Below are 57671 nucleotides of genomic sequence, written 5' to 3' on the forward strand. Positions count from 1 at the left end.
AAGCTAGGAGGACGTCGGGACAGGCGGAAGCCCCGGGATCAGGGCTGTGGATGATCCCGGGGGTTGGGGATAACTCAGGAGGCCTTGGCGGCCGTGCTGTCGGACTTGGCGGCGGTGGGCGCCGTCGAGCCGGTCGACGAGGCCGACTTCGACTCGGTCTTCGGCTCCGACTTGGTGGTCGACTCGGACTTCGCGGTCGACGCGGCAGCCGGGGTCGAGCCGCTCGACGAGCCGGAGCGGCTGTCGTTGCGGTAGAAGCCGCTGCCCTTGAAGACGACCCCGACCGACCCGTAGAGCTTGCGCAGGCGCCCGGTGCACTCCGGGCACTCGGACAGCGCGGAGTCGGTGAACGACTGCACCGCCTCGAAGCGGTGCTCGCATGCCGTACAGGCGTACTGGTACGTGGGCACGGACTGGGCTCCTCGTCGCATCTGGCACTCGGTCGGCAAGAGTGCCAACCGATTCTGCGGTAACGCCTACGCGCAGCGCAAATGTTCCCGTTCAAGGTCACACACGGTCTTGACCGGTCAGCGCAACCGCAGCAGGCCACGACCCGGCGTCAACACTCCGGTGACGGTGACGTCGTGCGGTTCTGACGGCAGTTGGTCGAACAATTCCGGGTCGCGCACCACGGCGACCAGCGGTGTCCCCGGCGCGGCCAGCGACAACGAGCGGTCGTAGTAACCCGCGCCACGCCCCAACCGGGTGCCGCTGCGGTCCACGGCCAGGGCGGGCACCAGGACCACGTCCGCGATCCGCAGCGCGCTCTCGCCGAGCCGTTCCCCTATCGGCTGCAACAGCCCGAACGGCCCTGGCCGCAGGTACTCCCGCCCGTCGTACCAGCCCCAGTCCAGCGGCCCCGCCCCGGAGACGATCGGCAGCAGGATCCGCACGCCGTGGTCCGCGACCTCCTCCAGCATCTGCACCGACCCCGGTTCCGACCCGATCGGCACGTACGCGCACAGCGTCTGGCCGCGACCCACCACCCTGCCGCTGGTCAGCAGCGTGGTCAGCTGCATCGCCTCCGCGAACCGGACGCTCGCGGGCACTCGCCGCCGCTCGGCGAGCAGCGCCCTGCGCCACTGGTCCTTGGTCCACGCGCGCGTCGCGTCGAGATCATTACCGGGCCCGGCCACATGTCGAGGTTAGGCTGCATGTCCATGAGCGCGTCGACCGCATTCACCGCCGCCATCGTGCCCGCGGCGGGGTTGGGCACCAGGTTCCTGCCCACGACCAAGGCCGTCCCCAAGGAGCTCCTGCCGGTGGTGGACACCCCCGGCATCGAGTACGTCGCCAGGGAGGCCGCCGAGGCGGGAGCCACCCGGCTGATCATCGTCACCTCGCCGGGCAAGGAGTCAGTGGCCCAGTACTTCCAGCCGCGTCCCGAGCTGGAGAAGACCCTTGAGGATCGAGGTAAGACAGAGCTACTGGAAAAGATCCGCCGTGCGCCCAACCTGCTCGCGGTAGAGACCGCTATCCAAGAGGTGGCACTCGGGCTCGGTCACGCGGTCGGGTGCGCGGAGCCCAACCTCCGACCCGAGGACGAGGCCGTCGCGGTGCTCTTGCCGGACGACCTCGTGCTGCCGACCGGTGTCCTCGCGCGTATGGCCAAGGTTCGTGAGGAGAAGGGCGGCACCGTCCTCTGTGCCTTCGACATCCCGCGGGAAGAGATCTCCGCTTACGGTGTCTTCGACGTTGAGGCCACCGACGACGATGACGTCAAGAAGGTCAACGGGATGGTTGAGAAGCCCCCGGCCGACGAGGCGCCTTCGACCTTCGCCGCGGCGGGCCGCTACTTGCTCGATCGGGCGATCTTCGGCGCGCTCAAGCGGATCACCCCGGGTGCCGGTGGCGAGCTCCAGCTCACCGACGCCATCGCGTTGTTGATCTCCGAGGGGCACCCGGTGCACGTCGTCGTCCACCGCGGTGGACGGCATGACCTGGGCAATCCTGGCGGGTTCCTGCGTGCCGCCGTGGACTTCGCCCTCGAGCACCCGGAGTATGGGCCTGGCTTGCGCGCGTGGCTGCGCGATCGCGTCGGCTCCGAGTAGACGGCAACAGCGGACGGAACCAAGGTAAACCGGATGAGGTCAGTCGACGAGCAACTCGCCAGGGCGCTGGCGGCCGCGGTCCGGCCCGCACCCGTGCGGGTCGCCATCTCCGAGGCGCAGGGTCTGCTCTGCGCCGAGGAGGTCGTGGCCGAGCGCGCCCTGCCCGGGTTCGACCAAGCCGCCGTGGACGGTTACGCGGTGCGCAGCGTCGACACCCAGGCAGCGGGGTCCGACCCGGTAGTGCTGCCGGTCGTCGGTGAGATCGCATCCGGGTCAAGGCAACCGCGCAGGCTTCAGCCAGGGCAGGCGGTGCGCGTGGCGACAGGCGCGCCGCTTCCCACCCTGGCCGACGCCGTGGTGCCCAACAGCTACACCGACGGCCACCACGCCAGGGTGACCATCGAACAGCCCGTGCCCTCCGCCGCCTACGTGAGGCGGACCGGTGAGGACGTGCAGACCGGTGACGTAGCCGTACGCCGTGGCTCGGTGATCGGGTCCGCTCAGGTAGGGCTACTCGCCGCGGTAGGCCGTTCGAAGGTCTTGGTCTACCCGAGGCCGCGGGTGTCGGTGATCTCGCTTGGCGACGAGCTGGTCGACATCGACCGAACCCCTGGTCAGGGGCAGGTCTATGACGTGAACTCTTACGCACTCGCTGCCGCTGGGCGCGATGCGGGCGCGGAGGTCATCCGGGTCGGCATCGTGTCCACGGACACCCGGCGTCTGCGCGAGACCGTCGAGAGCAGGCTGCTGCTGTCGGAGATCGTGGTGATCGCAGGCGGCGCGGGTGGCGACCTCTCGAACGAGGTCCGCTCCGCGCTGAGTGAACTCGGGGAGATCGACCTGACCAGGGTGGCCATGCACCCTGGCTCTGTGCAGGGCTTTGGCAGGCTCGGCCCCGACGCGGTCCCGACCTTCTTGCTGCCAGGCAACCCGATGAGCGCTCTAGTCGTGTTCGAGGTGATGGTGCGACCGCTCATCCGCGCCGCACAGGGCAAACGCAACCCCCACCGCCGGATCGTGAAGGCGAGGCTCTTGTCGCCCATCACCTCTAGCAAGGCGCGCCGCGGGTACGTCCGTGGGCAGTTGCTGCGCGACGAAGGCAACGGCGAGTACCTGGTGCAGCCGTTGGGCCTGTCCGGCTCGCACCTGCTTGCCTCACTCGCCGAGGCGAACTGCTTGATCCTGGTCGACGAGGACACCACCGAGGTCTCCGTCGGCGAGGGGGTCCAGGTTCTGTTCCTCGCACAGCGTGGCTAGCCCGTACGCGGTCGGCCGCCATCCCGGTTGGCCTGCCCGCCTGGGACCCCTGCGCGTCCCCGCGGGAGTGGTCGAGTTACGCGCGCCGAGGCTCACCGATGGGCGCGCGTGGAGCCGGATCAGGTTGCGCGATCACGCCTACCTGGAGCCGTGGGAGCCAACCGTCCCCGGTACGTGGGCCGAGCGCAACGCCCCCGGAGCGTGGTTCGCGCAGTGGTCCACCCTGCGCGCGTTGGGCAGGCGCGGCATGTCGCTGCCGTTCGTCATCACCGTGGACGGGCAGTTCGCGGGGCAGGTCACTGTGGGAAACGTCATCCGCGGGTCCTTGTGCTCGGCGTGGGTCGGTTACTGGGTCGCGGCCGACCTCGTCGGAGGGGGCGTCGCCACAGCCGCCGCGGCTCTTGTCGTCGACCACTGCTTCACCGCCGCGGGCTTGCACCGGGTCGAGGCCACGGTCCGACCGGAGAACGCGGCGAGCCTCCGTGTGCTGGCCAAGCTGGGTTTCCGGTACGAGGGCCTGTTCCGCCGCTACCTCGACGTCGCGGGCGGGTGGCGCGATCACCAGTGCCTCGCGCTGACCACAGAGGACACTCCGTACGGCCTGGTACCGCGCCTGGTCGAGGCTGGGAAAGCCGGCTCTGTGTAGGCGCATTCACGTTTTTCGCCGGTGAAGTTTGATCACGGGCGTTACGGGGAACGGTCCACAAACGAACTACCCGATCGGGTGGGCGTGGATCCCCGGGGTCGGCGCGCCTCCGCCGCGGGTGTGACTGTTGTGACTAACGTGGCGAACGCCGGAGCACAGCGAGGGGGAGGTGACGGGACATGCCGAGCTCGTTGATCGTGGTCGGACTGGTGGTGGCGTGGCTCGTCGTCCTGGTCCCGATGGTCGTGCGCAAGCGCCAGGAGATCGCCAGGACCACCGACACCGCACTCGCGGCGCGCGTGGTGCGCAGCGGCTCGCACAGCGCGGACACCCCGGAGGAGACCGCCGTGGACGACCCCGGTGACGACGACGCCCTGGACACCCTCGACGAGCTCGACGACGAACCCGACGAGGAGCCGGCCGAGCCCCGCCGCTACCGCCCGGGCCGGGGCGGCTACGACCCCGAGGCCGCCGCGCACGCCGCCCGCGCCAAGTACGCTTTCCGCCAGCGCGTCGTGGTCCTCATGCTGCTCGCCGCCATCGGCACCGGCGTCGCCGCGGGCGTCTTCGAACCGCTCCTGTGGTGGCTGCACGGCGTCGTCGACCTGACCCTCGTGGCCTACCTGAGCTACCTGCGCAGGCAGGTCCGCATCGAGCAGGAAATCCGCGAACGCCGCGCCGCGCGCATGACCGGCACCCCCCGCCGCTCCCACGCGCGCCCCGCCGAGGACGACCACATCGTCACCATCCCCACCCGCTCCATCCACCCCGGCGCCATCGTCGTAGAACTCGACGACGAAGACCCCTGGTTCGACGAACTCGGCGAAACCGGCCACCACTACACCTACCGCCGAGCCGTCGGTGAATAGCCCCCCTGCGCGCGGGCGCGCGCTAGAGCCCTGCTAAGCTCTCCGAGCAAGAACAAGGGGCTGTAGCGCAGTTGGTAGCGCGTCTCGTTCGCATCGAGAAGGTCCGGGGTTCGATTCCCCGCAGCTCCACAGGCTCAGGCGACCCGGTCCACGGAAAGCGTGGACCGGGTCGCCTGTTGTGTTATCTGGGGGGCGACCCCCCCAGGCCCCCACGGTGCAGTGGGCGCCCGATCCAGCGTGGGCTCGCTCGGGCCTTCGGCCCTCACGTCGAGTATGTAACCAATGGGCTAGTCGCCCACGGGGCGGTGGGTGGCGGAATCGGCGTGGTTCGCTTGGCCTTCGGCCGTCGCATTGGGGTGTGTAACCAATGGGGCTGTCGCCCACGGTGCGGCGGTCGCCGAAACCAGCGTGGGCTCGCTCGGGCCGTGGGCCCTCACATCGAGTATGTACCAATGGAGCTGTCGCCCACGGTGCGGTTGGTGGCGGAACCAGCGGGGTTTGCTTGGCCTTCGGCCGTCGCATTGGGGTGGACAAGGGGGGTGGGGGGCGGGAGGGTGGTGGGGGATGGCGATCTTGTGAGGTGTGGTGGCGGAGACGTGGATACCGCGGGGGCAGGGGCGTGGGCGGGGGGTTCGGCCTGACGCGTCGGCGGTGATGGGGGTGGTTTTTGGGCTGCCGGGGTTTGTGAGCAGTCTGGTTGTCGTGGGGCTGCTGGCTGGGCTGGTGTGGTCGGCCGGCTGGGTTGTCTGGGTTGTTGCCGTGCTGTGGGTGCTCTCGGGGGCGGTGACGTTCGTGCCGTCGGTTGAGGCGTTGTTGGCGAAGCTCATGTTCGACATGCGGCCGCCCACGACGGTGGAGATGACGAGGCTGCGGCCGCTGTGGGAGTCGGTGTGTGTGGCTGCCTCGGCCAACAGCTCTAAGTACAGCCTGTGGGTAGAGCAGTCCAAGGAGCTGAACGCGTTCGCGGCCGGTGGGCGGACGGTCGCGGTGACCAGGCGGGCCCTAGAGCTGCCGCCGCGAGCTCTAGAGGCGATCCTGGCGCACGAGCTCGGGCACCACCTCTCCGGCCACTCCCGCGTCTCGCTGCTCGCCTGGTGGTACGAACTGCCTGCCCAGGGTGCGATCTGGCTGGTCACGACGGCCATGCGGCTCGTGCTCGCGGTGGGCAGGGTGTTCGCCCGGTTCGGGAGCTCGGCCGGGGCGCTGGCGGCGACGCTGCTGTCGCTCCTGCTGCTCGCCGGACTGATCGCGTTGAACCCCTGGTTGCTGCTGATGCCGCTGCTCAGCCCGCTGCTGGCCTGGTCGCGGCGGCTCGGCGAGTACCGGGCGGACGCCACCGCGGCCGGGTTCGGCTACGGGCCCGACCTGGTGAACGTGCTGTCCGGCTGGCTGGCCGCCGAGCACGCCGTCCGGCGCCCGCTGCGGGTGCGGATGCTGGCCAGCCACCCGGCGACCGCGGACCGGATCCGGCGGTTGCGAGCGAGCCGGTGAGCTGCGCCATTAGTGTGACGTCATGGGGGTCGCGCGGCGAGTGCCGTACGCGGCGACAGCGGTCGCGGCAGGGTTGGTCATTCTCGCTGTCGCCTGCTGGGTGAAGGGGCAGGGACTAGGCGTAGATAGCTCTGTCTACCGAGCGGGCGCGTTGACGCTATTGCACGGCGACTCTCTCTACGCACCGCTCACGACAGGCGAGCCGTGGGCGCCGTCATTGCCATTCACCTACCCGCCGATCGCGGGCCTCTTGTTCCTGCCGTTGACGATGTTGCCCTCGCAGTTGGGCTGGGGCGTCCTAGCGGCTCTGTCCGCGCTAGCGCTTGGGTTCGTCCTGCATGAGTGCCTCCCGCCGCGCCTACGGACCGGGTGGCGCTTCGGTGCCCTTCTAGTGGCGACGTTGGCGCTAGAGCCGGTGTGGCGGTCCATAGGACTAGGACAGGTCAACCTGCTGCTGATGGCGATGGTCGTCGCGGACGTTCTCCTGCTGCGTGGCCGAAAGGGGGCTGGGGTCCTCATCGGGGCAGCCGCGGCGATCAAGCTCACCCCGCTGATCTTCGTCGCGCACCTCGTGCTGACCAGGCGCTGGGCGGACGCGGCACGGGCGATGGCGGCGTTCGTCGTCCTCAACCTCGTCGCCGCGGTTGTCCTACCGCGCGACACGGTGCGGTTCTGGACCGAGGCGTTGGTCGACGGCAACGACGCGACCACGAACTCGTGGATCGGCAACCAGTCGCTCAACGGAATCCTCCAACGGCTCACCGGGGAAGGTAAGACGGCGCTGTTCCTGTTCGCCGCCACAGCGGTGATCGCGCTCGGTCTAGGGGCGGTGGTTGTTCGCCGTCTCCATCGGAACGGCGACGACCTGGGTGCGTTGCTGGTGACCGCCGCCATCGGCCTGCTCGTCAGCCCAGTGTCTTGGACCCACCACTGGGTGTGGGTCGTACCGCTGGCCGGATACCTCATCGCACGCAGCAACGTGTGGGGTCTACTAGCGCTCGCGGTCGTGTTCTCCGGCTGGCAGTTCAAGATGGTGCCGAGTGGGGCCAAGAGCGAGCTGACCTGGACCGCCGCGGATGTCCTGCTGGGCAACTCTTATCTCATAGCGGCGTTGGTGGCCGCGCCGATCGTGATCCTGTTGGCTGGTGCTGACCCGGCTCTGCGCGGTCGGACCGCCCGTGTTGAGCTAGAGCCAGGCGAGAAGTCGAGGAGTTGATGGGCGTGGCCGAGTTGGTCGTTGATGTCGCCGTGGTCGGGCTTGGTCCCGGTGGTGAGGCCGTGGCCAGCCGACTCGCCCAGGCAGGGCAGTCTGTGGCGGGTATCGAAGCCCGGCTCGTAGGCGGCGAGTGCCCCTACTACGCGTGCGTACCGACCAAGGGCATGATCCGTGCCGCCGACGTGCTCGCCGAGGCCCGCAGGGTGCCGGAGTTCGCCGGGACCGCGCAGGTGACCCCCGACTGGGGCAAGGTCGCCGCCAGGGTGCGCGACGAGATCACGACCGACTGGAACGACCAGGCGGCTGTCGACCGGCTGGTGGCCGCGGGCGTCCAGATCGTCCGCGGCCGGGCCAGGATCACCGAACCGGGTGTCCTCGTGGTGGGTGACCAGGTCGTGCGGGCCAGGCGCGGCATCGTGCTCAACCCGGGCACCGACCCGGCCGTGCCCCCGGTGCCCGGCCTGGCCGACACCCCGCTGTGGACGAACCGGGAGGCGGTCCGCGCGACCGCCGTGCCCGAGTCGCTCGTCGTGATCGGTGGCGGCCCGGTCGGGTGCGAGTTCGCGCAGGTGTTCGCCCGGTTCGGGGCCAAGGTGACCCTCTTGCAGTCCAACGACCGGCTGCTCCCGCTCGACGAACCGGAGGCGGGCGCGCTGCTGGCCGAGCGGTTCGCCGCCGAGCACATCCGGGTCAAGACCGGCGCCAAGATCACCGCGGTCCGCCACGACGGCGAGCGGTTCACCGTCGAGCTCGACGGGGACAACCCGATCAACGCCGCCCAGGTCCTCGTCGCCGCCGGGCGCAAGTCCGACCTGGCCGAGCTGGGTGTGGGCGCCTACGGGCTGGACGAGTCCGCGCGCGGGGTCACGGTCGACGACCACATGCGCGTCGCCGACGGGCTGTGGGCGATCGGCGACATCACCGGCAAGGGCGCGTTCACGCACATGTCGATGTACCAGTCGGCTATCGCGGCCGCGGACATCCTCGGTGAGGACGGGCCTGGTGCCGAGTACCACGCGGTTCCCAGGGTTACCTTCACTGATCCGGAGATCGGCTCGGTAGGTCTGACGGAGGCTGCTGCGCGCGCCGCCGGACTCAACGTTCGCGTCGGCATCACGCAGTTGTCGTCCTCGACGCGCGGGTTCCTGCACAAGGCGGAAGGTCTGATCAAGCTGATCGAGGATGCCGACACGGGCGTGCTCGTTGGCGCTACCTCGGCTGGTCCGACCGGCGGCGAGGTTCTGGGCGCGTTGGTTCTTGCAGTGCACGCGCGCGTGCCGGTCGACCAGCTCCGTCGCATGATCTATGCGTACCCGACTTTCCACCGGGCAATCGAGTCGGCGCTGGCCGACCTGCGCGCCTAACCGTGCTAACCGACGTACTGCCGTACTTGGTTTGCCCGCATTGCGGTAACGACCTTGTGCTGTCCGGAACCTCCTTGCACTGCTCGAACCGGCATAGCTTCGACATCGCGAAACAGGGTTACGTCAGCCTCTTACGAGCACAGACCAACTTCACCGGTGACACTGCCGCCATGATCGAGGCGCGCAGCACGTTCCTCGGCGCGGGTCACTACGACCCGATCGTGCGAGAACTCGTTGCTGTCGACCCCGGGCCTGGATGTGTAACCGACATCGGCGCAGGCATCGGGCACTACCTGTCAGCTGTGCTCGACGCGAACCCAGATCGCGTGGGGATCGCTCTTGACGCAGCCAAACCAGCACTCAAGCGGGCCGCGCGAGCGCACGAACGCCTCGGTGCGGTTCTGTGTGACGCCTGGCAGCCGCTACCGATACGGACAGGCTCAACAGGCCTGGTCTTGAACGTGTTCGCCCCGCGTAATCCCGCTGAACTGAACCGGATCCTGCATCCTCTGGGCAAACTCGTCGTGGTCGCACCGACCGAACGGCACCTGGGCGAGCTGGTGTCCGCTGTGGACATGCTGACCGTCGCCGCCGACAAGGGTGACCAAGTCTCGGCGCGGTTGGCGCCGTACTTCACGGAAGAGAGCCGGGTTCTCTGCGAGTTCCCGATGGCGCTACCTCACCGAGATGCTGCTGCCCTGGTAGGCATGGGACCCACTGCTTTCCATGCCGAGGCTGACGAGATCGCGGCCAGGGTGAGAGGTCTGACTGAGCCGGTAGCCGTAACGGGATCGGTGACGGTCACGACCTACCTGCCGGTGTCCACTGTGGAGAGCGGCCGGTAATCGCGAGCAGCTTCTCTTGCGGTGATGCATCCTCGGGTACGGGGAGCTTCTCGCTGAAGAGGCCCTCTTTGCCCCAGATGGTCCCGTCCTCCGGCCACCGCGAGATGCCCTTGAGGGCGGCGTGGACGAGGTCTTCCGGTAGACGGACATCGCGGCCGATAGCGGTACCGATGTCCCAGCCGTGGACAAGTGTGTCGGCGAAGTTCACAAACAGGGCCACCGCGGCGTTGTACTCAACGTCGAGCAACTTGTAAGGGGTGGTGAGCACGGTGTCATCGGCGACGGCAGCGGTGAGCGCCTCGGTGGCAGTGCGGAAGCCAGCCCGCACGTCGTCCTCGGGCTCCGGCGCGCTGCCGGTGAGGTTGGTGAGCAGCTGCGTCCTGTTGTCGACCATGTGCGCGACCACGTCCCGCACGCGCCACTGCGGGCACGGAGTGGTGGCGGCCAACTGCTCGTCGGTGAGGGTGTCGATGATCCGACCGGTCGCCTCGATGGCGCGGCGGTCCAAGTCCCTGACGTCCACGCGGGTCCTCCAGAAAGTTATACGAACGATCGGTCAGATAGTGTCAGATGCCCGCACGACCGTCTAGATTGTTTTCCATGGACGGACGACACGCCCGCGGCGTCCACACCCGCCGCGTCACCCTGGCCCGCGCGGTGGACATCGCCACCGTCGACGGGCTCGAAGGGCTGACCCTGGGCAGGCTCGCCGCCGAGCTGCAGCTGAGCAAGAGCGGGATCTTCGCGCACTTCGGCTCCAAGGAAGAGCTGCAGCTCGCGACCATCTCGTTCGCCGAAGAGGTGTTCACCGAGCACGTGCTGCGGCCCGCCTTCCAAGCCCCTCGCGGCCGACCGCGCCTGCTCGCGCTGTTCGACCGGTGGATGGACTTCTCCCGCGCGCGGGTGTTCGCGGGCGGGTGCTTCTTCACCGCGGTCATGGCCGAGTTCGACGCGCGAGAGGGCCGGGTCTACGACGTGGTCGTCCGGTGGAGCCGGGTGTGGAACGAGCTCTTGGGCAGGCTGATCTCCGAGTGCGTCGAGGAGGGGCACCTACCGGAGGGCGTTGACGTAGATCAGCTGGTCTTCGAGCTAAGCGCGCTCGGTAGGGCCGCCAACCACGACAGCCTCCTTACGCGCGAAGACTCCCACTACGATCGCGCCACAACCGCGGTACGGACCCGTTTGGGGGCATCCGGCTAGCCGGTCATCCCGGGAATGTTTGCCGGGGGCCGCTCGTTGGTAGGGCTGTATCCCGGAAGGCATACCCGGACTGAGGAGGCCACGTGGCAACGGTGGAACTGACCGCCGAGAACTTCGACGAGGTCGTGGGCGGTGGCGGTACCGTGCTGGTCGACTTCTGGGCTGCCTGGTGCGGGCCGTGCCGCCAGTTCGCCCCGGTCTTCGACGCCGCGTCGGAGAAGTGGGACGACATCGTCTTCGCCAAGGTCGACACCGAGGCGCAGCCCCAGCTCGCGCAGGCGTTCAACATCGCCTCCATCCCCACGCTCATGGCGGTCCGCGACGGCGTCGTGCTCTACGCGCAGCCCGGCGCGCTGCCCGCACCGGCCCTGGAAGACCTGATCAGCCAGGTCCAGGCCGTCGACATGGACGAGGTCCGCGCGCAGGTAGCCGCCACGCAGACCAAGTAGTCCTAGATAGCGCAAGAGGCCCCGGTGACAACCGCGTCACCGGGGCCTCTTGCGCTATCTGTCAGTCGACCTCTCGCATGCTGTAGCGGTCCTTGATCTCGTGGTTGAGGAAGGCGCCGAGGCTGGGGGAGGACGCGAACTGCCAGTAGACCTTCTTCGGCACGTCGAGGTACTGGTAGACGCCGCCGTTGTGGAACTCGACCTCGAGGACGCGCCGGTCGGCGTCGTAGCCGATGGCCGCGATGCTGGTGGACGCGACCGGTCTGCGTTCCATCCGTTCCCCTCCGATAGGCCTACCGTGCGACCCCACCCTGTCATCGCGACCACCTTGCCACCCGCCGAACCGCCAGGCCGCCTTTCGGTCACCGATGGTGCCCGCGCGACCCCGATAGACTGGCTGCCGGGATCAGGTGCGCAGGGGCGGCCCGTGTGCGAAGCCACCACAACCTCGGCGGCCCCTGTGACGTCCTGTGGACAACCGACCGGGTTCCGGTCACGGCCGAACTACCCTGGACGCCCGGGGCAGGCCTGAGGAGAGAGGAGCTGGTGGACGCGGTGCTGGAGCTGGCTGCTTCACTGCTGTCCTTCGCGCACAGCATCTTCGGCCCGGGGATCTGCCCCGGTGACTGGGTGTGGGCGACCAGCACGGCCGGGGCGCTCATCGCGCTGCTGCCGGTGCTCGGCACGGTGATCATCGCGCTGGTCCGGAAGTTCACCGGCAACACCTACAACCCGGTCACGGTGACGGTGTTCGGCGTCATCGGCGGGGTCACGGCGTTCCTGCTGCCGTGGCTGCTCTTCAACGGCGTCGGTAGCGCTTACCGCAGCGTCTTCACCGGTGACGGCGCGGTGACCTTCACCGCCGAGGAGATGCGGTCGTTCCAGGAGGGCACCTGCTGGGTCGGGCCGCAGAACTCCTACCTCGGCGGTAGGGCCAACGGCTACGAGGTGCTGTTCCACCCGTACGAGACCTGGCCCATGTACCTGCTGCGCATCGGCGCTCTCGTCGTCGTGCCCGCTGTCTGCCTGCTGTTCGTGATCCTGCAGGCGCGCGCGGCGATGCGCAGGGGGCCGAAGTGGCCGAGCAGGCTCATCTGGATCCCGTTCGCGATCATGGCCGTGCTGAGCCTGCCGGTCGAGGCGAACACCGCGGCACACCTGTGGCTCGGCTTCCTGCCGATCAGCATCTTGGGGTTGGTACCTGTGTACGTCATCGGACCGCCGAGCTGGGGCTCCGTCGAGCGCAACTACCAGAAACCGGAGGCCGGTGGACCGCCGCCGCCTCCGCAGCACAGCCAGGCGCAGGCCCAGCACGGTCCGCAGCACCCACCGCAGCCGCAGCACAGCCAGCAGCAACCGCCGCCGTACGTGCCGCCGCCCCCGGTGCCCAAGTACGTGCCCCACGGGCAGCCGTCGGTGCGCCAGCCACCGCCTGCGTACGTGCCGCCGCCGTTGCCCAACCCGACCTTGCGCGAGCCGGAGCCGGATCGGGCCGCGCTCGGCAAGCTCGCCGCGGACCCCGGTCCGCTCCCGTTCACGCCGCGGGGCGCCACGCCGCCGCCCCCGCCGGTCAAGCCGTCGGGCAGCCGCTTCCGCAAGGTGCGCGCGCTCGGCCACGGCGGGTTCGGCACGGTGTGGTTGGCCGTCGACACGCAGCTCGACCGCACGGTCGCGGTGAAGATGGCGCACGCGCCGGATGCCGAGACCGAGGAGCGGATGCTGCGCGAGGCCCGCGCCCTCGCCGCCGTGCACCACCCGAACTGCGTCCGGGTCTACGACATCGTCGCCGAACCGGACGGCCTCGGCCTGGTCATGGAGTACATCGAGGGCCAGCCGCTCGCCGACCGGGTCAGCCGCGGCGGCCCGCTCGACGACGTCGCCGTCGCCCGCCTGTGGATCACCATGGCGGGCGCCCTGTCCGCCGCCCACGCCAAGGGCGTCCTGCACCGCGACGTGAAGCCGTCGAACATCATCATCGACCCGAACGGCAACGCCCACCTGATCGACTTCGGCATCGCCCGCTCCAAGGGCGACTCAACGCTGACGGCCACCGGCATGATGGTCGGCACCCCGGACTTCCTAGCCTCGGAAACCGCCGCTGGCGCCAACGCCACCCCCGCGTCCGACGCCTGGCAGTTAGCGGCAACGGTCAGCTACGCCCTCACCGGCAAACCCCCACGCGGCAGCCGCGACAACGCGATGGCCGCCCTGATGGCCGCCGCCAAGGGCGAACCCCTCTCCGAACTCCCCCTCCGCAGCGCCCACCGCCGCCTCCTCACCGCCTCCCTCGACCCCGAACCCGCCCGCCGCCCCACCCTCAACACAGTCGCCCGCGAACTCAGCGACTGGCTCTCCCGCGAAGGCCACACCGAAACCGGCCCAGTAACCCAAATAGTCCGCCGAAGCGCGATCGAGCAAGCAGACCGCACCCGTCCGATGCGCTAAAAGTCAGTGCTGGGCCAACACGCCTCTCTCAGTCGTTGGCCTCAACGCGCCCCTCGCAGGCGTTGGTCCCCACGCGCCCCTATGCAACGTTGGCCAACCACGCGCTCCTCGGAGTCGCTGGTGCCAACCCGGCTCGATGGGGCGGACTTGTTTTGTGTGGGGTGGCGGCGTCCGTAAGCTCTCCGCGCGGGGGAGGGCCGTCTCTTCAGGCCCCGCCTTTGTGCTCTTCCCAGGACGCCGCAGGGGCCCCGCGCAAAACAAGTTCGCCGCATCGAGCACAGCTCGAAACTCGCGCCCCGGCCAATGCCGAAGGCGAGGCCCCATCCATCGACGGCGCAGCCGAGCACGAGAGCCAGACACCCCTCAGCTCAAAGACCAAATCAACCGCCCACCCCGCTACTCAAGACTCAACCTCTTCCGCAACAACCGTACAGAGGCCACCTGAAGGACAGGCTTCACCTCGCCAAACTGTTGAGCCTTGTGATCCGCGAGAAGTTCGAATAGCTCAGACCTCCCGAACGCAACTTCGTTCGCATGCAGTGGCCCGCCGTGCGCGGTAGTCGATCGGAGCCCGTAGGCCATTTTCTGATACTCTTCGGCCAGTTCGGGTCCAAGCGCAACTTTAAGCGCATCGCCAAACTTGTGCTTACCTTCGAGGCCGTCCTTTCCCAAATGCTCCACGACGCCAACGAGGGCAACAAGGCCGTAGGACTCGTGCCCGTGGCCGAACAAGAGCAAGGCCTCGTGGTAGGTGTGCAGCGCTTCTCGCAGAATCTTGTCCGTCATCACCGCACTCCACGAGTCCGCAATCTCCTTCGTGATGACAAGCGGCGCCACCGGAAAGTTGCGTGACAGGCCCTTTGCTTCCTCCGGGTAGTAGATCGAGTACTCCGGCATCGGAAACAGTCCATCAATCGCAGTGCCATCCGCGAGCATGTGTGTATCCGGCCCGTACCGCAGGAGCCATGTCTGCCTCGTCACGAGCGAAATCAGCGAACAGAGGAGCTTCAAGCTCTTCCTGGCTTCATGCATGCACGATTCGTAGGAGTATCCGGTGCTTGATCCGCGAACATGTATTGGGAAAGTCGCCGCGTGTGTGACCGAGTTGAGATTGGAGCCGTTTACCAGCTCGAAGTACGGGCGTGATGCCGCGTCGAATACCATCTCTCCGATGCTCGTTGTCTCGTCCAGTACTATTAACCCCGAGTCGATCCGCGCCGGGTCCTGGCTGATTATCGCCTGCCACGAACGGGTCTCGTTCTCTGAGATCCTATCAATAGCAGCGCGAATAGATGCAATCCAGGGTGTGACGTCTTCTTCTTTGTAGATGCCGGTGCCGAGAATGTGGCATGCCACCCGACCTTCTCTGGGTGTTTCGACAAGGAGGGCAGAATGGAGCGAGCCGCCGTAGGCGGTGTGAAGGTTCTTGCGATCCGCAACTCGCGTCGTCCGGTACTCGTCAGACCCGGATCTTGCCAGGACTTCTTCTTGTAGTCGATGAAGCCATCGATCCCCGTTGATGCTGGCGAATACCGGAAGGTCGTCGGGATATGGCACCGACCAGTCATAGTTTGCGGTATTCACCCGTATCACCATCGAATATTCATTGCTGTGGAAGCTGGAACTCAAATCTGGTTCGCGAACGTCCGGCGATAGTCCTTGGGCGGTACACCCACCAATCGCTGGAAGTGGTGGCGGAGGAGGGCGGCGCTGCCGAAGCCGGATTCTCGGGCGACTTCGTCCACGGACATTCCCGTCTGCTCCAGCAAACGCCGCGCGTGCAGGATTCGCTGCGCGGACAGCCACTTGTGCGGGGTGGTGCCGGTCTCGGCAACAAAATGCCGGGCGAAGCTGCGTTCGGACATGCGAGCCCGAGCAGCCAGCGCCGCCACCGTGTGGTCCTCGGTGAGGGTCTCCAGCATCCACGCGAGAACAGGCTGGAGGCTGTCGCTCGTGCATTCCGGGATGGGGGTGTCGACGTACTGGCGTTGGCCGCCTTCTCGTTGTGGGGGGACGACCATGCGGCGGGCTATGGCGGTGGCCGCGGCGGCGCCCAGTTCTCGGCGGACCACGTGGAGGCAGGCGTCGATTCCGGAGGCGGTGCCCGCGCTGGTGATGATGTTGCCGTCGTCGACGAAGAGGACGTCGGCGTTGAGGCGGGCTTGGGGGAAGCGGGCGGCGAACTCGTCGGCGTGGCGCCAGTGGGTGGTGCAGGCGCGGTTGTCCAGTAGGCCTGCCGCGCCCAGGACGAAGGCGCCGCTGCACTCGGAGAGCAGGTTGCCGCCACTGTCGCCGGCCGCTCTAAGAGCGTCGAGGACGGCTGGGGGATAGCCGTCGCGGATAGTCGTAGCGGGAACGGCTATCAGGTCTGCCCCGTCGAGCGCCTCTAGGCCCAGCGTGGGTGTGATGGTGACGCCGACGTTGCTGCGGACCGGGGCGCCCGCGACCTCGCCGCACACCCGGAACTCGATCGGCGGGACCCCGTCGTCGGTGCGGTCGGTGCCGAACACCTCGCACAGCACGCCGAACTCGAACGGGGCGACACCGTCGATCAGCACGGCGGTCACGGTCCTCAGCATGCCGGAAGCGTAGCTGGCAGGATTTTGTCGCACAAGGTCAGAACTGCCACTGTTGGCGGGAACTAGCTCATCGCAAACTTAGCGCCATGACAACCGCGTTTGTGCTGGTCACACTGCTGGCCCTCCTGGTGCTGGGGCTCGACCGCAACCACGTCCGCACCACCACACCGCGCTCCAAGCTCGCCGGGAGCGCCGATGTCGAGGACCGCGACCTGCTCCGGATCACCGCCGAACTGCGCGCGGTCGAGCCCGACAAGACCGAGCGGCGCCTGCTCAGCGCCAGGACGGCAGCCAGAGTTCGGCCTGCCAGCGCCACTCGGTGATCGAGTCCCCGTTGAGGATCGGCCACAGCCAGGCGAAGTTCGCCACCACGAGGCCGACGTAGAGGGCGAGGGCGAGCAGACCGGTACGACGGCGTTCCGGTCCGTCGCCCGCCTTCCCCAGCAGGTGCCCGACGGTCAGCGTCAGGCCGAGCACCAGGAACGCCGCCATCGGGGTGGCGTAGAAGAAGTACATCTGCCGGTCGAGGTTGAGGAACCAGGGCAGGTACCCGGCCAGGTAGGCGGTGACCACCGCGCCGTAGCGCCAGTCGAACTTGCTGAACATCCGCCACAGGCCCCAGCCGAGCATCGGCAGCGACAGCCACCACAGCGCCGGGGTGCCGATCAGCATCGTGGCCGAGACGCACTTGGACTCGCCGCACGCGGTGGTGTTGCCCTCGTAGTAGTAGAGCATCGGCCGCAGGCTCATAGGCCACGTCCACGGCTTCGACTCCCACGGGTGCTGGGACTCGGGCTTGGTGACGAGTCCTTCGTGGAAGGTCAGCACCTTGTCGTGGTACTGCAGCAGCGACCCCAGGGCGCCCTTGATGACCGAGATCGGGTCGCTGCCGGTGGTGGCCACCAGGTGCCGGTCGATGCTGGTCTCGCTGGCGAACCACGGCGACCACGTCGCCAGGTAGGCCAGCACGGCCACCCCGACGAACGCCCACAGCGCCGGGACCACGTCCCTGGCGAGGGTGCCCAACCACGGGCTGCGCACCCCGGCCGCGCGCCGGGCGGTCAGGTCGAAGATGACCGTGAGCAGCCCGTAGGCCGCCATGAAGTACAGGCCGGACCACTTGACCCCGCAGGCGAGGCCGAGCAGCACGCCACCGGAGAGCCGCCACCACCGCACGGCGAGGCGCGGGCCCAGCGCCGAGGCGGTCACCCAGCCCTCGTCGACCGCGCGGGCCAGCCGCCTGCGCACCAGGTCGCGGTCGAGCAGCAGGCAGCCGAACGCGGCGAGCACGAAGAACGCGTGGAAGATGTCGAGCATCCCCATCCGCGACTGCAGGTGCGAGACCCCGTCGGCGATGAGCAGCACGCCCGCGACGCCGCCGAGCAGGGTGGACCGGGTCAGCCTGCGGGCGATCCGGACGACCAGCACGATCATCAGCACGCCCGCGACGGCCGCGGTGAACCGCCAGCCCCAGCCGTTGTAGCCGAACAGGTACTCCCCGATCGAGAGCAGCGTCTTGCCGAACGGGGGGTGCACGGTCAGTTCGTAGCCGGGGTTGTCCTCGACGCCGCCGTTGCGCAGCATCTGCCACGCCTGCGGCACGTAGTGCTTCTCGTCGAAGACCGGCGTGCCCTGGTCGGTCGGCCAGCCCAGGTTCTGGAACCGGACGATGCCCCCGATCAGCCCGACGAAGGCGGTGACCAGCCAGCCGCGCAGCCGGTCGGTGGGCATCGGCGTGCCCAGCAGCCGCGCGCGCGTGACCTCGGTGGGGTCGGCGGCCGGGGTCACCGTTTCGGGTGACGGTGTCCGGCTGGCCTCGTCGTCGGCTACCAGGGCGCTCACGGGGGGAGATCGTAGGCGCCCCGGTGTGCGATCCGCGTCGGAAGTTCCTCGATCGTGGCGCGTCGGTTCCTCGCGGTGATCTAGGGATCAGCTGATCGTGTAGTTGTTCGCCCAGTTCAGGAGCGGTACAAGAGGATCATCAGCCGTTGTCGTACCGGGACGCTGGCGTGACGGACGGGGTGCACAGTGCCTCCAGGACGGCCGACCATCAGGTCGCGACAGGTCGCGGGCGAGCTGCGCAGGCTGCGCAAGCAGGCCGGGTTCACCACCGGCGAGGTCGGCGCGCAGCTGGGTCTCTCGCAGGCGAAGGTGAGCCGGGTCGAGACCGGCAGCAGCGGGCTGCGGCTCGGTGACGTGCAGGCCATGCTCGGGCTCTACCGGGTGCCGGAGCCGCGCCAGGCCGAGATCCTCGACCTGGTCCGCCGGGCAGCCGAACCCGGCTGGCCGCAGGTGCACGGGCGCGGTCTGCCCGAGCAGTGGCTGACCCTCATCGACTGGGAGTCCAAGGCGGTGGCGCTGCGGGCCTACCACGGCGGCCTGGTGCCGGGGCTCCTGCAGACCGCGGACTACGCCAGGGCCGTCCTGCGCGACACCGCCGCCGAACCGCCCGGTGACGCCGAGCTGGACGCCAAGGTCGCCGCCAGGCTGGCCAGGCAGGGCATCCTCAGCCGGGACCGGCCGCCCACCCTGCTCGCGGTGATCGGCGAGCAGGCGCTGCGGATCCCGGTCGGCGGTCCGGCCATCGCCGCCGCGCAACTGCGCCACCTCGCCGAGGCCATCCGCAAGCCGCACGTCCAGGTGCGGGTGGTGCCCGACTCGGCCGGGGCGCACCCCGGGCTGGACGGCTCGTTCCTGCTGATGGACTTCGACCAGGACCGGTCCGTGGTGCACACCGAGCACCGGTCCCGGTCGCTGTTCCTCGACGACGAGGAGTCGGTCGCGGTCCACCAGCGGGCGTGGGAGCGCATCGCCGCGGTCGCCCTGTCGGCGCAGGAGTCCACCGAGATGATCACCGGCTTGACCTGAGCGCCGGGGTCGGCCCGCGGTGCGCGGGTACCCTCGCCTGGTGTTCACCACATACCGCCCGCGCTGGGAGGTCATCCTGGGGATCGCCCTCCTCGCAGGCGCCGCCGGTGCGTTGGGCCACTTCCTGATCCGCCAGGCGGTCGACCTCGCCACGGTCGTCATCGCGGTGGTCGCCGTGGTCATGACCCTGTTCCCGCTCCGGTCCCGCAGGCTGCTGGTGAGCGACGAGCTCTGCGTGGTCGAGGGCAACGGCGTGCGGGTCACCTTCCGCTGGGTCGACTTCATCGAACGCAAGGGCGGGACCCTGCACTTCACCACCGGCCGGGTCGAGCACAACGACGACTGGCCGTCGCGCAGCGCCGCCAAGCGGGTCAAGTGGCGCGTTCCGGCCTACCAGTTCCTACGGGACCAGAGCGTCCTACCGGTCGGGCTGCAGAAGTGACCGGCAGGTTGGTGTTGGCGGGAACGCCGCTGGGTGAGATCGGGGACGCCTCGGCGCGGTTGGTCGACGCGTTGGGGAGCGCGGACGTCATCGCCGCTGAGGACACACGGCGAGCGCGAGCGTTGGCGGCGGCTCTTGGGGTAACGATGGTCGGCCGCATCGTGAGCTTCTACGACGCGGTCGAGGCCAGCCGTTTGCCCGCGCTCGTTGACGCTGTCCGCGACGGGCAGACCGTCCTGCTGATCACGGACGCTGGGATGCCCAGCGTGTCCGACCCGGGGTACCGGTTGGTCGTCGCGTGTGTCGAGGCCGAGCTCCCGATCACCTGCCTGCCGGGCCCGTCAGCGGTAACGACGGCTCTTGCGCTATCCGGGCTCCCTTGCGACCGGTTCTGCTTCGAGGGCTTCGCGCCGCGGAAGTCGGGGGAGCGGCGCAAGTGGTTGGCCAACCTGCTCGACGAGCCGAGGACCGCGGTGCTCTTCGAGGCGCCGCACCGCATCGACGACCTGCTCGCCGACGCCGTCGAGGTGCTGGGTGGTCAGCGGCGCGCCGCGGTGTGCCGGGAGTTGACCAAGTCGTACGAGGAGGTCAAGCGCGGAACCCTCGCCGAGCTGGCCGAATGGGCGCGCGAGGGGGTGCGCGGGGAGATCACCGTCGTGCTGGCAGGCGCCGAGCCCCGCACACTGGACCTCGACACCCTCGTCGAGCGGGTCAGGGCGTTGGCGGCCGAGGGCACCCGGCTCAAGGACGCCGCGGCCGAGGTCTCGGCGGCGACGGGGGTGAGCAAGAAGGCCCTCTACGACGCGGCGGTGAGTCGAGCATGACCCCTCCGATCGGCACCACGCTGATCGCCAAGATCACCGGCCACGACTCGGCCAACGACACCGCCCGCCGGTTCGGGGTGCACGCCACCGATCTCGGCCTGCTGTGGGCCGACGCCGCGGGCAGGACGTTCGTGCTCTTCGGTGACACCTACGGCGAGGGTTGGTGCGGCGACGGCGCCGGGCCCAGCGAGGGCAGCGACTGGCGGTGCAACTTCCTCGCCGTGTCCACCGACCGCGACCTCGACAACGGCCTGCGATTCGACGCGGTGATCACCGGGCCGGGCGGCCACGCCAGGCAGGTCCTCGACCGCGACCCCCGGATCGACGAGGAGACGGTCATTCCCTGCTCGGGCGTGGCCATCGGCGACACGCACTACCTGCACTACATGTCCGTCCGAGCCTGGGGCTCGCGCGGGCGGTGGACCACGAACTACAGCGGTATCGCTGTCTCCACCGATGGCGGTGAGACCTGGGACAAGCCCATGAGCGCCCGGTGGATCAATCGCGCCGAGCGAGACCACCCCTTCCAGATGGGTGCGTTCGCGCTGGGGGAGAACTACCTCTACCTCTTAGGCACTCCCAACGGTCGCTGGGGTAACGCCAGCTTGGCCCGTGTCGCCAAGGACGAGGTCTTGGACACACGCGCCTACGACTACTGGAACGGCGCCGGTTGGTACCCCCGGGACGAGTTCCGCGCGGTGCCGGTGATGCAGGGCAACGTCGCCGAGCTGTCGGTCATCTACTCGGTCCACTTCGGACGCTGGCTCGCCATCCACCTAGACGAGGCTTTGGGCGCTCTAGTGCTGCGCAGCGCAGAGACGCTGACCGGGCCGTGGAGCGAGGGCAGAGTAATCGTCACCAGTCAGGACTACCCCGGCCTCTATGGCGGCTTCATCCACCCGGCATCCGCGCACGGCCCGGTCATCTACTTCACGATGTCACTCTGGCAGTCCTACAACGTCTATCTCATGCGGACCGACCTAAGCGCTCTCACGGCGGAAGGTCCGGACGCCCCAGTAGAGGCTTAGCGCGGTCATCGCGAACAAGACGATCGAGCCGGTAAGAAGCGCGTCGGTGGTGAACTCGCTGCGGAACGAGGCGCGTTCGGCGTCGACTACGTGCGTGAAGGGGTTCCACCGCGAGAGGGTGTAGAGCCAGTCCGGCGCGAGGCCGTGTGTGATCGGGATGAAGATGCCGGACAGCAGCAAGATCGGCATCAGGACCGTGTTGAGCACAGCCGGGAACGCCTCTTCGCTGCGCAAGGTCAACGCCAACGCGTAAGAGCACGAGGACAGCGCAAGAGACAGGCACGCCACCATCACCAAGGTCAGCGCTACCGCTCCGAACGAGGCGCTGAGGTCGAACACGGTGAACGCGAGGATCAGGATCAGCACCGCTTGCGCCAGGGTCTGCACGGCATCTCGTAGGACACGGCCGAGGAGCAGCGAGACCCGGCTCGCCGGAGTCACCTGCATCCGCTCGACGACGCCCATCCGCAGCTCGGCCAGTAGCCCGAACCCGACGAAGGACGCGCCGAACAGCGCCAGCTGCACGATCAGCGCCGGGGTGAGGATCTGCCAGGAGGTGCCGGGCGGGAAGCCCGGGGTGTTCTCGGTCATCCGTTCCAGCAGCGGACCGAAGAAGAACAGGTACAGCAGCGGCTGCATCACGCCGATCACCATCCACGCGGGGTTCCGCAGGGACAGCCTCATGGCCTGGTTGAAGACGAGCCAGGTTTCACGCAGCAACGTGGGCCTCCTCTGCGTCGCGGATGGTCCTACCGGTCAGGGTGAGGAATACGTCGTCAAGAGTGGGTTGGAGTACTCGAAGCGAGGTTGTGCCGATACCGGCGGAGTCCAGCGCGCGCAGCAGTTCCGGTAGTGCCAGATCGCCGCGAGGGACCCGGAACTCGACAGTGGAACCTGTAGTGGCCACGGCATCCCCGCCAGCGATGCGCGCCGCGATCTCCGCCGTGCGGGTAAGAGCCAGTTCCGGCACTCCTACCGCCACCAAGTCCCCGGACACCTTCGCCTTCAGTTCGGCGGGGGAGCCGGTAGCGACGATCGCGCCGTTGTCCATGACCAGCACCCGGTCGCACAACGCGTCAGCCTCGTCGAGGTAGTGCGTAGTGAGGAAGACAGTGGTGCCGAGGTCGGCCCGCAACGCCCGGATGTGCTGCCAGACGTTCGCCCGGCTGCGCGGGTCGAGTGCGGCGGTCGGCTCGTCGAGGAACACGACGCTCGGCCGGTGCACCAAGCCCAGCGCGATGTCGAGCCTGCGCTGCTGCCCGCCGGAGAGCGACTTGATCGGACGCTCCAGCAGGTCGCCCAGGTCGAGCCGCTCGGCGGCCGAGTGGGCCTGGACCGTCGCGTCCGCCTTGCCCATGCCGTGCAGGCGGCCCTGCAGGACCAGGTCCTCCACCACCCTGGACTCCGGGATCGTGCCGCCGCCCTGCGCGACGTAGCCGATCCGGCGCCGCACACCGACCGGGTCCGCGGCGAGGTCCTTGCCCGCGACCACCGCACGGCCCGCGGTCGGCCGCAGCAGCGTCGTCAGCATCCGCAGGGTCGTGGTCTTGCCCGCGCCGTTCGGCCCGAGGAACCCGACGAGCTCCCCGGACGCCACGGCCAGGTCGACGCCGCGCACCGCCTCGATGGTCTTGCCCCTGGCCTGGAAGCTCCTGGCCAGGCCCTGTGCCTCGATCATGCCCACCCCTCTAGTCAAACTTGACTACCAAGGCGTGCAGCATGCGCCGACCGGGCGGGTCTAGTCAAACTTGAATACTCGGCGGCGTGCCGTCCTCGGTCATCTCGTAGGCACCGTCCTCCAGCTTCGCCAGCAGCTTGCGCGCCCACTCCAGGTCCGCGACCAGCTGAGCGAGCCACAACTGGGCCTGCTCCATAACGTGCTCCGGCTTGATCGGCGGACCGCCGAAGGACCAGTCCTCCATCTCCCGCCGCTGCACCTCTAGCGCCGAGACCCGCTCCTTAAGCCGCGCGATGGCGTCCTCACGCCGAAGAGTCGGCAACATCGCGATCGCCGCGTTGAGCATCCACGGGTCCCCTGGCGTGGACAGCCCTGACCGGACCAGCCGGGTCAGCTCCGCGCGCCCCGCCTCGGTGATGCTGTACGAGGTGCGGTCCGGACCGCCGTCACCCTGCTCGGGTGCGTCGACCAGCAGTCCGTCCGTGACCGCCCGGCGCAGCGCGTGGTAGAGCGAACCGGGCTTGATCCGCGCCCAGCTGTCCGCCCGCCAGCTCTGCAGCTCGGCCCTGATCTGGTACCCGTGCGCCTTGCCCGCCCAGAAGACCACGCCGAGCACCAACATCCGCGTGGCCGACATACCGCCCTCCCGGGACCCGGTGATTTTCGTCCAAGGCTAGGCGTGGGCCTGGCGAGGTGTAACCCGGCGGCTCTGGTGCGCGGCCACTCCGTACGCTAGTGGCCCATGAGCGCCCCCGTGTTGACCGCGGTGGCCTGGCCTTACGCCAACGGCCCCCGCCATATCGGTCACGTGTCCGGATTCGGTGTCCCTTCGGACGTTTTCTCCCGCTACATGCGCATGTCCGGCCACCGCGTGCTCATGGTCAGCGGCACCGACGAGCACGGCACGCCGATCCTCGTCCAAGCCGAGAAGGAAGGCCTGACCACCCGCCAGCTGGTCGACAAGTACAACCGGGTCATCGCCGAGGACCTCCAGGGCCTCGGCCTGTCCTACGACCTGTTCACGCGCACTACGACCGGCAACCACTACAAGGTCGTGCAGGACCTCTTCCTCTCTCTATGGCGCAACGGCTACGTGCAGTCCAAGGTCCAGATGGGCGCTATCAGCCCGTCCACCGGCCGCACGCTGCCGGACCGCTACATCGAGGGCACCTGCCCCATCTGCGGTTACGACGGCGCGCGCGGCGACCAGTGCGACAACTGCGGCAACCAGCTCGACCCGGTCGACCTCAAGAACCCCAGGTCCCGGATCAACGGCGAGGTGCCGAAGTTCATCGAGACCGAGCACCTGTTCCTCGACCTGCCCGCGTTCACCGAGTCGCTCGGCTCGTGGCTGTCCACCCGCACCGAGTGGCGCCCGAACGTGCTCAAGTTCAGCCAGAACCTGCTCGACGACCTGCGCCCCCGGCCGATCACCCGCGACCTGGACTGGGGCATCCCGGTCCCGCTCGACGGCTGGCGGGACGCGCCGATGAAGCGGTTCTACGTCTGGTTCGACGCGGTCATCGGCTACCTGTCGGCCAGCGTCGAGTGGGCGCGCCGCACCGGTGACGCCGACGCCTGGAAGGAGTTCTGGACCGACCCGGCCCAGGCCTACTACTTCATGGGCAAGGACAACATCGTCTTCCACTCGCTGATCTGGCCGTCGCTGCTGCTGGGCCAGAACGGCGCGGGCGACAAGGGCGGCACCCCGGGCCGGTTCGACACGCTGAACCTGCCCACCGAGGTCGTCTCCAGCGAGTTCCTGACCATGAGCGGGTCGAAGTTCTCCACCTCGCGCGGCACGGTGATCTACGTCGGCGACTTCCTCAAGGAGTTCGGCGCCGACTCGCTGCGCTACTTCATCTCGGTCGCGGGCCCGGAGAACCAGGACACCGACTTCACCTGGGACGAGTTCGTCCGCCGGACCAACTTCGAGCTGGCCAACGAGTGGGGCAACCTGGTCAACCGGTCGGTGTCGATGGCGCACAAGAACGTCGGCGCCGTGCCTGCCCCGACCGCGCCGACCGCGGCGGACGCCGAGCTCAAGGCGCTGGCCAAGGCCGCGTTCGCGACCGTGGGCGACAACCTGCGCCGGTCCCGGTTCAAGGCGGCGGCCTCGGAGGCGATGCGGGTCGTCGGCGCGGCGAACAAGTACCTGTCCGACGAGGAGCCGTGGAAGCGCAAGGACGACCCCGCGCGCCGCGACACCATCCTGCACACCGCGCTGCAGGTCGTCTCCGACGCCAACACGCTGCTCACCCCCTTCCTGCCGCACTCGGCGCAGAAGGTGCACGAGCTGCTCGGCGGCAAGGGCGTGTGGGCGGCCCAGCCGGAGCTGCGCGAGGTCGACGATCTGGACGACCCGTCGATCAGCTACCCGGTGCTCACCGGTGACTACGCGGGCGAGCAGGCCGCGTGGGGGTCGGTGGACATCGAGGTCGGCACGCCGCTGACCAAGCCGGAGCCGCTGTTCGCCAAGCTCGACCCGAAGCTCGGCGAGACCGGCCCGGAGTGGGCGCCGGTCACGTGACACCCCGCAAGGGCGAGCGACCGCCGGTGCCGGAGCGACTTCCGGCGCCGGTGGTCGACGCACACACCCACCTGGACGCCTGCGGTGCCAAGGATGCCGCTGACGTGTCCACAATGCTCGACCGCGCCGAAGAGGCCGGAGTGGACAGGGTCATCACCGTGGCCGATGACCTTGCCTCGGCGCGATGGGCCGCTGAAGCGTCCACGTGGGATAGCCGTGTCTTCGCCGCCGTCGCTATCCACCCGACGCGCACGGCAGAGTTCACCGACGCGGACAAGGTGGAGATCGAGCGGTTAGCCCAACAGCCGCGGGTAGTGGCGGTGGGCGAGACAGGGCTGGACTACTACTGGGACTACAGCCCGCCCGCGGCCCAGCACGAGGCGTTCCGCTGGCACATCGACCTCGCCAAGCGGGTCGGCAAGCCGCTGATGATCCACGACCGGGACGCGCACGCGGACATCCTCAAGGTCCTCACCGAGGAGGGCGCCCCCGAGGTGGTCGTCTTCCACTGCTTCTCCGGGGACCTCGACTTCGCCAAGGCGTGCGTGGAGCGCGGTTTCGTCCTCTCCTTCGCGGGCCCGGTGACCTTCCGCAACGCGGCTCCTTTGCGTGAAGCGGCGGCGTTCGTGCCCGCGGATCAACTCCTGGTCGAGACCGACGCTCCATTCCTCACCCCCCACCCTTTCCGCGGCAGGCCTAACGAGCCGTACTGCGCCGCTTACACACTCAGAGACCTCGCGCAGCTACGCGGAGATGACGTCGCCGAGCTCGCCGGCGCGGTGTCCGCGACCGCGGATCGCGTGTTCCGACTGCGCACTGTGACATCGGACCTTCCGAACGGTGAAGGATTGCGATGATCGGGGGATGGCGCGGCGCGGACAGGGGTGTGACAGGACTCACGAGATCGCTGGATGTGTTTGCGCAACCTCCCGGCCCCCGTTACTGTCCCGTGACCGTACGACTAGGGGCACCAGCCCCGAGTCGGCCCGGAGCCAGTCCGAGCAGTGTTGACCGTCGGGGTTGGCTGGTTGCGGGTCGTCGGACACACACGAGGCGCGAGAGCGGCCGAGCACGCGAGGGAGTGGACGTCGGTGGCCAGACCGAACCGACATCCACGGCGGGACGCGGCCGGATCTGGTGCCCTCTGGAGGAAACGACCCTGTGAGCGGTAAACAGACCGGCGGTTCCGACCGCCCTGGGCACGACGGCTTCTCCGCCGACACCGACTGGTTCACCCCGGTCCAGGTGGTCAGCGAGACCACGCTCGATGACGACTTCACCGCGTGGCAGTCGGAGTTCCCGAGTCTCCCCAGCTTCCCCGATGGTCAGTCTGCACCCGAATTTTCCGGCTTCGCCTCTGTCGGTTTCCTCGACACCCGCCGCGAGTTCGACGACGGTTACTCGTCCTCGCTGAGCATCACCGACCACGACGTCCGCCACGCACTCGGCCCGCAGGCCGACGAGATCATGGCGACCGCCGGTGTCGACGTCGACGAACTCATCCGGCTCATCAACGCCGAGACCACCGTCCTGCCGGTCATCCCCGATGACCTCTCCGTCGCCGCGCAGCCGCTCAAGGTCGGCGAGGCCGACGCACCCGCGCCCGGGCTGCTCGCCGCGGTCAAGCGGTGGAAGGGCACCTTCCTCAAGGCCACCATCGCGGCCGTCCTGGTCACCCTGATCGGTGGCGGCGGCGCGGCCATCGCGATGAACAACACGGTCACCGTCGAGGTCGACGGCCAGACCAAGCAGGTCAACACCTACTCCGACACCGTCGGCGAGGTCCTGGCCGAAGAGGGCATCGCGGTCGGCGCGCACGACTCGCTGAGCCCGTCGCCGAGCGCCGAGATCGGCGACGACGGCAAGATCGTGCTCCAGCGCGGCCGCCAGCTGCACCTCAAGGTCGACGGCGAGCAGCGCGACGTCTGGGTGCGCGCCAACTCCGTCGGCGAGGCGCTGCGCCAGGCGGGCGCCCCCGTGGCGGGCTCGTGGGTCTCCGTCGGCAACGACGCCCAGGTCCCGCTCGAGGGCCTCGCGGTCGAGATCAAGACCGCCAAGGAGATCACCCTCTACGACGGCGGCAACGCCGGTGTCCCGGTCCGCACCACCGCGGTGACCGTGGGCGAGCTGCTCGGCGAGCGCGGCCTCTCGCTCGGCCCGCAGGACGCGATCCTGCCCGGCGCCGACCTCAAGCTGGCCGGTGGCGCGGAGATCCGGATCAGCCGCACCGGCGTGACCGTGATCAACCAGGCCGAGCCCATCGCGCCCCCGGTCGAGAAGGTCGACGACCCGGAGCTCGACAAGGGCAAGGAGACCGTGGTCGAGCCCGGTGTCCCCGGCGAGCGCATGGTGACCTACCGGATCACCGAGAAGAACGGCAAGGTCGTCAAGCGCGAGGAGATCGGCGCGAAGACGCTCACCGAGGCCAAGCCCAAGGTCGTCAAGGTCGGCACCAAGAAGCCGCCGCAGCCGGTCATCTCCGACGGCGCGGCCTGGGACCGGCTCGCCCAGTGCGAGGCCACCGGCAACTGGGCCATCAACTCCGGCAACGGCTACTACGGCGGCCTGCAGTTCAACAAGAGCACCTGGGACTCCAACGGCGGCGGCCAGTACGCCGCCTACCCGCACCAGGCCACCCGCGAGCAGCAGATCGCCATCGCCACGAAGGTCCGCGACGCCCGCGGCGGCTATTCCGCCTGGCCCGCCTGCGCCCGCAAGCTCGGCCTGCCGACCTGATCCGCTAATCGTCGCCAAAAGGCCCCTTCCTTTACCGGAGGGGCCTTTTGGCATTTCCGGAATGGGTGCGGAAACGGGCCGGTGCGCGCATTGCCGCCCGTCCCGAGTAGCATCTCGGCAATGACCGGTTCGGCGTTGCTCAGCCCGGTGGACGTGCGCAGGCTCGCCGCCGAACTCGGGGTGCGGCCGACCAAGAAGCTCGGCCAGAACTTCGTGCACGACCCCAACACCGTCCGGCGCATCGCGACCACCGCGCGGCTCAGCCCCGACGACGTCGTCCTCGAGGTCGGCCCGGGACTCGGCTCGCTGACGCTGGCGCTGCTGCCCGAGTGCGCCTCGGTCGTCGCCGTCGAGATCGATCCAGTGCTCGCCGCGCGTCTACCCGGGACGGTCGCCGAACGCGCGCCCGGGTTTGCCGGTCGACTCAGCGTTGTGCTCGGCGACGCCATGCGGGTCACCCGTGCCGAACTCGGCGCCGAGCCGACCGCGCTCGTGGCCAACCTGCCCTACAACGTCGCGGTGCCGGTCGTGCTGCACCTGCTGGCCGAACTGCCGAGCCTGCGCACCGTGCTGGTGATGGTGCAGGCGGAGGTCGCCGACCGGATGGCGGCCGGGCCGGGCGGCAAGGTCTACGGCGTGCCCAGCGTCAAGATCGCGTGGTACGCCGAGTCGCGTCGCGTGGCGACGGTGTCGCGGGCGGTCTTCTGGCCAGTACCCAATGTGGACTCCGCGTTGGTTTTTCTCACCCGGCGGCCAAGTCCGGAGGGTGTCGACCGCGCCGCGGTGTTCGCCGTCGTCGACGCCGCGTTCGCCCAACGCCGCAAGACGCTGCGCGCGGCACTGTCCGATTGGGCCGGTTCACCCGCGCGGGCCGAGGCGGTGCTCACCTCGGCGGGGGTCGACCCGACCCTGAGGGGTGAGCAGTTGTCGGTAGGGGACTTCGTCCGGATAGCCCAGGCGTTCACTCCGGTGCAGTAGCGCGAACCCGCCACCGTTACTCCCCCGGTGTGATGTATCGAACCCGGGACCTCAACTTGACCTCACACGCTTGCTTTTGGCGGTCCCGGTCGGGTCTACTCTTGGGGCATTCCATCCCGAGCGGCCGAGAGACCTGGCTCCAAGACGCCGCAGCAACCACCCAACGTGGGCAGGTGCTACCGCCAGGAGCGATGGAGGAGTGAGAACGGATGCAGATCCTCACCACACGCCGGGTCATCGACCAGTGCAGGCGTTCTGTGACGGCATGTCGACCGATGTGCGTAGCCCGCTGATCTTCGCGTAGCACCACGTCTTTCGCAGCACCCCCCTCCCGGAACCGGACTGTCCTCTGTGGACTTCTGGTCTGCCGTCGCGCCCGCTTGGAGTTAAGCACCGTGATCACCGTCGAGAACCTCAGCAAGTCCTTCTGGGGCAACACCGGCCCCGTCGTCGCCATCGATGACGTCACCCTGGACGTGCCCACCGGCACCATCACCGGCGTGGTGGGCCCCTCCGGTTCCGGCAAGTCCACCCTCGCCCGCCTCGTCGCGCTGCAGGAACGCCCCGACAGCGGCGTCATCCGCGTCGACGGCTTCAACACCGCCGCGCTGGACCCGCGCAGACTCCGGGCCGCCCGCAGGCGCATCGGCGTCATCACCCAGGGCGACCTGCTGCCGCAGCGCACCGCCGCGGGCAACATCGCGCTCCCGCTGGAGCAGGCCGGGATCGACGGCCCGCAGCGCCGCGAGAAGGTCGGCAAGCTGCTCGACCTGATCGGCCTCACCGACAAGGCCGCCCGCTACCCCGACACCCTCACCGACGGGCAGCGCGCCCGGGTCGAGGTCGCCCGCGCCCTGGTCGGCGACCCCGGGCTGCTGCTCGCCGACGACCCGACCCGCTCGCTCGACTCCGACGCCGCCGCCGGTGTGCTGACGGTGCTGGACCGGGCGCGCGCCGAACTGGGCGCCACGGTCCTGGTCGTGACCAGCGACTCCGGTGTCGTCCGGCGGATCGCCGACGACGTCGCGCTGCTCGACGGCGGCAAGATCACCGAGAGCGGCAGCCTGCTGTCGCTGGTGCAGGACGCGAACAGCCAGGTCGCGCAGACCCTGCTGCCCTCGATCGACGTCCCGAAGAGCGCCACCGCCGGGTACGACCGGGTCGCCGAGGTAGTCCTCATCGGCTTCGCCGCCGTCGGCGCCCTGCTGCCGGAGGCCACCTCCCGCTTCAGCACCAACATCTCCGTCATCGGCGGCGGCCTCACCCGCGTCGGCGAAACCCCCGTAGCCCGCTTCCTCCTCGGCGTCACCGGCGCCTGGGCCGACCAGTCCCTGACCTGGATCGCCGAACGCGGCGGCGTCGTGCGGCCGCAGGTCGGTCTCGCCCGCACTGTTGCCGCCTGACGCTTTCTTGATCGCCCGGCTCACTTCGGTGAGCCGGGCGATTTTCTTGTACCGCGCCCGGTCTTCGTTTGCCGCGCGCCACCGTGCTTCCCGCGCAAGACCGTGCTTCCCGCGCACCACCGTGCGGCGGCTCCTATTCCGCACTCATCCCGTCAGCCAGCCATGACCGCGCACCTCTAGCGCGCGCCAGTCCTCTACACAGTCAGTCGCGACTACTCCTCGAACGCTCGCCAGTTCTCATACGCAGTCAGCCGTTGACAGCGCCTCCAGCGCGCGTCAATCCCCTTAAGCAGTCGGCCGTGACTGCGGACCTCGAGCGCGCGTCAATCCCTTACGCAGTCAACTGTGACTGCTCCTCTAACGCACGCCAGTCCCCTTGCACAGTCAACTGCGACCGCGGCTCTAGCGCACGCCAGTCCCTTTACTCAGTCAAACTGCGACCGCGCCCCCAACACGCGTCAATCCCCTTAGCCCACAACAACTTATCCCCCGAACACGCCTCTAAGCCCACCCCAGCCCGCTTCGCGCGCACGCGGTCCCGACCCTGCCCAGCCCCCACCCACTCCGGGGGGCGTCCCAGTGCCAGTCTATCGGCACCCCCCGACAGACGATCTTGAAACAAGCCGCCGAAGATCCAGATGTGGATAACTTCTGTAGCTGGGACGGGTGAATTGGATTCACTCGGCGGGCAGGGGTTCGCAGGAAGCGGGCAACGGGCGCCGGGAGTACGCCGCCGCGGCGGGCAAGTCGTTCAGAAACTGGCTTAGGCGTGGGCTTCCGGAGGGACGGGGCGGTCCTCGGTCGCGGTGATGCGGGCGCCGGGGACGGGGCCGTGCGCCACGCGGACGGTGCGGCAGACGCCCGCGCCGGACAGCTCAGCGGCTACGCGCAGGGCGGCGTCGGCGTCCTCGCAGAGGAAGGCGCAAGTGGGGCCCGAGCCGGAGACGGTCCCCGCCAGGGCGCCCGCGGTGACACCGGCGCGCAGGGTGCGGCGCAGGCCCGGGCGCAGGGAGACCGATGCGGCCTGCAGGTCGTTGCCGAGGAGCAGGGCGAGCTTGCGCGGGTCGCCGGTGGCGAGGGCCTCGAGGACGGGTTCGACGTCGCCGATGCGGGGTGGGTCGCCGTCGGCGCGGAGGCGGTCGAGCTCGCCGTAGACCTTGGGGGTCGACAGGCCGCGGCGGTCGAACGCGAGGACCCAGTGGTAGGTGTGCCTGGTCAGCACCGGCACGAGCCGCTCGCCCCGGCCGGTGCCCAGCGCGGTACCCCCGTGCAGCACGAACGGGACGTCGCTGCCCAGCCGGGCGGCGACCTTCGCCAGCTCGTCGCGGCCGATGTCCAGCCGCCAGAGCGACGCCAGCCCGACCAGGGTCGCCGCGGCGTCCGCGCTGCCCCCGGCCATGCCCCCGGACACCGGGATGCCCTTGCGGATGACGATGCGCACCTTCGGCTCGTCCGCGTCCCGCCCCACGTGCCGCGCCAGCTCCTGCACCGCGCGCCAGGCCAGGTTGCTCGCGCCGGTCGGCACCGAGTCCGCCCCCTCGCCGTGCACCTCGACCCCCGGCTCATCGGCCACGGCGACGGTGACCTCGTCGGTCAACGACAACGCCTGGAACACGGTGGCCAGGTCGTGGTACCCGTCCGGCCGCAGGTCCCCCACGGCGAGGTGCAGGTTGACCTTCGACGGCACCCGGACGGTCACCGGGGCAGGCACGACAGCGAGCACCCGGCCAGCCTACGGGGACCCGGCCGCGCACCATGAATCCCCTGGTCCACCTCACTCCCGGGTGAACTTTCCCGCCGCACCCCACCCAACCCGCACAGATCCCCAGGTCGCGCCATCCCCAACTCCCGAGTTGTCCACAGCTCGCCCCATTCCCCCTGGCCTGCACCCGTGACCCACTAGACTGGCGACGGGGACGCCCCCCGGAGAGGGTGGGGGCCGGGCTGGGGTGGGACCGCGCGTGCGCGTAAGAGGGGCTGGAGGGCGGGTAGGGCTAACGGAGCTGCGGGATGACGTCGAGTGGGCGCGGAGGTGGGGTTACCGGCTACGGCGGTGGCGGTGGGTAAGAGCGTCAGGCTGCGGAGAGACGCGAGGGGCGGCTAATAGCTCCAGTGCCAGCCGGTGACGTCGTTGGGGAGGTTGTGGGGTTTGTAGGTCAGGGTGCCGTGGACGCTGGCGGAGTCGATGAGGACCACGCCGTAGTAGCCGGAGTCGGAGAGGTAGAAGTCGTCCGGGAGGTAGCGGTGTTCGGGGAGGCAGGACGTCACGATGCCCTTGCCGGTCTGCTTGCCGTCGGCGTCCTCGGTGGCGAAGTCGCCCGCGCTCATCCACCAGCCGGAGTCGGGCTGGTACTGCTCGCTGGTCTTGAGCACGATGGTGGCGGCGAGGTAGTGGCCGTTGTTGGGCGGCAGGCTGCCCGGCTCGGTGCAGTCGACGGCCACGACGCTGTCCAGCCAGAGGGTGGCCAGGGTGGGGCTGCCGCTCGAGCGGATCGCGATCTGGCCGCCGAGGCGGGCCGCGGTGGTCCCCCCGGACGGCTCGGACCCGCTCGAACAGGCGGCGAGCAGCAGGCCCGCGGCCACCGCGGCGACCGGGAACCGCGCCAACCGGCGCACGTACGACATTTGACCTCCAGACGAACTTCTATGTCGTAACTAGTCGAATTTTGTTACCACGTCAAAAGAATCACACGGAGCGTGTCCGAACGGTTGCGCGCAAACGGAACCGCTCACCTTCGGTCGCCGTCCGAATGCGCTCGATATTCGGTAAAACTGGGAAAGTGACGGCCCGCACCCGGTCGACCACCGGCCACGGTGGATACGCTTGCCCCCGGTGTGTCCGGCGGATGGCGGGGAGTGCGGGGCTAGATGACCAACCTGGTCAACCTGGAGAACGTCAGCAAGAGCTTCGGTGTGCGGCCGCTGCTGGACGGGGTTTCCCTCGGTGTAGGGCGCGGTGATCGCATCGGCGTCGTTGGGCTCAACGGCGGCGGTAAGACCACCCTGCTCGAGGTGCTGGCAGGCCTAGAGCCCGCCGACGAGGGCAGGGTGTCGCGTGTGCGCGACCTGCGGATGGCGGTGGTGACGCAGCGCACGGAGTTGGCGCCGGGGTCCACTGTGCGCAACGCCGTGCTGGATCCACTCGGGATCACCGAGGACCACCAGTGGGCGGCCGACCCGAGGGCGCGGTCGATCCTCACCGGCCTGGAGATCACCACGCTCGGCCTGGACAGCCCGGTCGACACGATGTCCGGCGGTGAGCGGCGCCGGGTCGCGCTGGCCGCCGCGCTGGTGCGCGAGCTGGACCTGGTGGTGCTCGACGAGCCGACCAACCACCTCGACGTCGAGGGCGTGCAGTGGCTGGCCGACCACCTGATCTCCCGGGGCACCGCGCTGGTGGTCGTCACCCACGACCGCTGGTTCCTCGACACCGTCTGCAGCCGCACCTGGGAGGTCGTCGGCGGCCAGGTCGAGCAGTACGAGGGCGGGTACGCCGACTGGATCTACGCCAGGGCCGAGCGCGCCAGGCTGGCCGACACGCTGGAGGAGAAGCGCCGCAACCTGGCCCGCAAGGAGCTGGCCTGGCTGCGCCGCGGCGCCCCGGCCCGCACCTCGAAGCCGCGCTACCGGATCGACGCGGCCGAGGCGCTGATCGCCGACGTCCCGCCGCCGCGCGACAACGTGGAGCTGCTGGCGTTCGCCAAGCGGCGCCTCGGGCGGACCGTGGTCGAGTTGGAGGACGTGTCGATCAGCGCGGGGGACAAGCCGATCCTCGACCGCGAGACGTGGCGCATCGGGCCCGGTGATCGTGTCGGGCTCGTGGGCGTCAACGGCTCAGGTAAGACCACCGTGCTCCGGTTGCTTGCAGGCGATAGCGAGCCTCAGGCCGGTAAGCGGATCCAGGGTCAGACCGTCCGTTTGGCCCACCTGACGCAGGAACTGCACGAGCTACCGCCGCAGCTACGGGTCCTAGAGGCGGTCGAGGAGATCGCGCGCCGCGTGACGCTCGGCAAGCAGGACCTGTCGGCGTCGCAGCTCGCGGAGCGGTTCGGGTTCCCGGCGAACAAGCAGTGGACCCCGATCGGCGACCTGTCCGGCGGCGAGCGGCGCAGGCTCCAGCTGGCCAGGCTGCTGATGGCCGAGCCGAACGTGCTGCTGCTCGACGAGCCGACCAACGACCTCGACATCGACACCCTCCAGCAGCTGGAGGACCTGCTCGACTCGTGGCCGGGCACCATCGTCGTGGTCTCGCACGACCGGTACCTGGTGGAACGCGTCTGCGACCGGGTCGTCGCCCTCTTCGGCGACGGCAAGGTGACGCACCTGGTCGGCGGCATCGAGGAGTACCTGACCAGGCGCGCCGCGAGCCTGGCCGCCGCCTCACCCGCCAAGCCCCAGCCCGCGGCGGCCGCCACCGCCGTCAAGGTCAACGCGGCCGACCGGCGCGCGGCGCAGAAGGAGCTGGCCAGGCTGGAGCGTCAGGTCGAGACCCTGGCGAAGAAGGAGGCCACGCTGCACGCGGCCCTCGCGGAGGCGGCCACCGACGCCGCCAAGCTGCTCGAACTCGACGCGGAGCTGCGGTCGGTCGTCGCGACGAAGGACGAACTGGAGCAGCGGTGGCTCGAACTGGCCGATACCGCGGAGTAACACTGATCTAGGCTTGGCGGCATGAGCCGGTTCGTCGACATGCTGCTGGACACCGCGCGCACCAGGGGTGAGCGGAAGGGCATCACCACCGGGGAGCCCAAGGAGCCCGTCCGCCACACCTGGGGGCAGGTGCACGAGCGCGCGCTGCGCATGGCGGGCGCCCTGGCCGCCGGTGGGCTCGGCAGGCACGGCGCGGTGGCGGTGCTGGCCGCCGAGCCGGTCGCCATCGCCCCCGCGGTGCAGGCGGTGTGGCTGGCAGGCGGCAGCGTGACCATGCTGCACCAGCCGACCGCGCGCACCGACCTGGCCGAGTGGGCGCACGACACCGTGCGCGTGCTCAACATGATCGACTCCAAGCTCGTCCTGCTCGGCGCCCCGTTCGACCAGCTGGCCCCGCTGCTCGACGAGCACGGCATCGGCTACCTGCGGCTGGCCGACCTCGACAGCGGCGCCCCGCTCGCCGACGTCGTCGAGGTGGGCGAGGACGCGCCCGCGCTGCTGCAGCTCACCAGCGGCTCGACCGCCGACCCGAAGGCCGTGCGGATCACCCACGGCAACCTGTTCTCCAACCTGACCGCCATGGTCGACACCGCCGAGATCGACACCGAGGCCGACGTCATGGTGTCCTGGCTGCCGCTGTTCCACGACATGGGCATGGTCGGCTTCCTGACCGTCCCGATGACCGCGGGCATCGAACTGGTCAAGGTCACCCCGGTCGAGTTCCTCGGCGGCCCGCTCATCTGGGCCGACCTGATCTCCCGCTACGGCGGCACGATCACCGCCGCGCCCAACTTCGCCTACGCGCTGCTCGGCCGCCGACTGTCCGGAGTGGACGAAGAGGGGCGGTACGACCTGTCGTCGCTGCGGTTGGCGCTCAACGGGGCCGAGCCGATCGACGAGAAGGCGGTGCTGGCGTTCACGGGCGAGGGCGCCCGGTTCGGCCTGCGTGCGGAGTGCGTGTTCCCCGCGTACGGGATGGCCGAGGCGACGCTGGCGGTGTCGTTCGCGCCGCTGTTCACCGGGCTGACCCTCGACCACGTCGACGCGGAGAAGCTGGAGTCCGACAACCTCGCGGTACCGGCCGGTGTGGACTCCGGGCGGGCGTTCGCGGTGCTGGGCAAGCCGTTGCGGGGGATCGAGGCGCAGATCGTGTCGCCGGAGGGCGTGGTGCTCGGCTCCCGCCAGGTCGGCGAGATCCGACTGCGCGGCGAGGCCGTGACGCCGGGGTACCTGACGGTCGACGGTCCTGTCGCGACACAGGACGCCGAGGGATGGCTTGCCACCGGGGACATCGGGTACCTGGTGGACGGCCAGATCGTCATCTGCGGGCGCCGCAAGGACGTGATCATCCTCGGCGGGCGCAACATCTACCCGACCGACATCGAGCGCGCCGCGTCCACTGTGGAGGGTGTGCGGGCCGGGAACGCGGTCGCCGTGCGGATCGACGCGGGCTCCCGGCGGGAGCGGTTCGCGGTGGTCGTCGAATCCCGCCTGGCCGAGGACGACACCGCCGTGAAGGGCCTGCGCAAGGACGTCGCGGCCCGGGTGTTCGAGGCCGTGAACGCCCGCCCGGTCGCGGTGGTGGTCCTCAAGCCGGGCTCCCTGCCGAAGACCCCCTCCGGCAAACTCCGCCGCGCCGCCGCCGGCGAACAGGTCCTGGCGACGATCAAGGCCTCCGAGGGCTGATCTGTCCACTGTGGACGCTAGTTGTGCTGTGCCGCCCCGTTCACCCTGGCCCTGAGCGACTTGGGTCAGCGGGGCGGCTCGTTTGGGTGCTCGACGCTCTGACCTGCGGTTTCTTGCGCTACCGGGTGGCGACATTCACCCGGTTCAGCGACAGAAGTTATCCACATGTGGATCTTCGGCGCCCTGTTTCAAGATCGTCTGTCGGGGGGTGCCGGTAGGCTGGGACCTGGGACGCCCCCCGGAGAGGGTGGGGGCTGGGGCCGGACTGGCGTGCGCGCGCGAGGCCGTCGGGTGGGGCCATTGGGTGGGGCCGTTTCGGGCTGGTGTTGGGCGGACGCTGGCTGGGCTATGGGGCTGTGGGGGCGTAGATGAGTCGCTTGGAGTGGGGCGATTCGGGCTAATGCTTAGGCGCTGGCTGGGCTGTGGGCGGTGGGGTGTGATGGGGTCGCTTGGGTGGGCGGCTCTCGGTAGGGGCGTTGGTGGGGCCGCTTGGGCGGGCATTGCGGCGGACCCCGGCGCCGTGTCGGAGCGCGGGGGCGGGGAGGTCTGTTGAGCGGGGGGGCTCCAGGTCTGACCCGAGGCCTCGCACGGGGGGCTAGCGGCGGCGGAGTTCGGTGAGCCAGGCGGCTTTGATGGCGTCTACGGCGGCGGGGTGGTAGCCCTGGCCGGGGTAGGCGGAGAGGCCTAGGCGGAGGTTTTCGACCTGGTCGGCGCTGGGGCCCGCGCCGTGTTCGTTGGCGGCTCGGTCGAGGAGGTGGGCCAGGCGTTCGACGTCGGTGGGGTGGTAGCCGCGGGTGCCGGGGGGTGCGGGTGGGAGCGGGAGGTACGGGGCCTCGGAGTTGGCCGGGATGACCTTGAGGGCGTCCTCGGCAGCGCGGGACTCCAGTTCGACGGCGACCGAGTCCAGGAACTCGTCCACCTGGTCCTCGTTGTAGCCGCGCTTGACCAGCGGGGCGGCGTCGAACTCGGCCTCGCGGACCTCGGCGACGGTCAGCTTGCCCCGGCCCTCCAGGGCCGCCTCCACCTTGTCCAGGAACGCGTCGACCTGGTCCTCGTGGTAGCCGCGTTTGCCGAAGGGGGCCTTGTCGAAGGTCACCGCGCGCACGGCGTCGGGGGTGAGGGACAACGGGGGCCTCCTTCAGTTCGCGTGGTAGGTGTTCTGCGCGGCCTCGATGCCCTGCGAGACCAGCGTGGCCACCGCGTCGGCGCAGGTGTCCACCTCGAACGCCAACTCCTTGCGCTCGGTGGCCGAGAAGTCCCGCAGCACGAAGTCGGCCGGGTCCATCCGGCCGGGTGGGCGGCCGATGCCGAAGCGGACCCGATAGTAGTCCTTGCTGCCCAGCGACTTGGTGATCGACCGCAGTCCGTTGTGGCCGTTCTCGCCGCCGCCCAGTTTCAACCGGATGGTGCCGAACGGCAGGTCGAGCTCGTCGTGCACCACCGCGAGCCGGTCGGCGCCCGCCTTGAAGAACCGGGTGGCGCCCGCGACCGGACCACCGGCCAGGTTCATGAACGAGCGCGGCTTCACCAGCACCACCCGCTGCTCGGCCAGCCTGCCCTCCACCACCTCGGCGCCCGCCTTGTGCGCCTTGAACCGGCCGCCGAGCCGGTCGGCGAGTTCGTCGACGACCAGGAACCCGATGTTGTGCCGGTTGCCCTCGTACCTCGGCCCGGGGTTGCCCAGGCCGACCACCACCCAGGGCGCCTCGTCAGCCATGTCGTCCCTCCCGCGCGGGTCTGCCAACAGCACGGTGCCCCGGACCCTGAACCAGGGACCGGGGCACCGCAGGAGCGTAGGGGATCAGTTGTCGGAGGAGTCCGACTTCGGCTCCTCGACCACGCCTGCGCCCTCGGTGTCCAGCTCGGCCTCGAGCTGGGCGGCGGTCGGCGCCGGGTTGACCGCGAGGACCAGCGCCTCCGGGTCGGTCACCAGCACGGCGCCCTTGGGCAGCTCGACCTGGGACGCGGTGATCTGGGTGCTCGCCGCCACGCCCTGGATGCTGAGCTCGACCTGCTCGGGGATGTGCAGCGCCTCGACCTCGATCAGCAGCGAGGTGAGGTCCTGGGTGACCAGGGTGCCGGGCACCGCGTCGCCGGTGACGACGATCGGGATCTCGACGGTGACCTTCTCGCCGCGCTGGACCAGCAGCAGGTCGACGTGCTCGATGTAGTTCTTCAGCGGGTGCGTGGTGACCGTCTTGGTCAGCGCCAGCTCGGTGGCCGAGCCGATGTTGAGGGTCAGCACCGCGTTCTGGCCGTGCTCGCGCACGACGCGGGCGAACTCCAGGCCGGGCAGGGCCAGGTGCTTGGGGTCGGAACCGTGTCCGTAGAGCACGGCGGGGATCTTGCCCGCGCGGCGGGTGCGGCGCGCGGCGCCCTTGCCGAACTCGGTGCGCTGTTCGGCGGCCAGACGTACCTCGGACACGGTGGTGCTCTCCTTGCGATCAGCAGTGCGGCGGGGGCGCGACTTCACAGTCGGGGCGGGTGGCCTGCGGCAAGGGGCACGGGAGGCAGTGAGACGCCACGGTTCGAAGAACCGAACCGCCACGTCGATCACGCCAGGCGCGATGCCCGCCTCGCCGAGGCAACTCGAATAGTTTACGCACGCGTCACCGGTGGGGCGCACCCGGGGGTCGCCCCACCGTGCGGTGCGCTCAGGCGTCGCCGTCGAACAGCGAGGTGACCGACCCGTCCTCGAACACCTGCTGGATGGCCCTGGCCAGCAGCGGGGCGATCGACAGGACGGTCATGCCGGGGTAGCGCTTGTCGTCGGGGATGGGCAGCGTGTTGGTGAAGATGACCTCCCGCGCGCCGCTGCCCTGCAGCCGCTCGCGGGCCGGGCCGGAGAGCACGCCGTGGGTGGCGGCCATGACCACGTCGGAGGCGCCCTCGTCGAGCAGCTGGCGGACCGCCTTGGCGATCGTGCCGCCGGTGTCGACCATGTCGTCGATGACGACGCACAGCTTGTCCTCGACCTCGCCGACCACCCGGTTGGCGACGACCTCGTTCGGCCGCAGCGGGTCGCGGGTCTTGTGGATGAACGCGATCGGCACGCCGCCGAGGTCGTCGGCCCACTTCTCGGCCAGCTTGGTGCGGCCCGCGTCCGGGGAGACCACCACGATGTTGTCGGTGGGGTAGTTGTCCTTGATGTAGCGGGCCAGCGTGTTCTGCGCGAACAGGTGGTCGACCGGGCCGTCGAAGAAGCCCTGGATCTGCGCGGTGTGCAGGTCGACGGTCATGATCCGGTCGGCGCCCGCGACCTTGAACAGGTCGGCGATCAGGCGCGCGGAGATCGGCTCGCGGCCCTTGTGCTTCTTGTCCTGCCGCGCGTACGGGTAGAACGGCATGATCACGGTGATCCGCTTGGCGCTGGCCCGCTTGAGCGCGTCGACCATGAGCAGCTGCTCCATGATCCACTGGTTGATCGGCGCGGTGGCGCTCTGCATCACGAACGCGTCACAGCCGCGGACCGACTCCTCGAACCGGACGAAGATCTCGCCGTTGGCGAAGTCGTAGGCCGACTGCGGGGTGATGCTGACGTTGAGGTGCTTGGCCACCTCCTCCGCCAGCTCCGGGTGCGCCCGGCCGGAGAACAACATCAGGTTCTTCTTGGGGGTACCGACCTTGAAGCTCATCCGTTGTCCTCGCTGGTTCCGTCGGCGGGGAGTGCCCGTTGCGCCGCGTCCGCGGCTGCCGTGCCCGGGCGGCGGCGCACCACCCAGTTCTCGATGTTGCGCTGGGGGGTCCCCGAGACCGCGAGCGCGCCGGGCGGCACGTCGCGGCGCAGGACCGTCCCGGCGCCGCTGTAGGCCCCGTCACCGATGGTGACGGGTGCTACGTACATGTTGTCCGACCCCATGCGCACGTGGGAGCCGACAACTGTGTGGTGCTTGTTCACCCCGTCGTAGTTGACGAACACGCTAGCCGCACCGATGTTGCTGTGGTCACCGATCGTGGCGTCACCCACATAGCTGAGGTGCGGGACCTTCGACCCCACCCCGATGTCGGCGTTCTTGGTCTCCACGAAGGTGCCGATCTTGCCCTTGGCGCCGAGCTTGGTGCCCGGCCGCAGGTAGGCGAACGGTCCGACGCTCGCGCCGTCGCCGATCAGGGCCGACGTGCCGTGCGTGCGCACCACCTGCGCACCGTCGCCGACGACCACGTCGGTCAGCGTCGTGTCCGGCCCGACCAGGGCGCCCTCGCCGACCGTGGTGGCGCCGCGCAGCTGCGTGTTCGGCTCGATCCGCGCGTCGCGACCCAGCGTGACGCCCAGCTCGATCCAGGTGGTGGCCGGGTCGATCACGGTCACGCCCGCCCGCATCCACGACTCGACGGTGCGCCGGTTCAGCTCCGCGCCCAGCTTGGCCAGCTGCACCCGGTCGTTGACCCCCTCGACCAGCCACGGGTCCGCGCACACCAGCGCGCCCACCCGGCGGCCGTCGGCGCGGGCGGTGCCCAGCACGTCGGTCAGGTACAGCTCGCCCTGGGAGTTGTCGGTCTTGAGCCGGGCCAGCCCGTCGACCAGGACGGCGGCGTCGAAGGCGTAGACCCCGGAGTTGACCTCGTCGATGGCGTGCTGGGCCTCGGTGGCGTCCTTGTGCTCGACGATCCGCTCGACGGTGCCGTCGTCGGCCCGCACGATCCGGCCGTACCCGGTGGGGTCCGGCACCCGCGCGGTCAGCACGGTCACCGCGTTGCCCTGCTCGGCGTGCTCGGCCAGCAGCGCGGTCAGCGTCGCGGTGTCCAGCAGCGGCACGTCGCCGTAGGTCACCACGACGGTGCCGGTGACCGGTCCGAGCGGCGCCAGCCCGCAGGCGACCGCGTGCCCGGTGCCGTCCTGCGTCTCCTGCACCGCGGTGGTCACCTCCCGGCCGAGCGCGTCGGCGACCCCGCTCAGGTGCGCGCCGACGGCGGTCCTGCCGTGCCCGAGCACCACGACCAGGTGGTCCGGTTCCAGGCCCGCGGCCGCCCGCACGGCGTGCTCGACCAGCGGCCTGCCCGCGACCGGGTGCAGCACCTTCGGGGTGGCCGACCGCATCCGGGTGCCTTCCCCCGCGGCCAGGATGACGGAGGTGACCTGACCCAGACGTGCACGATCGGGGGAGGGTGTAGACATCGCGCTCCCTAGCATTGGCGAAACGAGGCGGAAGGGTCCGCCGTCGGCGGGGTAGCGCGCGCGACGGGCGACCGGTGCCAAATCCTACGTGGTCTCCGGGAGGACCCACGCCGGGTCCAGCCGCTCGCCGTCGACGCGGTCGGTGTCCGGCTTCCCGTCCTCAGCCGTGCCGTCGCCCTCGCCCGCGTGGATGGCGACGATGTCGTTGCCGCCGCCCCGCTTGGCCTGGTACATCGCGGCGTCGGCCCGGGCGAGCGCGCGCACGGCGGTCTCCTGTGGACGCAAGGACACCACGCCGATGGACAGCGTAACCCCGTGCGACAGGTCCGGAGGTAGACCGGCAACTGCCGTCAACGCTCTACGCAAAGCGGCCTCGGCTGCGGTAAGAGGCGCGCCCGGCAGCAATACGATGAATTCGTCGCCGCCGTAACGGGCCACCATGTCGCTGCCGCGCAAGGCATCGCGCAGTGTGCTCGCGACGACACGCAACACGTCGTCGCCCTCCGCGTGGGACATGCGGTCGTTGACGCCCTTGAAGCCGTCGAGGTCCACCAGCGCCACCGCCAGCGGGTGGTTCGCCGGTGAGCCCGCGAGGGTCTCCAGCCGTTCGTCCAACGCGCGCCGGTTGGGCAACCCGGTCAACGGGTCCTGTAGGGCCTGTCTGGCGATCGCGCCGTGCATGCGCGACAACCGCTCGTGTTCGCGCCGCGTGTTCAGGGTCGCGATCCGCGACTCGCGCATGTCCCAGAGCTGGGCTTCCAACTCGGTCGCGTAGTGCTCCAGCGCGCCCGTAGTGCGTTCGCCACCCTCTGGGCCGGAAAGCCGCGCGTACTCGCGGATCAGGCACAGGCGCAGGGTCGGTTCGGCCGCCTCGTGGTACATCCGCGACCGCGCCTCGCCGAGCACGTCCACCGACTCGTCTTCTCGGCCCTCGTGCTCCAGGCAGCGCGCGAGCGCGACCGCGACGATGACCAGTTCGCGCGGGTACCGCATGGACGCCGACAGCCGCTGCAACCGGTTGATGTGCGCGCCGGAGGGCTGGGCCAGCGCGAGCGCCGCGCCGATGATCGGGTTCTGGTCCGCGGCCGAGAGGTTCGGGTCGCGCGGGAACAGCGACTCGCGGAACGGGGCCTCCACCGCGACCGCGATCGCCGCCGCGGTGGCGAAGCGCTCCGCGGCCCGCTCGTCCTCGCCGATGCGCTCCAGCCGCAGCCCCCAGCCGACCAGCAGCCGGGCCCGGTTGATCAGGTGCACGGAGATCAGGTGCGGCCCGGCGCTGGCCCGGATGCACTTGTTGGCCCTGGCCATCACCTGGTCGGCGACCTCGTAGACGCCGAGCTGGGTGAGCACGGTGCCGATGTCCATCAGCGTGGCCGCCATGATCATGTCCCAGTTGCGGCCGCCGAGCAGCACGTCCGGGGTCATGTCCTCGTCGAGCATGGCCAGCGCGACCGCGGCCTCGGTCAGCGCGGCGTCCTCGGCACCGGCCAGCAGCAACCTGCGGCCGCGCAGCGCGTGCGCGTCGGCCTGCAGCACCACCAGGCCGTGCCTGCGGGTGTGCGCGAGCAGTTCGTCGAGCAGCGGCTCCGCGGTGTCGGCGAGCTCGTTGTTGACCACCCGCACCGCGACCGCCGAGCGCAGCAGCTGGGCGACCATCCTGGGCTCGCCGCGGTGCTGGGCCTCGGCGAGCAGCCGGTCGACCTCGTCGGTGTGCCGGATCCGCTCGGCGACCGGGCTCACCTGGATGACCGCGAGCAGCTCCCGGGCGCGCCCGACCAACCAGGCGTCGGAGCGCTCCTCCAACGCGGGCAGATCGCCAGGGTCCCGCTGCTCGTCGTCCACGTGCGGCGCGGCACCCCCTCGTACGCGTCTGCTGGTGCTGAGTCGGGGCTGGTGCGGTGTCTGTGACTCAGATGAGGCTTGCTCCGCCGCCAGGATTCGAACCTGAACCATTGGAACCAAAATCCAAGGTGCTGCCTTTACACCACGGCGGATCGCGAGCGGTGTTCGCTCACAGTGGGGAACATCGTGGCACGAGGGTACCCACCGGGGCAGCCCTACCCGGGCGATTGGCCCCCTCTCGCGTCCGTTCGGGTGTTAGCGGTGTCACAAGATCCGCGGCGGTGTCACCGAACGCGGCGGTATGGGTGCGCACCGTCGTTCACCTGGTCAGCGCCGTCGCCGAGCTCTCGGCACAGTGGTGGGGTGGCGCGCACCTCGGGCACTGGCGCGGTCGGTGGATCGTTCCTTACGCTGTCGTAGGTTACGGCGCCGTAGGTGAGCCTGGCCCTGGTTCGAGAGAGGGACATCCCATGACGAGCACGCTCGACGACGCGACGACGGATCAGTCGCCCAAGGGGCGCAAACCGATGTTCGAGGGACAGCGCACGCTGACCTCGCGCATCGCGGTCTACATCTTCATCCTGGGCCCGTTCGCCGCGCTGGTCGCCGCCGTCCCGCTCGCCTGGGGCTGGGGTCTGAGCTGGGTCGACATCGCGCTGTCGGTGTTCTTCTTCTACTTCTCCGGCCTCGGCGTGACCGTCGGGTACCACCGGCTGTTCACGCACGGCTCGTTCAAGGCCAAGCGGCCGCTCAAGATCCTGCTCGCGGTGATGGGCAGCATGGCCGTGCAGAGCCCGCCGACCACCTGGGTCGCCGACCACCGCCGCCACCACGCGTTCTCCGACCGCGAGGGCGACCCGCACTCGCCGTGGCTGTTCGGCACCTCGCCCGCCGCGCTGGCCCGGGGCTTCTGGCACGCGCACATGGGCTGGATCTTCGACAACGACGTCACCAACAAGGAGCGGTTCGCCCCGGACCTGATGGCGGACAAGGACATCATCCGCGTCAGCAAGCTGTTCCCGTGGTTGACCGTGGCCACCTTCGTGCTGCCTGCCGTCCTCGGTGGACTGATCAGCTGGTCGTGGTGGGGCGCGCTGACCGCGTTCTTCTGGGCGGGCCTGGTGCGCGTCGCGATCCTGCACCACGTGACCTGGTCGACCAACTCGATCTGCCACATGATCGGCGAGCGGCCGTTCGCCAGCCGGGACAAGGCGGCCAACTTCTGGCCGCTGGCCATCCTCAGCTTCGGCGAGTCGTGGCACAACCTGCACCACGCCGACCCCACCTGCGCCCGCCACGGCGTGCAGCGCGGCCAGATCGACACCTCGGCCCGGCTGATCTGGATCTTCGAGAAGTTCGGCTGGGTCAGCGACGTCCGCTGGCCGACCGAGGCCCGACTGGCCAAGCTCAGCGTCAAGTGAGCCCGCGCGGGCGGTGCCGGTCCTGCGAGCCCGCACCGCCCGCCCCCACCGCCTAGGCTGTCCCGGTGCCGAGAAAGATCGAGACCCCCCGCGTCCGCATGACCGGCAAGGAGCGCAGGCAGCAGCTGCTCGACGTCGCCAGGTCGCTGTTCGCGGAGAAGGGCTTCGACGGCACCTCGGTCGAGGAGATCGCCCACCGCGCGAGCGTCAGCAAACCCGTTGTGTACGAGCACTTCGGCGGCAAGGAGGGCATCTACGCCGTCGTCGTCGACCGCGAGATGGAAACCCTGCTGGAGGGCATGACCACCGCGCTGTCGGAAGAGGAGCACCCGCGCGTCCTGCTCGAACGCGCCGCGCTGTCCCTGTTGGACTACGTCGAGAGCAGCACCGACGGCTTCCGCATCCTGGTCCGCGACTCGCCGGTCGCCACCACGACCGGCACCTTCTCCAGCCTGCTCAACGACATCGCCAGCCAGGTCGAGCACATCCTCGGCGTCCAGTTCCACCGCCGCGGCTACGAACCCAAGCTCGCCGCCCTCTACGCCCAGGCCCTCGTCGGCATGGTCGCGCTCACCGGCCAGTGGTGGCTGGAGGCCCGCAAGCCCAAGAAGGCCGACGTGGCCGCCCACCTGGTCAACCTCGCCTGGAACGGCCTGTCCAACCTGGACGGCAAACCCCGCCTGAGCGAACAGCCCTGGTCCGGCACCGCTCGCGGCTCCGGCTAGTTCGCCGGGGTCACCTTCAGGAGCTTGTCGTCGGTGCCGTTCGACGTGGTGATGTAGAGGGAGCCGTCCGGCGAGGTCCTGGCGGCGCGGAGGCGGCCGTGGCCCTGGAGTTCGCTGGGGATGGTGGTCGAGGTGACGTCGCCGCCGGGGTTGAGTGTGAGGAAGAGGGCCTTGGCGCCCTTGAGAGCGGTGATGACGAGGGTGCCGTCGAGGGAGCCCCACTGGGCGCCGGTGAGGAACGCGGCGGCGCAGATGGCCTCGGTTGTGCTGCCGGACTGCCACTTGGCCGGGACGGCGTCGGGGAAGCGGGTCAGGTCGGTCATGGGGACGCTCTCGTCGTATCCAGGCACGGTGCCGCCCTGCGACGGGTCCCAGCCGTAGTTGGCGCCTGGCTTCAAGAGGTTCACTTCGTCGTTCTTGTCCGGGCCGTGTTCGGCGACGAAGACCTGACCGCCTGGCCGTACCGCCACGCCTTGCACGTTGCGGTGCCCGTAGGTGTAGACCGGGGAGCCCGCGGTGGGGTTATCCGGCAGCGGTTGCCCTGTCTTGAGGTCGATGCGCAAGACCTTGCCGCCCAGTGAGCGGGGATCCTGAGACGCGTCGCCGCGGGCCGTGTCGCCGGTACCGACCAGCAGGGCACCATCGGATGCGATGGTGGGCCGACAACCCGAGTGACGCCCGCTAGCGGCTAGAGGCAGCCCGGTGAGCAGTTCGCGGACCCGCGTGGCCATCAACTCGTCTTGGGTCAGCCGCCACGTCACCAGGCGGATGTCTACGGGCTCGCCGTTCTCCGTGTGCGTCTGGCAGGTGGTGAACTCGCGGCTCGTCGCGAAGTCGGGGTGCACGACCAGCCCCATCAGGCCGCCCTCGCCGCGCACCTGCACCGTCTCCGTGGCCGCCTTGAGCCGGGTCACGGTGCCGCCGCCCGAGATGAGCGCGAACTCGCCGTTGCGCTGGGTCACGAGGATCTTGCCGTCGGGCAGGAACCCGATGTCCCAGCCGTGGCTCAGGCCGGTCGCGACCGTCTCCACCTTTAACCCCGGCGCGCCCGCGGGAGCCGGTCCAGCGGGCACGGAGGCCCCACTCGAACCGCACGCACTGAGCACCAACACGGCAGACAGGCCAACCAGGGGAGTACGGCGCATATGGGCAGAATGCCCCATCTAGCCAAACACTAACTACAAGAACTTTCCCACGGTTACCGTGACCGCGTGAGCGAGCACCTCATCCTGACCAGCGACGGCCCGGTCGCCACCCTCGTCATCGACCGGGCCGCGAAGAAGAACGCGATCAGCTACCGGATGTGGGCCGCCATCCCCGGTATCGCCGCCAAGGTCCGCGCCGACGACGACGTGCGGGTCCTGGTCATCACCGGCAGCGCGGACCTGTTCTCCGCGGGCGCCGACATCAGCGAGTTCACCACCCTGCGCAAGGATCCCGCCGGGGCGCGCCGCTACGCCGACGCGATCGAGGCCGCCACCAAGGCGCTGACCAGCCTCACCAAGCCCACCATCGCCGCCATCAACGGCTTCTGCATCGGCGGCGGCTGCGAACTCGCTCTTGCGTGCGACCTGCGGATCGCGGCTACCGACGCCCGGTTCGGGGTGACGCCGTCGAAGCTGGGCATCGTGTTCAACCTGCCGTCGACCAAGCAGCTCGTTGACGCTGTCGGGCCTGCCTGGGCCAAGCAGATCCTCTTCACCGGCGACATCATCGACGCCGATACCGCTCTGCGGATCGGGTTGGTCAACGAGCTGCACGCCGAGCCCGCCAAGCGCGCGGTGGAACTGGCCGCCACCATGGCGTCGCGGTCCCAGGTGACGATCCGCGGTGCCAAGGACATCGTCAGGCGCATCGTCGACGGGCGCTACGAGGAAGACGAGGAAGTGCACTTCATGTACTCCGCGTCGGTGAACAGCCCCGACTACGCAGAGGGTGTTGCCGCGTTCCTAGAGAAGAGAGCTCCGCGCTTCTAGCTCCAAGCGCAGGTTCTCCCGAGCAACGGCCTCCCACCGCTCGCGAGCCAGGGGAGTCCGGTAGAGGTTGGGCAGGGCCAACAGGTTCCGAAGCACGGCAGCCCTACCGACGCGGAAAGCGTCCTCTGGAACGTGGCGGTACTCCTCCCGGACTGCCGCCACGTAAGCGTCATACCCATCCGACGCCAAGATGGCCAGGTCCGCGTCGCACAGCACCTCACCGTTGCGGTCACCGGGCGACGTCCGGTGCCCCGCCGTAAGACGAACCAGGCGCCCCACTTCGGCTACCGCAGCCGCGTCAAGACCCGCCGCGGGTAGCTCTGCCTCGGCCAGGAGCGCGCTTTGCTCCTCGTCGTCCGGCCTGCCCCGGTAGACGGCGTCGTGGTACCACGCGGCCAATCGCACCAGGTCAGGGTCGTCGGCGTGCTCCGCCAACAGGTCCACACCGGACAACACCGCATCCAGGTGCGCCAGGTCGTGGTACCGCCGGTGCGGCTCCGACCACCGGTCCAGCAACGACCGCCCCAACGACTCGTCGAGCCCGAGCGAGACCCACCGCGCAAGCGCCATACCGGCACGCTAGCCGCCCGGATACGACGCGACGGCTGTCGGTGCCAAGCCGTAGTGTGGGTGGTGGACCCCGGCTGGGCGCGCCTTGCGGAAGGACGGCCCCGGGCCGGGCGACCCCGCACGCCCGTGGACGCCCCAAGACGCCCAACCACACCCTCGCCATGAAGGACACCCCGCTCGTGTCGAAGCTGCACGGCCTGCTGACCACCCTGCTCGCCGACCCCGCCGCCGTCGCCATCAGCGACGCGGCCGGTGCCCCCACCAAGGTCCTGTCCGGCCCGGTCGCCGCCAGGCCGCTGGTGGTGGCCGCGCTCGCCGCCAGGGCGCCGGTGCTGGCGATCACCGCGACCGGCCGCGAGTCCGACGACCTGGTCGCCGTGCTCGGTGACCTGCTCGGCCGGGACGCGGTGGCGGACTTCCCCAGCTGGGAGACCCTGCCGCACGAGCGCCTCTCGCCGCGCGCCGACACGGTGGGTGCCCGGCTGGCGGTGCTGCGCAGGCTCGCTCACCCCGAGGAGCACGCGGCCGGTCAGCTCAAGGTCGTGGTCGCCACGGTCCGCAGCCTGATCCAGCCGATGGCCCCCGGGCTGGGTGAACTGGCGCCGGTGCACCTGCGGACCGGCGTCGAGCAGGACTTCGACGCGGTGCTCGGCAGGCTCGCCGACCTGGCCTACGCCAGGGTCGACATGGTCGAGAAGCGCGGCGAGTTCGCGGTGCGCGGCGGCATCGTCGACCTGTTCCCGCCGACCGCGGTGCACCCGGTCCGGGTCGAGTTCTGGGGCGACGAGGTCAGCGAGATCCGCCCGTTCGCCGTCGCCGACCAGCGGTCGCTGCCCGGCGAGGTCGCCGAGGTCACCGCGCCGCCGTGCCGGGAGCTGCTGCTCACCGAGGCCGTGCGGGCGCGCGCGGCCGCGCTGGCCGAGGCGCACCAGGCCGACGCGCACCTGCACGAGATGCTGGTCAAGCTCGCCGAGGGCATCCCGTCGGAGGGCATGGAGGCGCTGATCCCAGCGCTGGTCGCGGGCCAGATGCAGCTGCTCACCGATGTCGTCCCCGCGGGCACGCACGTCCTGCTCAACGACCCGGAGAAGATCCGCACCCGTGCGCACGACCTCGTCCGCACGGGCCAAGAGTTCCTAGAGGCTTCCTGGATGGCCGCGGCCGGTGGCGGTAAGGCCCCGATCGACCTGGGCGCCTCCGCTTACCGCGATCTCGGTGAGGTCGCCGCGCACGCCAGGGACAGCGACCACCCGTGGTGGACCCTCTCGCAGCTGACCACCCCCGACGAGGACTCGATCACCCTCGACGTGCGCCCGGTCGAGGGCTACCGCGGTGAGATCGAACGAGCCTTTGCCGACCTGCGCGCACATACGGCTACCGGTGGCGTGGCGGTGTTGGTCGTACCTGGCGCCGGTACAGCCAAGCGCGCGGTCGAGCAGTTGGCCGACGCCGACGTGTCGGCCGTGTTCGCCGAGGAAGGCCTGTCGGAGCCCCCGCGCGCCGGACTGGTCACCGTTGTGTGCGGTGCCATCGAAGACGGGCTTATCGCGCCCGGTTCGAACCTGGTCCTGCTCACCGAAGCGGACCTGACCGGCGGACGGCATGGCACGTCCACAAAGGACATGTCGGCCAAGATGCCGTCGCGGCGCCGCAACGCGGTGGACCCGCTGGCGCTCAAGCCGGGCGACTACGTCGTGCACGAACAGCACGGCATCGGCCGGTACGTGGAGATGGTGCAGCGCACCGTCGCAGGCGCCACCCGCGAATACCTCGTGCTGGAGTACGGCAGCTCCAAGCGCGGCCAGCCGGGCGACCGGCTCTTCGTGCCGACCGACCAGCTCGACGAGATCTCCCGCTACGTCGGCGGCGAACTGCCCACGCTCAACAAGCTCGGCGGCTCCGACTGGAAGAACACCAAGGCCAAGGCCAAGAAGGCGGTCAAGCAGATCGCCGCGGAGCTGGTGCAGCTCTACGCCGCCCGCCAGGCAGCGCCAGGGCACGCGTTCGGCCCGGACACCCCGTGGCAGCGGGAACTGGAGGACGCGTTCCCGTTCACCGAGACCATCGACCAGCTCGCCGCCATCGACGAGGTCAAGGCCGACATGATGCGCGGCGTCCCGATGGACCGGGTCATCTGCGGCGACGTCGGCTACGGCAAGACCGAGATCGCGGTGCGCGCGGCGTTCAAGGCGGTGCAGGACGGCAAGCAGGTCGCGGTCCTGGTGCCGACGACGCTGCTCGCCCAGCAGCACCTCAACACCTTCGCGGGCCGCATGCACTCCTTCCCGGTCACGGTCCGCGGCCTTTCCCGGTTCACAGACCCGCAGGAGTCAGAGCGCACTGTCGAAGGTCTCGCTGACGGCTCCGTCGACATCGTCATCGGCACGCACCGGTTGCTGCAGACCGGCCTGCGGTACAAGGACCTCGGGCTGGTGATCGTCGACGAGGAGCAGCGCTTCGGCGTCGAGCACAAGGAGCACATCAAGTCCCTGCGCACCCACGTCGACGTGCTGACCATGTCGGCGACGCCGATCCCGCGCACCCTGGAGATGTCGCTGGCGGGCATCCGCGAGATGTCGACCATCCTCACCCCGCCGGAGGACCGGCACCCGATCCTCACCTACGTCGGCGGCTACGACGACAAGCAGGTCGCCGCCGCCATCCGCCGCGAACTGCTGCGCGACGGCCAGGTGTTCTTCGTGCACAACCGGGTGTCCTCGATCGAGAAGGCCGCCCGCGCCCTGCGCGAGCTGGTCCCCGAGGCCAGGGTGGTCACCGCGCACGGCCAGATGAACGAGGACCGGCTGGAGAAGATCATCCAGGGGTTCTGGGAACGCGAGCACGACGTGCTGGTGTGCACCACGATCGTGGAGACCGGCCTGGACATCTCCAACGCCAACACCCTGATCGTCGAGCGCGGCGACATGCTCGGCCTGGCCCAGCTGCACCAGCTGCGCGGCCGGGTCGGCCGCGGCAGGGAACGCGGCTACGCCTACTTCCTGTACCCGCCGGAGTCGCCGCTCACCGAGCACGCGCACGACCGGCTCGCCACCATCGCGCAGAACACCGAGCTCGGCGCGGGCATGGCGGTGGCCATGAAGGACCTGGAGATCCGCGGCGCAGGCAACATCCTCGGCGCCGAGCAGTCCGGCCACATCGCGGGCGTCGGGTTCGACCTGTACGTCCGCCTGGTCGGCGAGGCGGTCGAGGCGTTCCGCAAGCACGCGGGCGCCCCGGGTGCCGAGGACGAGGAGGAGCTGGCCGAGGTGCGGGTCGACCTCCCGGTCGACGCCCACATCCCGCACGACTACGTCCCCGGCGAGCGCCTGCGCCTGGAGGCCTACCGCAAACTGGCGGCCGCCCCGGACGAGGCCGCCCTCGACTCGGTCCGCGAGGAACTCGTCGACCGCTACGGCGAGCCTCCGGCCCCGGTGGTGAACCTGCTGGCGGTGGCCAGGTTCCGCCAGCAGTGCCGAGCACACGGGGTGACCGAGGCCATCGCCCAGGGCAACTCCATCCGCTTCGCCCCGCTGCCCCTGCGCGACTCCCAACTGGTCCGCCTCAAGCGCCTGCACCCCAAGGCGACCCACAAGGCGGTCACCAACACCATCACCATCCCCCGCCCCACCGAAGGCGCCGCGGGCGGCCGCATCGGCGCCCCCGTCCTGCGTGACCGCGACCTCCTGGACTGGTGCGTCAAGTTCCTTGCCTCCCTTGAGGTCGCGCCCGCGGGGGTGGGCGTCGGGTCGTGAGGGGGACGGTGTCGGACGGGGGGACGGCCGGCGACTAAGCGGCGTCCAGGGCGTGGACGGTGCTGTGGTCGGTAACACAGGTCCCGCACTCGGCGACTCCCCTGGCGAGCGGCCTGGAAAGGGCGGCTGACCAGGGGAGGAACGGTCATGAGCGGCGAGTTCTCGATCAGTCCCGACGAGGCGCGCCGCGCTACCGCGCACTGCATGGCGCAGATCAACCGGCTCGACGCGCTCGTCGCGGGGGCGACGGTGCACGAGTACATCGACTACGGCGACTGCCGGTCGGGCCGGGAGATGGCCTTCAAGTTCGCCGACAAGGCCGCCGCGTACCACGGTTTCGACCACCGGGTGGCGCAGGTCCGGGCCGAGTTGTGGGACATGGCGGAGAAGTTCCGCGCGATCGCCGACGGCTACGCCGAGGCCGACCTCGACAGCATGCGGTGGATCGGTGGCAGCCGGTGACCTTGGAGCCCGCCAGAGTTCCGCACTACGGCCAGTTCCCCGAGCACGGCCAGTTCGCCGGGTTCGACTCACCTCGACTGGCCGAGTTGGACAACTGGTGGGTGTGGGACCACCACGACCTCAAGCGCATGGTCCACGGGATCGACATCGGCAAGATCGACGCGGCCGCGCACGGGTGGCGGGACCTCGGCGCGAGGTTCGTCCAGTCCTTCGAGGACTTCAGCGACGACCTGTCGAAGATCGTTGGCGTCAGTTGGACCGGTGAGGCCGCCGAGCGCGCTAGCGCCACCGTGAACCCTTACCGCGCGTGGGCCACAGACCTGAGCGACTCCATGCACGGCACAGCGGACAAACTCGCCGAGGTAGCCCAGGCGGTCCGCAACACCAAGGCACACCTACCTGAGCCCGTTGACTTCAACTGGCGACGCAACATGACGGCTGCCCTGACGGGTGCCGCGTTCGGCGGCGGCTACGGCCCTCTAGCGGCAGCAAGTGCAAGCGCCGCTGGCGTCTACGACATGCGTCAGCAGTTCGACGAACGCGAGGCCGCACTAGCCCGTGCGCGCCAGGTCATGGCCACGTACTTCACAAGCCCTTATGTCTACGTCGACAGCAGCGTGCCCGCGTTCCCACCACCACCGGGTACGCGCACGGGCGATAGCCCGCAGTCCTCGTCCAACGTCTACCAGGCCACGGCGTCCGATTCGCGTCCCCAGTGGACGTTTGTCGACCGCCGTCCCGTATTCGTACCAACGCATGTGTCGCCATCAGGTCCACCCGACTACACCGCCCCGTCGAGACATCCGGCCGACTACCTCCCGCCCGCGGCGCACCACACGACGGTGTCATCGGGTGTTGTGTCATCACCCGTTGTCCCATCGGGCACTGTGCCGCCGAACGCCGTATCGCCCACCGTGTCCTCCGCGACACCAACCGTGCCAACGGTTCCGGCGTCCACCGTGCCGTCCTCGGCTCAGCCGCCGATCACCGGTGGGGCTGTTCCCGCAGGTAGCCGCATGCGCACCGGGGTCGGTTCGGGTCCGAACGCGACCGCGCGGACGGACTCGCGCGGCCCCCGCCCGTGGTCGGCCACGGTGCCACCAGGGCAGTTCGGCCCTACCGGTGGGCCCGCGTCGGCGAAAGGGTCCGCTACGGCGCCCCGCCCCGGCTCGGCGGGCGCGCCGGGACCGATGGGTGCGCGCGGCTCCTCGACCGGGGACGAGGACACCGAGCACCGCAACCGGTACCTGACGGAGATCGACAAGGACGAGGTGTTCGGCGCAGGCATCCAGGCGGCGCCGCCCGTGATCGGGGAGCAGCAGTGACCCTGACGACCCAGCTCGGCTGGACGCTCACCCCCGAGGAGTTCGGCCACGTGTGGGACCGGCTCGGCATGGACGTCTTCCCGTACCCGCTGCAGGTGGCCCGCGCTGGCATCACCCAGCGCGAGCAGGCGGAGGTCAACGAGCGGGTGCGCGCCAGGCTGCGCACGGCGGGCATCCTCGGCCGCGGCGACCGGGTCGACCCCGAGCTCGACGCCAGCCTGCGGATGCTGCACGCCCCCGAGATCTCCGTCGACTCGGTGTGGATGGCCGAGGACGGCTCCGACTCCCCGCACCGGGTCCTGGCCGCCAGGGTCGGCAGGCGCGCGGCCATCGCCACCCAGGAACCCGGACCGAGCGAGCACGCGGGCGGCGACGTCCTCGTCCGCGATGTCGGGATCAGCGCCCTCGTCTCCGCCGTCGTCGCCGAACTGCCCGCGGACCGGGCTGGCAGGCTGCCCGGCGGCCAGTGGCCTGCCGAACAGGCCGAGCAGGTGTCCGCGCTGACCGAGTTGCTGGCCGCGCGCAGGCTCCGGGCCGGGCAGCTCGGCGTGACCACGCACGGTGAGCGCGGCCCGTCGCTGTTCTGGTTCGACGTCGCCGGTGACGGCCGCTACGCGCTGATGCGCACCGTGCGCGCGGACGGCCGCCCCTGGGTCGCGCTCGCCCCCGCCGACGCGGCCATGCTGCGCGAGCAGCTCGCGCACCTGCTGCGCGGCGGCGGCGCCGCTCACGGCGTGTAACACGGTCGGGTACTCGTCGCCGCGTCAGGGGTCCTGTGAGAGGCTTGGCCACTGTGACCACCGTCATCCGCCGCCGCAGCCCCTTCGTCGCGTCTCTCCTCGCGCTCGGACTGGTGCTCGGCGCCTGCGCGAGCGGGCCAAGTCAGGTGAACACCGCCGCGATCGTGGGCGGCAAGACCATCGGCGTCAACGAGGTCCAGGACCTGGTGGAGAAGGCCACGCAGGCCGAGCCCGCCGTGCGCGTGCTGGCCGACCAGCGCAAGCTCGCCCTGCTCTCCCGCGCGATCCTGCGCCAGCTCGTGCTGCACGAGCTGATCGAGGACTACTCGGCGAAGCAGCGGATCACCGTCGAGCCCGCCGCGGTCACCGAGCTCGCCGAGCAGATCACCGGCTCGTTCAAGGAGTTCCCGGCGGACGGCAGCGCCTCGCCCGAGGCCATCGTGCAGCAGGCGGTGAACCGCACCTTCCCCGCCGACTACCTGGCGCACGACTACCTGCTGCTGGCCCAGTTCGGCACCGCGCAGCTGGACAAGCTGTCGGTCACCTTCGACTTCACCCTGGTCGCCGCCGCCGAGCAGGGCAAGACCGGGTCGCTGCGCCAGCAGGCGCTGGACAAGGCCAAGGAGCTGTCCCAGGGCCTCGCCGAGGCCGCGAAGGTCATCGACGCCGACGTCGCCGCCGGTGCGCAGGCCGCCAAGGGCGAGACGCTGACCCCGGGCGCCGCCCCGGACATCGCGGGCACGGTCATCTTCGGCGCCCCGGCCAACTCGGTCATCGCGTTCCAGCCCAACCCGGAGAATGCCAACTGGGTGGTCGCCGTCATCCTCAAGCGCACCCAGGACGGCAAGCCCACCGCCGAGGCCCAGAACGACCCCCGCGTCGCCACCTCGCTCGGCCGCAGGCTGCTGCAGACCACCGGCCAGGACCTCGGCATCACCATCAGCCCCCGCTACGGCGTGTGGGACATCGCCGACATGAACGTCGCGGGCAGCGAGTCCGAGACCCTCGGCGTGGTCATGCCGATCAAGAACACGCCCCAGCGGTGACCCCCCACCCGGGCACCGCCGTGGTGGTCCTCACCGCCACGACCCTGCCCGCGTCAGCACTACCGCTCCTCCGCGCCGCCAGCCACGTCTACGTCGCAGGCGGCGTCGACCCGGCCCTCGGCGACGGCCCACTTCCCCCGGACGTGTCAACCGACGCCCCGATCGTGTTGCTGACCGACGACCCCACGTACTCCTTGCCCGGCGTCCCGGTCTACCGGACCAGCGGTGCAGGCCTGATCCTCGCGGCCCAGGTCATGGACACCCTCCGCTCGCCAGGCGGCTGCCCGTGGGACGCGGAACAGACGCACGAGTCTCTCCGCCAGTACCTGGTCGAGGAGTCCTACGAACTCCTCGACGCCATCGACGAGTCCGACCGCGCCGCCCTCCAAGAGGAACTGGGCGACGTCCTCCTCCAAGTCCTCTTCCACGCCCGCATTGCCTCGGAAGACCCCACCGCCCCCTTCACCATCGACGACGTCGCCACTGCGCTGGTGGACAAACTGGTCTCCCGTCACCCACACGTGTTCGCAGACGGCCCGGCGGTGTGGGACGCGGAAACGCAGCAGGGGCGATGGGACGAGCTGAAGCAGCAGGAGAAGCAACGCTCGTCGAGCGTTGACGGGGTCGCCATGGGGCAGCCCGCGGTGGCGTTGGCGGCGAAACTGGTGCAGCGGGCGGGGAAGGCTGGGTTTCCGGCTGACCTGCTGCCTGAGGGGGAGTCGGTGGGATCGCAGCTGTTCGCTCTGGCGGCCCGGGCTCGGTTGAGCGGGGTGGATCCGGAGCAGGAGTTGCGTGAGGTGGCTCGGGGGTTCGCGGATCGGGTACGAGCAGCGGAGAAGTCGGCTCGGGCTGCGGGGGTTGAACTCGGTGCGGAGGGGTGGCGGGCGCACTGGGGTTCGGCTTGATCTTGGTTCGGGTTGGTGGTTTGTGTTGTTGGCTGTGGGCGTTGTCCTGATTGGGGTTGTCCCGATGGGTGTGGGTTGTCCACAGCGGTGGTTTTCAGTCTTCTTGGTTGATGGTGGCTCTCGGTAGGCTGTATCGGGGGCTGCTTTGGCGGGTTTGATCTTGAGCTGGGGGTAGTCCGGCTCTCGGTCTCGCCTGCGGCGTCGACGGTGAACGGCTCGCCTTCGGCATTGCGTGGGGGCGCGAGTTTCGAGCTTTGCTCGATGGGGCGAACTTGTTTTGTGCGGAGCCCCTACGGCACCCGGGCAGAACCACAAAGCAGGGGCCGAAAAGCAGGCCCTGCCACGGTGAGCGACGCTACGGGTGCCGTCCCCCCACACAAAACAAGTCCACCCCATCGAGCCGGCTTGGCACCAGCGACTCCGAGGAGCGCGTGGTGGGCCAACGTTGTTGGTGGCGCGTTAGGGCAACGTCTGTGAGGGGCGCGTTTCGGCCAACGATGGTGAAGGCCGGGTGGAGGCCATCGTCGCCGAGTCTTGAACGGCTTGGATCAGCCGCTTC

At 69.7% G+C, this 57671-nt stretch carries 52 protein-coding genes, 2 tRNA genes and 1 riboswitch; of the genes, 33 read left to right on the forward strand and 21 right to left on the reverse strand.

The genetic code is table 11. The features are described 5' to 3' along the window. Positions 1–74: 74 nt before the first annotated feature. Positions 75–410 (reverse strand): FmdB family zinc ribbon protein, encoded by a 336-nt coding sequence (locus BMY07_RS18030; RefSeq protein WP_092779697.1) that lies wholly within the window; start codon positions 408–410, stop codon positions 75–77. A 117-nt stretch (positions 411–527) separates the two neighbouring features. Beyond that, on the reverse strand, positions 528–1136 hold the full coding sequence (locus tag BMY07_RS18035; RefSeq protein ID WP_092779699.1) for a 5-formyltetrahydrofolate cyclo-ligase: 609 nt from the start codon (positions 1134–1136) through the stop codon (positions 528–530). 24 nt (positions 1137–1160) lie between these two features. Between BMY07_RS18035 and BMY07_RS18040 the strand changes: the two genes are divergently transcribed. The 9 genes from BMY07_RS18040 to BMY07_RS18080 all read left to right on the forward strand — a co-directional run bounded on the left by BMY07_RS18040 (position 1161) and on the right by BMY07_RS18080 (position 9739). After that, positions 1161–2051 (forward strand): UTP--glucose-1-phosphate uridylyltransferase, encoded by an 891-nt coding sequence (locus BMY07_RS18040; RefSeq protein ID WP_425426320.1) that lies wholly within the window; start codon positions 1161–1163, stop codon positions 2049–2051. Positions 2052–2084: 33 nt separating this feature from the next. After that, complete coding sequence (glp, locus tag BMY07_RS18045; protein WP_092779703.1) at positions 2085–3308, forward strand: molybdotransferase-like divisome protein Glp; 1224 nt, start codon at positions 2085–2087, stop codon at positions 3306–3308. Next, positions 3301–3954 (forward strand): GNAT family N-acetyltransferase, encoded by a 654-nt coding sequence (locus BMY07_RS18050; RefSeq protein ID WP_092779705.1) that lies wholly within the window; start codon positions 3301–3303, stop codon positions 3952–3954. The genes glp and BMY07_RS18050 overlap by 8 nt, the downstream gene beginning before the upstream one ends. Positions 3955–4133: 179 nt before the next feature. Beyond that, complete coding sequence (sepX, locus tag BMY07_RS18055) at positions 4134–4823, forward strand: divisome protein SepX/GlpR (protein WP_092779707.1); 690 nt, start codon at positions 4134–4136, stop codon at positions 4821–4823. 56 nt (positions 4824–4879) lie between these two features. Beyond that, positions 4880–4952: transfer RNA gene (locus BMY07_RS18060), tRNA-Ala, on the forward strand. 555 nt (positions 4953–5507) lie between these two features. After that, the gene (locus BMY07_RS18065) at positions 5508–6314 is read left to right on the forward strand and encodes a M48 family metalloprotease (RefSeq protein ID WP_245782463.1); all 807 of its coding nucleotides are present in this window, start codon (positions 5508–5510) and stop codon (positions 6312–6314) included. A gap of 22 nt (positions 6315–6336) precedes the next feature. Then, positions 6337–7530, forward strand: coding sequence for a glycosyltransferase 87 family protein (locus tag BMY07_RS18070; protein ID WP_092779709.1), 1194 nt, complete (start codon positions 6337–6339; stop codon positions 7528–7530). After that, positions 7530–8894 (forward strand): dihydrolipoyl dehydrogenase family protein, encoded by a 1365-nt coding sequence (locus BMY07_RS18075; RefSeq protein ID WP_092779711.1) that lies wholly within the window; start codon positions 7530–7532, stop codon positions 8892–8894. The genes BMY07_RS18070 and BMY07_RS18075 overlap by 1 nt, the downstream gene beginning before the upstream one ends. A 2-nt stretch (positions 8895–8896) precedes the next feature. Beyond that, entirely contained in the window at positions 8897–9739 is an 843-nt protein-coding gene (locus BMY07_RS18080) for a putative RNA methyltransferase (RefSeq protein ID WP_092779713.1), read from the forward strand. On the opposite strand, the gene BMY07_RS18085 is transcribed toward BMY07_RS18080, so the two are convergent. Continuing rightward, entirely contained in the window at positions 9696–10262 is a 567-nt protein-coding gene (locus BMY07_RS18085) for a TIGR03086 family metal-binding protein (RefSeq protein WP_177215625.1), read from the reverse strand. The two genes, BMY07_RS18080 and BMY07_RS18085, sit on opposite strands and share 44 nt — an antisense overlap. 77 nt (positions 10263–10339) lie before the next feature. Between BMY07_RS18085 and BMY07_RS18090 the strand changes: the two genes are divergently transcribed. Both BMY07_RS18090 and trxA read left to right on the forward strand, forming a co-directional pair. Continuing rightward, entirely contained in the window at positions 10340–10939 is a 600-nt protein-coding gene (locus BMY07_RS18090) for a TetR/AcrR family transcriptional regulator (protein ID WP_177215626.1), read from the forward strand. A gap of 83 nt (positions 10940–11022) precedes the next feature. After that, entirely contained in the window at positions 11023–11388 is a 366-nt protein-coding gene (gene trxA, locus BMY07_RS18095) for a thioredoxin (protein WP_092779717.1), read from the forward strand. A 61-nt stretch (positions 11389–11449) separates the two neighbouring features. Here trxA and BMY07_RS18100 read toward each other — a convergent pair whose 3' ends face one another. After that, the gene (locus BMY07_RS18100) at positions 11450–11662 is read right to left on the reverse strand and encodes a KTSC domain-containing protein (protein WP_092779719.1); all 213 of its coding nucleotides are present in this window, start codon (positions 11660–11662) and stop codon (positions 11450–11452) included. Between the two features lie 272 nt (positions 11663–11934). Here BMY07_RS18100 and BMY07_RS18105 point away from each other — a divergent pair, with 272 nt between their 5' ends. Then, positions 11935–13833, forward strand: a complete 1899-nt coding sequence (locus BMY07_RS18105; RefSeq protein WP_092779720.1) for a serine/threonine-protein kinase — start codon at positions 11935–11937, stop codon at positions 13831–13833. Between the two features lie 396 nt (positions 13834–14229). On the opposite strand, the gene BMY07_RS33755 is transcribed toward BMY07_RS18105, so the two are convergent. Together BMY07_RS33755 and BMY07_RS18115 are read right to left on the reverse strand one after the other, a co-directional pair. Then, a complete protein-coding gene (locus tag BMY07_RS33755; RefSeq protein ID WP_143073532.1) occupies positions 14230–15417 on the reverse strand; it encodes a hypothetical protein in 1188 nt (395 codons plus the stop codon). A gap of 41 nt (positions 15418–15458) precedes the next feature. Then, a complete protein-coding gene (locus BMY07_RS18115; protein ID WP_092779724.1) occupies positions 15459–16412 on the reverse strand; it encodes a GlxA family transcriptional regulator in 954 nt (317 codons plus the stop codon). A gap of 86 nt (positions 16413–16498) precedes the next feature. On the opposite strand from BMY07_RS18115, the gene BMY07_RS18120 reads away from it, so the two are divergent. Continuing rightward, the gene (locus BMY07_RS18120; RefSeq protein WP_092779726.1) at positions 16499–16735 is read left to right on the forward strand and encodes a hypothetical protein; all 237 of its coding nucleotides are present in this window, start codon (positions 16499–16501) and stop codon (positions 16733–16735) included. Here the strand turns inward: BMY07_RS18120 and BMY07_RS18125 are convergent. Further along, positions 16686–18254, reverse strand: a complete 1569-nt coding sequence (locus tag BMY07_RS18125) for a dolichyl-phosphate-mannose--protein mannosyltransferase (protein WP_425426321.1) — start codon at positions 18252–18254, stop codon at positions 16686–16688. The genes BMY07_RS18120 and BMY07_RS18125 overlap by 50 nt on opposite strands. A gap of 186 nt (positions 18255–18440) precedes the next feature. Between BMY07_RS18125 and BMY07_RS18130 the strand changes: the two genes are divergently transcribed. Genes BMY07_RS18130 through BMY07_RS18145 form a run of 4 tightly spaced genes read left to right on the forward strand, consistent with a single transcriptional unit; the run spans position 18441 to position 21574 of the window. Further along, positions 18441–19280: a helix-turn-helix domain-containing protein gene (locus BMY07_RS18130; RefSeq protein WP_092779728.1), complete on the forward strand. Its 840-nt coding sequence runs from the start codon at positions 18441–18443 to the stop codon at positions 19278–19280. A gap of 40 nt (positions 19281–19320) precedes the next feature. After that, positions 19321–19722 carry a hypothetical protein gene (locus BMY07_RS18135; RefSeq protein ID WP_143073533.1) on the forward strand — a complete coding sequence of 134 codons (402 nt, stop codon included), beginning with the start codon at positions 19321–19323 and terminating at the stop codon, positions 19720–19722. After that, positions 19719–20546 (forward strand): 16S rRNA (cytidine(1402)-2'-O)-methyltransferase, encoded by an 828-nt coding sequence (gene rsmI / locus BMY07_RS18140; RefSeq protein WP_092779732.1) that lies wholly within the window; start codon positions 19719–19721, stop codon positions 20544–20546. The genes BMY07_RS18135 and rsmI overlap by 4 nt, the downstream gene beginning before the upstream one ends. Then, a complete protein-coding gene (locus BMY07_RS18145; RefSeq protein WP_092779734.1) occupies positions 20543–21574 on the forward strand; it encodes a glycoside hydrolase family 183 protein in 1032 nt (343 codons plus the stop codon). The genes rsmI and BMY07_RS18145 overlap by 4 nt, the downstream gene beginning before the upstream one ends. On the opposite strand, the gene BMY07_RS18150 is transcribed toward BMY07_RS18145, so the two are convergent. From BMY07_RS18150 to BMY07_RS18160, 3 genes are all read right to left on the reverse strand, one after another. Next, on the reverse strand, positions 21527–22294 hold the full coding sequence (locus BMY07_RS18150; RefSeq protein WP_092779736.1) for an ABC transporter permease: 768 nt from the start codon (positions 22292–22294) through the stop codon (positions 21527–21529). The two genes, BMY07_RS18145 and BMY07_RS18150, sit on opposite strands and share 48 nt — an antisense overlap. Further along, positions 22284–23252: an ATP-binding cassette domain-containing protein gene (locus BMY07_RS18155; RefSeq protein WP_092779737.1), complete on the reverse strand. Its 969-nt coding sequence runs from the start codon at positions 23250–23252 to the stop codon at positions 22284–22286. Before BMY07_RS18155 ends, BMY07_RS18150 begins: the two co-directional genes overlap by 11 nt. A gap of 64 nt (positions 23253–23316) precedes the next feature. Further along, on the reverse strand, positions 23317–23889 hold the full coding sequence (locus BMY07_RS18160) for a PadR family transcriptional regulator (protein ID WP_092779739.1): 573 nt from the start codon (positions 23887–23889) through the stop codon (positions 23317–23319). 105 nt (positions 23890–23994) lie between these two features. Between BMY07_RS18160 and metG the strand changes: the two genes are divergently transcribed. From metG to BMY07_RS18185, 5 genes are all read left to right on the forward strand, one after another. Continuing rightward, on the forward strand, positions 23995–25782 hold the full coding sequence (gene metG / locus BMY07_RS18165; protein ID WP_092779740.1) for a methionine--tRNA ligase: 1788 nt from the start codon (positions 23995–23997) through the stop codon (positions 25780–25782). Continuing rightward, the gene (locus tag BMY07_RS18170) at positions 25779–26639 is read left to right on the forward strand and encodes a TatD family hydrolase (protein WP_092780057.1); all 861 of its coding nucleotides are present in this window, start codon (positions 25779–25781) and stop codon (positions 26637–26639) included. Before metG ends, BMY07_RS18170 begins: the two co-directional genes overlap by 4 nt. Before the next feature lie 304 nt (positions 26640–26943). Further along, complete coding sequence (locus BMY07_RS18175; protein ID WP_245782465.1) at positions 26944–28518, forward strand: resuscitation-promoting factor; 1575 nt, start codon at positions 26944–26946, stop codon at positions 28516–28518. Positions 28519–28638: 120 nt separating this feature from the next. Continuing rightward, positions 28639–29496 (forward strand): 16S rRNA (adenine(1518)-N(6)/adenine(1519)-N(6))-dimethyltransferase RsmA, encoded by an 858-nt coding sequence (rsmA, locus tag BMY07_RS18180; protein WP_092779742.1) that lies wholly within the window; start codon positions 28639–28641, stop codon positions 29494–29496. 108 nt (positions 29497–29604) lie between these two features. After that, positions 29605–29694, forward strand: a riboswitch (SAM riboswitch). 197 nt (positions 29695–29891) lie between these two features. Beyond that, positions 29892–30899 carry a methionine ABC transporter ATP-binding protein gene (locus BMY07_RS18185; protein ID WP_092779744.1) on the forward strand — a complete coding sequence of 336 codons (1008 nt, stop codon included), beginning with the start codon at positions 29892–29894 and terminating at the stop codon, positions 30897–30899. Between the two features lie 763 nt (positions 30900–31662). Here BMY07_RS18185 and BMY07_RS18190 read toward each other — a convergent pair. Further along, a complete protein-coding gene (locus BMY07_RS18190; RefSeq protein WP_092779746.1) occupies positions 31663–32622 on the reverse strand; it encodes a 4-(cytidine 5'-diphospho)-2-C-methyl-D-erythritol kinase in 960 nt (319 codons plus the stop codon). Positions 32623–32999: 377 nt separating this feature from the next. Further along, a complete protein-coding gene (locus BMY07_RS18195; protein ID WP_092779748.1) occupies positions 33000–33524 on the reverse strand; it encodes a hypothetical protein in 525 nt (174 codons plus the stop codon). A gap of 243 nt (positions 33525–33767) precedes the next feature. Between BMY07_RS18195 and BMY07_RS18200 the strand changes: the two genes are divergently transcribed. Together BMY07_RS18200 and BMY07_RS18205 are read left to right on the forward strand one after the other, a co-directional pair. Continuing rightward, the gene (locus BMY07_RS18200) at positions 33768–35546 is read left to right on the forward strand and encodes an ABC-F family ATP-binding cassette domain-containing protein (protein ID WP_092779750.1); all 1779 of its coding nucleotides are present in this window, start codon (positions 33768–33770) and stop codon (positions 35544–35546) included. Between the two features lie 21 nt (positions 35547–35567). Further along, positions 35568–37232 carry a fatty acyl-AMP ligase gene (locus tag BMY07_RS18205; protein WP_092779752.1) on the forward strand — a complete coding sequence of 555 codons (1665 nt, stop codon included), beginning with the start codon at positions 35568–35570 and terminating at the stop codon, positions 37230–37232. A 595-nt stretch (positions 37233–37827) separates the two neighbouring features. Here BMY07_RS18205 and BMY07_RS18210 read toward each other — a convergent pair. The 7 genes from BMY07_RS18210 to BMY07_RS18240 all read right to left on the reverse strand — a co-directional run bounded on the left by BMY07_RS18210 (position 37828) and on the right by BMY07_RS18240 (position 44342). Continuing rightward, complete coding sequence (locus BMY07_RS18210) at positions 37828–38358, reverse strand: DivIVA domain-containing protein (RefSeq protein WP_092779754.1); 531 nt, start codon at positions 38356–38358, stop codon at positions 37828–37830. A 12-nt stretch (positions 38359–38370) separates the two neighbouring features. Continuing rightward, a complete protein-coding gene (pth, locus tag BMY07_RS18215) occupies positions 38371–38949 on the reverse strand; it encodes an aminoacyl-tRNA hydrolase (protein ID WP_092779756.1) in 579 nt (192 codons plus the stop codon). Between the two features lie 84 nt (positions 38950–39033). Next, positions 39034–39657, reverse strand: coding sequence for a 50S ribosomal protein L25/general stress protein Ctc (locus BMY07_RS18220; protein ID WP_092779758.1), 624 nt, complete (start codon positions 39655–39657; stop codon positions 39034–39036). Between the two features lie 229 nt (positions 39658–39886). Then, positions 39887–40867 carry a ribose-phosphate diphosphokinase gene (locus BMY07_RS18225; RefSeq protein ID WP_092779760.1) on the reverse strand — a complete coding sequence of 327 codons (981 nt, stop codon included), beginning with the start codon at positions 40865–40867 and terminating at the stop codon, positions 39887–39889. Next, positions 40864–42348, reverse strand: a complete 1485-nt coding sequence (gene glmU, locus BMY07_RS18230; RefSeq protein WP_092779762.1) for a bifunctional UDP-N-acetylglucosamine diphosphorylase/glucosamine-1-phosphate N-acetyltransferase GlmU — start codon at positions 42346–42348, stop codon at positions 40864–40866. The genes BMY07_RS18225 and glmU overlap by 4 nt, the downstream gene beginning before the upstream one ends. 84 nt (positions 42349–42432) lie before the next feature. Next, positions 42433–44190 (reverse strand): GGDEF domain-containing protein, encoded by a 1758-nt coding sequence (locus BMY07_RS18235; protein ID WP_245782466.1) that lies wholly within the window; start codon positions 44188–44190, stop codon positions 42433–42435. A gap of 81 nt (positions 44191–44271) precedes the next feature. Further along, positions 44272–44342: transfer RNA gene (locus tag BMY07_RS18240), tRNA-Gln, on the reverse strand. 318 nt (positions 44343–44660) lie between these two features. Between BMY07_RS18240 and BMY07_RS18245 the strand changes: the two genes are divergently transcribed. Further along, complete coding sequence (locus BMY07_RS18245; RefSeq protein ID WP_092779766.1) at positions 44661–45611, forward strand: acyl-CoA desaturase; 951 nt, start codon at positions 44661–44663, stop codon at positions 45609–45611. A gap of 98 nt (positions 45612–45709) precedes the next feature. Then, a complete protein-coding gene (locus BMY07_RS18250; protein WP_092779768.1) occupies positions 45710–46336 on the forward strand; it encodes a TetR/AcrR family transcriptional regulator in 627 nt (208 codons plus the stop codon). Here the strand turns inward: BMY07_RS18250 and BMY07_RS18255 are convergent. Beyond that, complete coding sequence (locus BMY07_RS18255; protein WP_092779770.1) at positions 46333–47481, reverse strand: PQQ-dependent sugar dehydrogenase; 1149 nt, start codon at positions 47479–47481, stop codon at positions 46333–46335. The genes BMY07_RS18250 and BMY07_RS18255 overlap by 4 nt on opposite strands. A gap of 66 nt (positions 47482–47547) precedes the next feature. Here BMY07_RS18255 and BMY07_RS18260 point away from each other — a divergent pair, with 66 nt between their 5' ends. Beyond that, complete coding sequence (locus BMY07_RS18260) at positions 47548–48312, forward strand: enoyl-CoA hydratase/isomerase family protein (RefSeq protein WP_092779772.1); 765 nt, start codon at positions 47548–47550, stop codon at positions 48310–48312. On the opposite strand, the gene BMY07_RS18265 is transcribed toward BMY07_RS18260, so the two are convergent. Then, complete coding sequence (locus BMY07_RS18265) at positions 48286–48882, reverse strand: HD domain-containing protein (protein ID WP_092779774.1); 597 nt, start codon at positions 48880–48882, stop codon at positions 48286–48288. The two genes, BMY07_RS18260 and BMY07_RS18265, sit on opposite strands and share 27 nt — an antisense overlap. 161 nt (positions 48883–49043) lie before the next feature. Between BMY07_RS18265 and mfd the strand changes: the two genes are divergently transcribed. From mfd to BMY07_RS18295, 6 genes are all read left to right on the forward strand, one after another. Continuing rightward, positions 49044–52634: a transcription-repair coupling factor gene (gene mfd, locus BMY07_RS18270; RefSeq protein WP_177215627.1), complete on the forward strand. Its 3591-nt coding sequence runs from the start codon at positions 49044–49046 to the stop codon at positions 52632–52634. Positions 52635–52781: 147 nt separating this feature from the next. Continuing rightward, the gene (locus BMY07_RS18275) at positions 52782–53096 is read left to right on the forward strand and encodes a hypothetical protein (protein ID WP_092779776.1); all 315 of its coding nucleotides are present in this window, start codon (positions 52782–52784) and stop codon (positions 53094–53096) included. Then, positions 53093–54421 carry a PPE domain-containing protein gene (locus tag BMY07_RS18280; RefSeq protein ID WP_092779778.1) on the forward strand — a complete coding sequence of 443 codons (1329 nt, stop codon included), beginning with the start codon at positions 53093–53095 and terminating at the stop codon, positions 54419–54421. Before BMY07_RS18275 ends, BMY07_RS18280 begins: the two co-directional genes overlap by 4 nt. Then, positions 54418–55161, forward strand: a complete 744-nt coding sequence (locus BMY07_RS18285; RefSeq protein ID WP_092779780.1) for an ESX secretion-associated protein EspG — start codon at positions 54418–54420, stop codon at positions 55159–55161. The genes BMY07_RS18280 and BMY07_RS18285 overlap by 4 nt, the downstream gene beginning before the upstream one ends. 53 nt (positions 55162–55214) lie before the next feature. Then, on the forward strand, positions 55215–56207 hold the full coding sequence (locus tag BMY07_RS18290; RefSeq protein WP_092779782.1) for a SurA N-terminal domain-containing protein: 993 nt from the start codon (positions 55215–55217) through the stop codon (positions 56205–56207). Next, positions 56204–57112, forward strand: a complete 909-nt coding sequence (locus tag BMY07_RS18295) for a nucleoside triphosphate pyrophosphohydrolase (RefSeq protein ID WP_092779784.1) — start codon at positions 56204–56206, stop codon at positions 57110–57112. Before BMY07_RS18290 ends, BMY07_RS18295 begins: the two co-directional genes overlap by 4 nt. Positions 57113–57671 lie beyond the last annotated feature (559 nt).

Source organism: Actinokineospora terrae, assembly GCF_900111175.1.
Taxonomy (GTDB): domain Bacteria; phylum Actinomycetota; class Actinomycetes; order Mycobacteriales; family Pseudonocardiaceae; genus Actinokineospora; species Actinokineospora terrae.

What these genes read in the sequence shown, in the direction of transcription:
- BMY07_RS18040 (WP_425426320.1), top strand. Translation starts at nt 1,161, where the DNA reads ATGAGCGCGTCGACCGCATTCACCGCCGCCATCGTGCCCGCGGCGGGG.
- BMY07_RS18070 (WP_092779709.1), top strand. Translation starts at nt 6,337, where the DNA reads ATGGGGGTCGCGCGGCGAGTGCCGTACGCGGCGACAGCGGTCGCGGCA.
- BMY07_RS18115 (WP_092779724.1), bottom strand. Translation starts at nt 16,412, where the DNA reads ATGCTGAGGACCGTGACCGCCGTGCTGATCGACGGTGTCGCCCCGTTC.
- rsmA (WP_092779742.1), top strand. Translation starts at nt 28,639, where the DNA reads ATGACCGGTTCGGCGTTGCTCAGCCCGGTGGACGTGCGCAGGCTCGCC.
- BMY07_RS18100 (WP_092779719.1), bottom strand. Translation starts at nt 11,662, where the DNA reads ATGGAACGCAGACCGGTCGCGTCCACCAGCATCGCGGCCATCGGCTAC.
- BMY07_RS18245 (WP_092779766.1), top strand. Translation starts at nt 44,661, where the DNA reads ATGACGAGCACGCTCGACGACGCGACGACGGATCAGTCGCCCAAGGGG.
- BMY07_RS18250 (WP_092779768.1), top strand. Translation starts at nt 45,710, where the DNA reads ATGACCGGCAAGGAGCGCAGGCAGCAGCTGCTCGACGTCGCCAGGTCG.
- sepX (WP_092779707.1), top strand. Translation starts at nt 4,134, where the DNA reads ATGCCGAGCTCGTTGATCGTGGTCGGACTGGTGGTGGCGTGGCTCGTC.
- BMY07_RS18160 (WP_092779739.1), bottom strand. Translation starts at nt 23,889, where the DNA reads ATGTCGGCCACGCGGATGTTGGTGCTCGGCGTGGTCTTCTGGGCGGGC.
- BMY07_RS18090 (WP_177215626.1), top strand. Translation starts at nt 10,340, where the DNA reads ATGGACGGACGACACGCCCGCGGCGTCCACACCCGCCGCGTCACCCTG.
- glp (WP_092779703.1), top strand. Translation starts at nt 2,085, where the DNA reads ATGAGGTCAGTCGACGAGCAACTCGCCAGGGCGCTGGCGGCCGCGGTC.
- BMY07_RS18225 (WP_092779760.1), bottom strand. Translation starts at nt 40,867, where the DNA reads ATGAGCTTCAAGGTCGGTACCCCCAAGAAGAACCTGATGTTGTTCTCC.
- BMY07_RS18200 (WP_092779750.1), top strand. Translation starts at nt 33,768, where the DNA reads ATGACCAACCTGGTCAACCTGGAGAACGTCAGCAAGAGCTTCGGTGTG.
- BMY07_RS18205 (WP_092779752.1), top strand. Translation starts at nt 35,568, where the DNA reads ATGAGCCGGTTCGTCGACATGCTGCTGGACACCGCGCGCACCAGGGGT.
- BMY07_RS18120 (WP_092779726.1), top strand. Translation starts at nt 16,499, where the DNA reads ATGACAACCGCGTTTGTGCTGGTCACACTGCTGGCCCTCCTGGTGCTG.
- glmU (WP_092779762.1), bottom strand. Translation starts at nt 42,348, where the DNA reads ATGTCTACACCCTCCCCCGATCGTGCACGTCTGGGTCAGGTCACCTCC.
- pth (WP_092779756.1), bottom strand. Translation starts at nt 38,949, where the DNA reads ATGGCTGACGAGGCGCCCTGGGTGGTGGTCGGCCTGGGCAACCCCGGG.
- BMY07_RS18195 (WP_092779748.1), bottom strand. Translation starts at nt 33,524, where the DNA reads ATGTCGTACGTGCGCCGGTTGGCGCGGTTCCCGGTCGCCGCGGTGGCC.
- BMY07_RS18265 (WP_092779774.1), bottom strand. Translation starts at nt 48,882, where the DNA reads ATGGCGCTTGCGCGGTGGGTCTCGCTCGGGCTCGACGAGTCGTTGGGG.
- BMY07_RS18145 (WP_092779734.1), top strand. Translation starts at nt 20,543, where the DNA reads ATGACCCCTCCGATCGGCACCACGCTGATCGCCAAGATCACCGGCCAC.
- BMY07_RS18155 (WP_092779737.1), bottom strand. Translation starts at nt 23,252, where the DNA reads ATGATCGAGGCACAGGGCCTGGCCAGGAGCTTCCAGGCCAGGGGCAAG.
- BMY07_RS18075 (WP_092779711.1), top strand. Translation starts at nt 7,530, where the DNA reads ATGGGCGTGGCCGAGTTGGTCGTTGATGTCGCCGTGGTCGGGCTTGGT.
- BMY07_RS18255 (WP_092779770.1), bottom strand. Translation starts at nt 47,481, where the DNA reads ATGCGCCGTACTCCCCTGGTTGGCCTGTCTGCCGTGTTGGTGCTCAGT.
- metG (WP_092779740.1), top strand. Translation starts at nt 23,995, where the DNA reads ATGAGCGCCCCCGTGTTGACCGCGGTGGCCTGGCCTTACGCCAACGGC.
- BMY07_RS18275 (WP_092779776.1), top strand. Translation starts at nt 52,782, where the DNA reads ATGAGCGGCGAGTTCTCGATCAGTCCCGACGAGGCGCGCCGCGCTACC.
- mfd (WP_177215627.1), top strand. Translation starts at nt 49,044, where the DNA reads ATGAAGGACACCCCGCTCGTGTCGAAGCTGCACGGCCTGCTGACCACC.